Source organism: Streptomyces sp. NPDC051582 (genome assembly GCF_040681715.1).
Classification (GTDB): domain Bacteria; phylum Actinomycetota; class Actinomycetes; order Streptomycetales; family Streptomycetaceae; genus Streptomyces.
Genome location: NZ_JBFAZJ010000038.1, coordinates 1 through 56367 on the forward strand (window position 1 = coordinate 1; position 56367 = coordinate 56367).

The window sequence follows — 56367 nt, forward strand, 5'->3', positions numbered from 1 at the left end:
TCATCCTCACCGTCGGCATCGCCATCGACCTCCTCATCTTCAGCCCCGTCGAGCGCCGGGTCCTGCGCAGCCGCGGCCTACTGGTCAAGAACTGACAGGGCGAGCAACTCATCGACGGCTCCCATCGACCAACACGACGCCGTTCCAACGGAGTCGCGCACTTCATGCGCCTCGCACGAACCACCCCCACACTCGCCGCTGTCCGGACCCCTGGGTCGTCTCTTTCGGATCTTGCCGGTTGAGTGCGCGCTGTTCGGTGCCGCGCATCGACGTGTTGGCGGGGCGCCCTTGTACTGGACGTACTGGGGTGCTCCGCCAACGCGGCGAGGTGCGGTGCCGGGCGGCGCGGGTCTGGGGGCACCTCCCAGCGGTAGCTGGGGGAGCAAGATCCGGAAGAGACGGCCCAGGCACCACCCGCCACCTGCGGCGCTAGTAGGCCGGGCGTTCCGGGCCGGTCGAGGCGGCGGAGGTGACGGCCCGGGGAGCACCCGCGGCGGGTTCACCACCCGGCTCCGCTGGGGCGCTGGCGCTCCCGGGCCGCTCGGTCCGGCCCGTTACGGCCTGGCGGTCGGCTTCTGCGGCTCCAGCGAGTTGCCCGCGGGAATCCTGCCGCAGCTGGTGGGTGCGGTCCGGCCGGCGAAGCGGTCGTCCAGCCAGGTCATCGCCCGCAGCGTCCAGTACGGCATGGCGCCGACGTGGCTCAGCAGGCCGTACTCCTCGTACTTGATCGAGCCGTTGCCGGTGGCGCAGTACTGCCGGGCCAGCGCCCGTACGTCCCCGGCGACCATGACGCCGTCCCCCGTGCCGATGCCCGGCGGGGTGTTGAACGTCCCTTCCAGCCAGCCCGCGTTGCCTTGTCCGATGAACCCCGGGATGGTCGGGGTGGCGGCCTGGCCCAGATTGATCTTGTTGACCGCCTCGACGAAGGCCGGAATGGAGTTCGGGTCCTTGTAGTCCGGCTTCGCCATGTCCTTCCAGGTCATCCCCGGGTGGCGGCCCAGCGCATCGACGATCGAGCCGTGTTCGAGCTCGTTGACGACCGCCAGGCCCTTCGCGCTCAGGTACGGGGTGAGGTCGATTCCGTACGAGCGCGAGACGCCGATGACGGCCATCGGGATGACCCCGTTCCAGGCCAGCGCGCCGTCGACGTACTTGAGGTTGTGCGCGGGGGCGACGAGCAGTCCGCCTTCGGCGAAGCCGACGAGCTGCTTGTTCACCTCGGGCGCGTACGCGGGGGCGAGGGCCGACGTCCAGTTGGTGGCGATGGCCCCGCCCGAGTAGCCGAACAGGCCGATCCTCGTGCCCGCGTGCAGGCCCGTCTCCTGGGTGCGGTTGGCGGCGCGGATCGAGTCCAGCGTGTTCGTGCCGTATTCCGGGCCGGCCGCGAAGTCGGCGTTCTGGCCCTCGGTGTCCGGGATGACCAGGTCGTAGCCCTTGAGCAACAGCGGTGCCAGGATGACGGATTCGGCGTTGGCGATGACGCCGCCGAGCGAGACGTCACCCGCGATGGCCCGGGAGGGGCCGTCCTCCGGGCTGAGGGAGTCGTAGAACGACTGGTACGACACCGCCTTGTTGCCGTCGCCATGGGGGCTGCGGACCACGGTGGTCACGTTGGCCGAGGGCCTGCCCTGGGCGTCGGTCGTGCGGTAGAGCAGTTGGACGGCCTTCAGGGGCGTCGGGATCCCGAGGACGTGGTAGTTCAGCGTGCGCTTCTTCAGAACGTCGCCCGGCCGGTACGAGGCCAGCGGCTTGCCGCCGTCGTAGCGGTAGAACGGGTCGGACGTCGCGCCGGCCCCGCGTCCGCCGCCCGCGTTGGGCGCGGCCGACGCCGTCGGTGCGGTACCGGCGCCGACGCCGGCGGCGACGGCGGTCACGATGGCGGTGGACAAAAGAGCTGTGGTTCTCCGGTTCATTACTCCCCCGTACGTCGATCCGCAGTGGTTTTACCTGGCGGTAACTTACTGGAGGTAACGCCGTTTCACATAGGCACGTCACGCTGCTTTTCGGAGTCCACCCCGCCGGGGGCGGAAGGACCGCGCAGAGGGTGTCGCGCCGGCCGGCGACGGTCCGGCGGCGCACTCGGCCTTCACCGGCGGCGGCTTCGAAGGGGCGCCCGCGGAAGGGCGAAACCGGCCACATCGGATGGAAGGGGCCCGGGAGCCGGGGGCAGACCCGCGCCGACTGCCCGGAGGGCAGGGCCCCAACCACCCTCCCCGTACTACTTCGTCGCAGATCAGGGGTGGTGCGAACGCGCCGTGGCCGAATGTGTGGGGCCGACCTGACACAGCACCGTCAGGGCCCTAGCCGATCGAGGCGTCCCCGTGGGATTCCAGGAGTGTGCGCAGCGCCGAGGCCACCGTGTCGCAGGTGTCGCGGTCCAGGGGAGCGAGGAGGGAGGCGAAGTGCTGCAGATGCTCCGCCATCACCTTCTCGGCGACCTCGCGGCCCTGGCCGGTCAGACGGACGCGGACCGAGCGGCGGTCCTGGCCGTCGCGGACCCGCTCGACCAGACCTTTGGCTTCCATCCGGTCGATGCGGTTGGTGATGGCTCCGGAAGTGACCATCGCGGCCGGGACGAGCGCCCCGGCGGTGAGCGTGTACGGCGGACCCGAACGCCGGAGCGTCGTCAGGATGTCCAGCTCGCCGACCTCCAGGTCGCGTTCGGCCACGAAGGCCTTGAGCTGCTTCTCGATGATGCGGTTCATCCGCTGGATCCGGGCCAGGACCTCGATGGGCCACAGCTCGTCCGTCAGATCGGGCCGCTGCGCCGCCCACTGACCGACGATCACATCCACCGCGTCACTCATCGGACCTCCACCCGTCTCGATCACTCGCTCGTACCGGATCCAGCATAACCCGAATGCTTCAACGTTAAGAGACTTGACGTTCAGGGGCCTACGGTGATTTTATTTCAACGTTGAGATTGTTAACCTTCAGATGGATTGGAGCGGCGCCATGACCACCGCGCCCGCAGGCACAGAGACCGGCACCCGTGCCGGGAACGGCTCGTCCGCCCCCCGCGCACCGGGAGTTCCGGCAGCCCACGGCCGCCCAGCGGCCCGCGGACCCGTCCCCGCCTTCTGGCTCGCGCTGCTCGCCACCCCCATCGCCGCCGGGGCCAACGCCCCGGTCCTGATCCTTCCGGACATGGCCCGCTCGCTCGGGGTGTCCACCTCCACCGCGTCCTGGCTCGTCTCCGCCTTCGCCTGGGCCATGGCCGTCGGCACCCCGCTGCTCGCCGGACTCCTGCGCCGCACGGGCCTGCGGCCCGTACTGCGCCTCGCCTCCGCGCTCGTCCTCGGCGGCACCCTCCTCGTCGCGGTCTCCCCCTGGCTCCCGCTCACCCTGGCCGGTCGGGCGGCCCAGGCCGCTGGCGGTGCGGGACTGGTCGCGGCGGCGATGAGCCTGGCCGGAACGGCCCGCCGCATGGGTGTCATCAGCGCCGGGTTCGGCATGCTCGGAGCGGCCGGACCGCTCCTCGGCGAACAGCTCGCACACGCCGCCTCATGGCGGCTGTCCCTCTCCGTGTCGGTGATCGCGGTGCTCGCCGTGCCCGCGGTGCTCCGGTACGCCGGGGCCATCACACCCTCGTCCGACCGCTTCGACGGCCGCGGCGCCGCCCTGCTGACCGTGCTGGCCACCGCGCTGGTCACCTTCCCCCACGCCCCGCTGGCCGCACTCGGCGCGGCCCTCGTCGCCGCGGTCCTGCTCGCCCTGCACATCCGCCGCCGCCCCGAGGGGTTCGTCCCGGCCGCCCTGCTGCGCACGCCGGTCTTCCTGACCTCGGGACTGCTGGCGCTCGTCCTGTCGGGCTCGTACTTCACGCTGCTCTTCGCGGTGCCGCGGCTGCTCGGCGACCGGGCCGGCTGGGACACCGGCGCCGCCGGGGCCGGCCAGCTGGTCGCGCTGCTCGTCGGCTCGGCACTGTCCTGGCTGCTCGCCGCGGCCTCGGCCCGGATGGGCCGCCCGGCCGTACTGGCCGTCCTGATCGGCGTCGGCGCCCTGGCGGCTGCCACCGCGGCCTTCTCCGACTGGGGCCCCCTCCTGCTGGCCGCCACCGTCGGCGGGGTCTTCGCCGCCACCGGCGCCAACGCCTGTCTCTCGATGCACGCCGCGGCCGGCGCCCCCGAGCACCAACGGCCCACCGCCATCGGCCTGTTCGCCCTCTGCTACCAGCTCGGCGGCGCGTTCGGCCCGGCGGTCGCCGCGGCCCTGGTGCTGGGCTCCTGATCTGGAGCCGGCCCCGAGCCCCCGGTCTTCCGGCCCGTCCCGCCCACGGCGGCGGCGGGCCTGCCGCCGTTCACCCCCGGACGCAGCGCACTCCCTGCCCGAGCCGGGTGGCCGGCCGCCCCCACGTCAGCTCGGACCACGCGGCGACAGCCGGCGTGTGATCCGATCGAACAACTCCGTGAGCGGTTCGCCGACGTCCCGGCCGAACTCGGTCAGCCCGTAAGTGACCTGAGGCGGCGTCGTCGGCTCGACCTTCCGCCAGATCAGGCCGTCCTCCACGAGCGAGCGCAGGGTCTGGGCGAGCATCTTCTCGCTGATGCCCTGGATGCTCTCGCGCAGTTCGTAGAACCGAAGGTCGTTGCTCCGCAAGGAGATCAACACCCAGATGCCCCACCTGCTGGTCACGTGGTCGACCATGTTGCGCGCGGGGCAGTCGGTGTGAAACACGTCATACCGCTCGCCCGGCTCGGTCCCTGTGAACTGCGCGCCTACCACCATGTGAGGAGCTTACCTCCAGGTATGTCCTTACCAGAAGTAAGCCCGGCTCCTAGCGTGAACGTCGTTGAGAACATCGAACGAGGAGCTGCTCATGATCGTGGTGACCGGGGCTACCGGAAACGTGGGGCGGCCGTTGACGCGGGCGCTGGCCGAGGCGGGCCGGCAGGTGACCGCGGTGTCGCGGCACGCTGCGGCGACACCGGACGGCGTCCGCCACGTGGTGGCCGACCTGAGCGAACCGGCCGGCATCGAGCCCGCGCTGGCCGGGGCGAATGCACTGTTCCTGCTGCTGTCCGGCGAACTGCACGCCGACGGGTCCAAGCCCGTTGACGTCATCAACAGGGCCGCGGCGAGCGGGGTCCGACGGGTCGTCCTGCTCTCCTCCCAGGGCGTGGCGACCAGGCCCTTCGGCACGACACGGCTCACGGTGCGAGCGGTGGAGGACGCGCTGCGGGAGTCCGGTCTGGAGTGGGCCATCCTGCGGCCGGGCGGCTTCGCCTCCAACGCCTTGTGGTGGGCCGAGTCCGTCCGCACGCGGGGCGTCGTCGCCGCGCCGTTCGGCGACGTCGGGGTGCCGATCATCGATCCGACGGACATCGCCGAAGTCGCGGCCGCCTGCCTGCTGGATGACCGGCACGCCGGAGGCGTGTACGAACTGACCGGCCCCGAGGTGATCACACCGCGCCGGCAGGCGGAGGCGATCGCCGACGCCTTGGGGTCGCCGGTGCGGTTCGACGAACTCACCCGTGACGAGGCCAAGGCCGCCATGAGCCGGAGCATGCCGGCGGAACTCGCCGACGACACCCTGGACATCCTCGGTGCTCCGAGCCCGGCCGAACTGCGCGTCGGCCCGGACGTACGGCGGATCCTCGGTCGCGCCCCGCGCTCCTTCGCCGACTGGGCCGCCCGCAACGTCGCCGCGTTCCGCTGAGCGGGCCGCCTTCCGATCGGGCCGGGTCGGCGGGCCGGAGAAGTCCCTTGCCCGGGTGACCCGCGTCCGGCCCACACGGTGGTCCCGCGAGCCCGGGGACCCCGGGGCCCGGGGCTCGCGGGACCACGGGACCACGGCTGCGGCGCAGCGGGACGGTGCCCGGAAGATCGGCCCCATATCCTGCGCGGCGTACGGACCGGTGGTTCCGGTCGGCCGCGGAGGCCCGCCACCACTGATCACCGCAGCCGTCAGGGGGAGTTCGCACCATGACCCGCACCACGGAGTCCCTTGGCGGGTCGGCTGCGGTCGACGATGCGGCACGAAGCGTCACGCGCCCGTTCTACGCATACGCCGTGCTCGCCAACACGCTGTTCATCGGGCAGGGCGTCGGCATGGCATGTGTGTCCGGTGCGGACACCGCCCTGCTGTACGACCTGCTCGTGCGTCGGGGTGCAACGGCCGCCTACGTAAAGATCAATTCCCGGTTCACCATGCTCCGGACGGTCACCTCGGGAGCCGCCATCGTCCTCGGCGGCCAATTGCAGCGGATCTCCTGGGGAATCGTCTACGTCGGTTCGGCGGCGAGCCTCGTCACGGCCGCGGTGGCGCTGATGTCGCGGGTGCCCTTCGCCGGCGGGCTCACTCCGCTGTTGTCGGACCGCGCCGACCGGCGGATCGGGTACCGGGTCATCGTCCCGGTGTCCCTCCTGGCGCTCGCCGTGGCGCTCGGCCTCAGCGGCCTCGGCCTCGTCTGGTCGCCATCGGCGCGTTCCTGGTCCTGGTCGGGATTCCCGAGATCACGGCCGTGATCGTGGACAACGTGTTCAACGAGGCCGTACCGTCGCGCCACCGGGCGAGCCTGCTGTCGATGATCGCGTTCGTGGAGTCGGTGCTCATCGGCATCGGCTATCTCGTCCTCGGCGTGCTCGTGGACGGGTTGGGCTCCAGTGCGGGCATGGCCACGTACGCCGCGGTCCCCCTGCTGGCATCTCTCCTGTGGCTTCCGGTGCTCCTGCGAGGATCCCGGGTGTGGCTTCGTCGTCCATCGTCGAACCTCGAAGTCCTGAGCAGACCGGCTCGGCCGACATCGTCGGCACCGGAGGCGACGGCGCGCACACCGTGAACATCTCCACCATGGCCGCGGTCGTCACGGCCGCCGCCGGGGTGCGTCGGCGAGCTGGGCATCGGCTTCACCTTCGCCCCCGCCTGGTCCGCGGCCTCGACGGTCTCGACGGTCTCGACGGTCTCGACGAGATCACCACCGCCGCTCCGCCCTGGGGGATCCGGCCTGATCCGAAAGTCGCGGCCTAGTCCTGCCAGTGGAACAGCAGTGTGTCCACGTCCAACGGGTCACGGCTGCCGAAGTGGTACACCCCGAGGCCGGTGACCCGGATCGAGCCCACGGCATCGTCGATCCAGCGGAAGCCGGCCGATTCGAGTGCGCGGCGCACGTGCGGTTCGCCACCCCGGCCGGCGGCGAACCGGCACAGCGTGCTGACGTGCACCTCGCCGCCGCCCGGTCCGTAGCCGATCACGTCGTAGGTGCCGTCCCCTTGGTGGCGGGCCTCCCCGCAGGAGACGGGCGGCTTCGGGGCGAGTCCCGCGGCAGTGAGGGCGGCCGCGGCCCGGAGCAGCCGCTCGGCCGGGTCGGACGCCGACGGCGGCTCCGTACACAGGGCCTCGATCCGCCAGCGCGGATCGCTCCCCTCCTCGCGCCGCCGCCCGTACTCGTGCACGATCGCGGCCCGCAGCTCCTCGTCCAGCCCGCCCACTTCGACGCGGGGCCGCCCCAACTGCCCGTACAGCCGCCGGGTCTCGCCGACGTCGTCGGTCAGACGGTGCAGCGGTGGTCCTGGGCGCGTTGCGCGACGGTCCGGTCGGGGTCCGCGAGCGCCTCGGTGACGTCCTCGCCGGCGTGGTGGCGCATGCGGATGCCGGTGGACCGGTCCGCGGGGCGGGCCGCGTCGAGTGCGGCCAGCACCGCCTCGGCCCCGTACCGTGCGACCAGGGTGTCGAGACCCGCCTCTCCGATCTCCCGCCGGCGACGCCAGGATTGGAAGGCGAGCTCCGCCAGGGCGCCGGCCGCCGTGAGGTCGCCGAGCGCCCCGCGGGCGCCCAGAACAGCCTCGGCCATGCCGTAGGAGCCGTCCCGGTTCCGGTCCCCTCGTGCCGCAGCCAGGGCAGCAGTTCGGAGCGGCCCGCGAGCGGCCCAAACCCCACAACCAGTCACACTCCGTGTTTAGATGCCGCGAAGGTGGTAACAAGCAGTAGTAACAGCCAGTCAATACCCGGCGAAAGGCAGGAACATGAACCTCGTTGCCGTGCTCATCCTCGTCGTGGCCCTCGTACTCGTCGGTCTTCTGATCGCGGCCCCCAGCGCCACCGTCCGGCACAACCCCTTCCCGGGCCGCCGAGTGCGGGCCGGCCACCGCCGCTCGGGCGCTCGCCGGTCGACCCGCGTACCCGGTCAGCGCGACGTCCGGCACCACGCGCGCTGATCCCGGGCCGTGCCCGCCACCGCCGCCCGGGGTGAACCGCACCCCGCACGCCCCCGCCGTCAGACCGGCAGCGGGGGCGGGGGCGGGGGCGGACCCTGTGCGAGGATCCGGGCCGCGGCGAACTCCTCGCGGGAGGCCTGCTCCGCCAGGTCCAGGTAGCCGTACGCGTCGTCGCCGACCGGAATCCGCAGCGGTGTCGGCCCCTGGGCCGCGACGATGCCGAGTACCCGTTCGGCGAAGTCCTCGGGGCGTCCCGTCTCGGGATTCTCCGCGAGACCGCGGGCACCGTCGAGCATCTCGCGGTTGGTCGCGTCGTAGACCGGGATCCGGCGCCGCGCCTCCGTCATGGACGTGCCGTAGCGCGTGGCGAACATGCCCGGCTCCACCACCGTGACGCGGATGTTGTGCGGGGCCGCCTCGATGGCCAGCGCCTGGCTCATGCCCTCCAGGGCGTGCTTGCCGGCGACGTAGGCGCCCATGCCCGGGAAGGCGATACGGCCGACCACGGAGGAGATGTTGACGACGTGGCCGTGGCCCTGGGCCCGCATCAGCGGGAGGACGAGCCGCGTGAGCCGCCACGGGCCCACGACCAGGGTCTCCAACTGGTCCCGCAGCTCGGTGTCCGACACTTCCTCGACCGCACCGAACAGTCCGATGCCCGCGTTGTTCACGAGGATGTCGATGCCGCCGAGACGGTCGGTGGCTCTGCGGACGGCTTCCTCGCAGGAGGCGGCGTCCCGCAGTTCGAGCGGAACCGGGAGGATGCGGCCGGGCCAGGCTGCGGCGAGGCCCTCCAGGTCGGCGGTCTTGCGGGCGGTGACCGCCAGTCGGTCCCCGGCCCGCGCCGCGGCCGAGGCCAGGGCGTGTCCGAGGCCGGAGGAGCATCCCGTGAGCAGCCAGCGTCGTCCCATCGTTACCCCCGTGACGAACAAGTGTTGCGGACCGTGGTGGTGACGGTCATGTTCGGGGGATGACGGCGCGCGGTCATCCCCTCCCGCGGGGGCGTGCGGAGGCGCGCGGGCGCACGGGCGGGCGCGCACGGCGCGGCCGGACCCGGGCCGCCCTGGGCCGCTCCGGCCCAGGGCGGCACCGCGGCGGCACCGCGGCGCGAGCCCGGCGGCGCGGTGATCGACCGGTCAGACGGCTTCGGTCGCGAAGAGCTCCAGGTGGGCGCAGTGCGGACAGCGGTACGCCTCGATGCGCCGCCGGGGCCTGCCCAGCCGTTTCGCGCCGCCGAACAGGCCGCGTTCCAGCGGCCCGGCGATCCAGCGCGCGTACCCCCGGGCCCCCTCCCCCGCGTCCTCGACGAAACCCGGCTCCAGGCCGACGCCACCGCAGTACGTACATCTCATCGGGTCCACGGGGGTGAGTCTATGAAGGGGGCCGGCCGTGCCACAGCGGGCAGCCGGGCCGGCAAGGGGTGAGGAAGTTCACCGCGGCGGACGCACCGGGCGGCGGATCGTGTTGCTAGATTGTCCGGCGGCCGGTCCAAGGCCCCGGACGAGATGCGCCGTACCCGGTTACGCACGACGACGCGCGAGGTGCCGCACGAGCGGCGCCGCCCCGCTGTCCGCGCCCGGATGGCGTCCTCGTCGAGCAAGATGGGCCTAACGCCATGACCGTGCCACTCACCCGCACCCTGTACCGGACGACCGCGCACGCCGCGGGGGGACGCACCGGATCGGTCCGCACGGACGACGGACGCCTGGACGTCCGCCTCGCCCCGCCGCGCAAGAAGGTCCCCGGCACCACCAATCCCGAGCAGCTGTTCGCGGCCGGTTTCGCCGCCTGCTTCACCTCCGCGCTCGCCGAGGTGGCCGCCGAGTTCGGGGCGGACGCCTCCGCCGCACGCGTGGACTGCGAAGTGCAGCTCGGCACCACGGACACGCCCGCGGGCTACGGCCTCGCCGTGACCCTGACCGTCAGCCTGCCCGGGTGGCGGGCGGCGGACCTCCAGCCCCTGCTGCACCGGGCGGACGAGGTCTGCCCGTACGCGCAGGCCGTACGGGGCAACGTACCGCTGACCCTCCTGGCCGTGGACGAGCCCGCAGCCGATGACCACGCCTGAGCCCGGGCCGGTCCGGAACTCCGGACGCACCTCGGATCTCCCGGACGGCCCCGGGGTCCCGGTGCCCGAGCACGGCGCGTGGCTGCGGCGCGGGATCAGCCGCAACGGCGGACCCCTCGTCGAGGACCGCGAGGTGGTGTGGCTGCAGGCCGGGACGTACTACGCCGACAGCCGGGGCTTCGCCGGTACGACGTCCTTCGACGGCACCCGGGTGCACTTCCACCACCTCACCGGCGAGCCCGGCGAGGATGCCGGCACGTTCCGGTGGGACGGCGCGAACCTCGTCGAGCGGGGCACCAACCCGGACGGCGGCACGTTCCTGGAGATCTGGACCCCGCTGGCCGGCGCCGAGGGGTCCTGCGGCTCCTGGTCGGGCCCGGACCACCACGTGGTGCGCGTCGGCCGCCACGTGGTGCACGTCGATCCGCGCGCCGGATCGTACTGGCGGCTGTAGCCCGCCGCCGCGCGGCGCGCGGCGCGCACAGGCGCCGACGCGGCGCCGGCCGACAATGCGCGTGCGCCCATGGCCCACGCTGGGGAACACTGTGCGCATGAGCGCCTCAGCCGCCCCGACAGCACGGGAACGGGCCCTTCGTCATGTCGCGGGACTGTCGTCGGGCCCTCCCATGGACCCGACGCTGCGGGTGACCCTCAACTTCCACCCGGACCGTCTGCTGCACGGCAAGCCGATCCTGGAGGCCCTGGCCGAGGACGGCGTCTACCGCTCCCAGTTCGTCACGGGCACCAGCAACGGCGGGCTGAGCGCGCATCCCGGTGGCGACCGGTGGCGCTGGGAGAGCCGGATCTTCGACGGGGCGTACGACGGAGGGGACGCTCATGAGCGGCCCGTCTACGGGGCGTTGAACTTCCGCCGCAAACCGGCCGGCGGCGCGCCGCGGTTCGGCTCCGCCCACTTCCGGCTGGCTGCCGAGACGTCGGCGCGGACCACGTTCTGCTACCCGGACAGTTTTCTCGAACCGTCGGACTTCGGCGTCGCGGCCCGCATGGGGCTCCTCCGGCTCGCCCTCGCCGATCATCAGGACGAGCTCGACGACTACATCGAGGCCCAGGTGCACGGGCCGGTCCGACTGCGCTCCGACGTGGAGGCGCTGGTGCTGGACCCCTGCTATCGCGGCACGACGGTCGAGGCAGCGGCTCTGCGCCTCGGCTGCCCGGTGGAGTGGCACTCGGGCTTTCGGCTCGGGGTCGAAGAACTCCGGCGTCACCCCGGCTACCGCGGCCGGGAACACGTCGACTTGGGCACGCGGATGGCGGTCGACGGCGTACTCGATCCCCGGATCGTCGGGGATGCCGCACGCTCGGACCGCCACGACCCCCAGGCGGTCAAGAAGGTGTGGCACTACCTGGCACGATTCGGTGCGTCCTGGGCTTGCGCCGACGGCCCGGTGCCGCCGGCACCGCACGACACCGTCCGCTGATCCGGGTGGGTGCGGGCCCCGAGTCGTAGCGGTCGAGGAATTCGCCGGCCGGGAGGTCGAGCGCATGCGGTCTGGAGAACACCTCCGTCGGTTCCCGGTCCGACGCGGCGTACGAGCCCGGCGACCGCCCGCGCGACCACCACCCGGAGCCTGTTGTCAGACGGGTGTGTCAGAGTCTGGGCATGCTGGAGATCGTGGTGAAGACGGAGAACGGCGAGCGGCACGTCCAGGTGTCCGCCGACGGGCTGGCCGGGCTGGTCGAGCGGATCGGTGGTGACGGCGACCGGTTCCTGGTGGTCGATCGGATACCCGACCTGCCTGACCTCTTCGCCCAGGTCTGGCACGAGGCGGGTGGCGACTACACGCTGGAGCACCGCGCCGGATCCGCTGACCGGCACTTCCAGACGCGGGCCGCCGATCCCCGGACGGTGGTCGCGGCGCTCACCGGATGGGCTCGCCGGGAGGCCGGCTGGGACGGCAGCCTGGCCTGGTCGCTGGTGGACACGGGCCCCGCCCCTCAGGTGCCGCCCCTCGACCTCGACGACGAGGAGCGCGCGACGCTGGAGACGCGCGTCCGCGAGGTGCTCGTCGGGGGTTACGCCTCCCGCGCCGAACTGGCCGAGGTGGCCGAGGAATTCCTGGTCACCCGGGACCGCAGGCCCGTCTCGCGCGAGCAGGCACGGGCGCTGGCCGACCGGTTGTGGCTGGAGCGGGTCGCGGAGCAAGCCGCGTGGCAGGGCGAGACCGACCCCGAGCGACTGACCCGCGCGTTCGCCGCCCTTCAGGACGGCGGGATCACCGCCCGCGAGAACTTCACGTGTTGTCGCGGCTGCGGCGAGTCCGAGATCGGCGGCGAAGGCGGCCCCGACGCCCGCGGCTTCGTCTACTTCCACACCCAGTGCACGGACTCCGCCGCGGCCGGCCACGGACTGACGCTGCTCTACGGCGGTTTCGACGGTTCGTCCGAGACCACCGCGGCCATCGGCCACGAGGTCGTGGCCGCCTTGGAGGCAGTGGGCCTCCAGGCCCAATGGGACGGCGACCCCGGCCGGGCCATCACGATCGCTCCCCTCGTCTGGCGACGCCGTCTGATCGGCTAGACCGCGCCGTTCGGATCAGTGCGGATCAGCCGGGGCGGGTGCGTACGTCGTCTCCAGGGGCGTCCCACGCCCCTGGCCCCGGTGTCAGTCCGCTCAAGTATTCTTCCGGCCACCGCACACCAACTCGAAGGATCAAGAGCATTGTCCGGCCTGTCTGCTTTCCCGCTGCCCTTTCACTCGTCCCGTTCCATCGCGTTCGCGACACCCCGAACGCTGCGGGAACTTCAGATGATGCAGTGCAGCGCGCACATTCGGGCGAAGCCGGGATGGTTCCACAAGATGAACGACGCCGACGTCGTCGCCAGGTGGACGCAGGAGGCGGTCGCCCAAGGCCTCACCGAAGCGCAGGTTCGTTACGTGCTTGCCGAACTCGCGCATTACGCGGCGCTGCGGGACGAAGGAACCGGCATCGAGGTGTCCGCCGTCGACGGGGTGTGGCAGTCGGACACTCTGGTCGACGAGGCGCTCAGATCCCGGCTGTGCGAGGCGGTCCAGGTTCTGGAACGGGTCCCCGAAGCTGAACGGGACTGGCACCCCGGATCCGACGGCCAGGTACTGGACCTGGTTCATCCCTCGCTGTTCTGTCTGGTGAGAGAGGCGAGCGGCGCACCCGAGCGGGCTTGGCAGAATCCGACGGACCGCTATTCGAAGTACGAGTTCTCGGAGCGATTCCAGTGGCTGCCCACGGACGTCGACGTCGATGACGACGGTGATGTCGCCTTCCGCTCTTACGTCAACAACGTCCACCCCGAAACCCACCGCGACCTGGCATCCGTCCTGCCAGACCTTTTCGCGCGCCTGCGCCCGCTGCTGGAGAACGTGCTCACTGATCTGCGCCATCCGCGGACCGTGCGGATCGAGGCCGATCCGTACGGGTGGTACGACTCGGAGCCGGAGTACCCGGACAGATCCTCCTACGGCGATGACGAGGCCTACGCGGAAGCCCGTCGTGCGTGGGAAGAGGCCCAGGACGACTGGTGGGAGAACCGCCGCCCGGTCATCCCGGACGCCCCGGCCTTCACCCCGCCCGAGTCGCCCGACGCGTCCGCCCGGGTCGACCTGCGCGGCCGCCGCCTCCAGGTCATCGTCAAGCTCGCCACCATTCATCTCACCCCGGAGAAGCCGGAGTACGCCGGCGGTTCCTGGCACGTCGAGGGAATGATGAACGAGCGGATCGTCTCGACGGGCATCTACTACTGGGACAGCGAGAACATCACGGAAAGCCGGCTGGGTTTCCGGGCGGCGCTCGACGACCCGAGCTACGAACAGAACGACGACAACGGCCTGCGTGAGGTCTACGGCCTGGAGGACGAGGACGCACTGAACCAGACACTGGGCTCGGCGTCGACCCCGGCGGGCCGCTGCCTGGCGTTCCCGAACATCCTGCAGCACCGCGTCGGCTCGTTCCGCCTCGCGGACGCCGGCCGCCCGGGACATCGCAAGATCCTGGCGTTCTTCCTGGTCGACCCGTCGGAAAGAATCGTCTCGACGTCCGACGTACCACCGCAGCAACCGTGGTCCGAGACCTCGACCATGACGCTCGAACAGGCGAAGGGCTTCCGCGAACAGCTCATGCAGGAACGCAAGTTCTTCGTGGACGAACACAACGAGCAGCTCTACGAACGGGAATTCTCCCTCTGCGAGCACTGACACCGCGGCCGGGCGGGTGGGTGGCAGGTTGGTCGGGCGGGTGGCCGGTGGCCGGTCGGGCGGGTGTGACGGGTGTGGTCCAACGACCCCCGAGCCGGATCCTCAGGTGTTGCGGCCGGGGACCACCAGACCGCTCTCGTACGCCGTCACCACCGCCTGGGCCCGGCTCTCCAGGCCCAGCTTCGTCATCGTCCGGCTCAGGTGGCTCTTCACCGTGCCCTCGGTGATGAACAGCCGCCAGGCGATCTCGGCGTTGGCCAGGCCCTGCCCGACCAGCTCCAGCACCTCGATCTCCCGGCCCGTCAGCGCGTCCAGTCCGGCGACCCCGGCCCTGGCGGCGGCGCCGGCCCCGTCGCCGCCCGCGCGGGTGGCGAAGGCCTCCACGAGCCGCCGGGTCACCGTCGGTGCGAAGAGCGCGTCCCCGCTGCCGACGGCGGTGATGGCGGCCAGCAACCGCTGGGGGCCCGAGTCCTTCAGCAGGAAGCCGCAGGCCCCGGCCTTCAGCGCCCCGTACACGTACTCGTCCAGGTCGAACGTGGTCAGGATCAGCACGCGGGGTGCCGGGGGCGGGGTCCGCGCGAGGATCCGCTCCGTGGCGGCGATCCCGTCCATGCCCGGCATCCGGATGTCCATCAAGATCACGTCGGGGCGGGTACGGGCGGCGAGCTCGACCGCCTCGGCGCCGTCCGTGGCCTCGCCGACGACCTCGAAGCCCTCCGCCACCTCCAGCAGGCCCACGAGCCCGGCCCGGATGAGGAACTGGTCGTCGGCCACGAGCACCCTCAAGGCTCCGGATCCCGTCATTCCGGGCGACCGTCCCCGCGCGGCGCTGCCGTCCGGGCGGAGGTCGGCAGCGTGAGGCGCACGGCATAGCCCCCTTCGCTGCGCGGTCCGGTGCTGATCGTTCCTCCGTAGAGCTTGGCCCGCTCGCGCATGCCGATCAACCCGTTCCCGCTCCCCGGTGCCAACTTGGCCGGAAGGGGGCGCCCGCCCGCGCCGTCGTCGGTCACGGTCACCGACAGGTGCGTTGGCCGGTAGTCGAGGGTCACGGTCACGCGGGCGCCCGGGGCGTGCTTGAGGACGTTGGTCAGTGCCTCCTGCGTCACCCGGTACGCACACAGCTCCACGCCGGGGGCCAGGGCGCGGACGCCGCCCGTGATCCGCAGGTCCACCGGAACGCCAGCGGCCCTCACCCGTTCGGCCGTCTCCGCGAGCCGTGACAGGCCCGGCATCGGGGCGTCCCTGCCCGGGGCCTGCTGGTCGGCCCCGCCCGCCGGTCGCTCCCGGTCGGTGTCCCTCAACAGGCACAGCATGCGCCGCAGTTCGTCCAGCGCCTCGGCGCTGGTCTCCTGGATGGTGGACAGGGCCGTCCTGGCCGTGCGGGGCGCCGAGTCGAAGACGTACCCGGCCAGGCCCGCCTGGATCGAGATCACGGACATGTGGTGGGCCACGATGTCGTGCAGTTCCCGTGCGATGCGCGCGCGTTCCTCGGCGACGTGGCGGCGAGCCCGTTCGTCGCGCTCGCGCCGTAGCTCGCGGGCCAGTTCGGCCGACCGGCGTGCCGCCAGCCCGAACCGCCACAGCACGGCCGGGAAGACCACGGCCTGCGCGAGCACGCTCGCCATGGAGCCGCCCGGGCCGTTGCCCAGCAGTCCCGCGTAGACCCAGACCGCCCCCATCAGGGCGGCGCAGGCCGCCGAGGTGCGGACCGGACAGAGCGCGGCCACCGTGTAGAGCGCGAGCATCGGACCGAAGCAGGTGACCACCGGCCAGTACCCGGCGGTGACGTACACGACCCACATCAGCTGGGTGAACAGGCAGACCGCGACCGGCGCCCTGGTCCGCACGGCCACCGGCACCGTCACCAGCCCGACGAGCAGGTACGCGGCGAGGTCGGGGGGAGGCCAGCCCTGGGCGACCGCCTCCCGGCCCAGCAGCACGGCCACACCCGTCTGCGCGAGGGCCGTCAGCGCGTCCATGGTGGAGGGGCGGATCCGCATCGCCGCAGCCTAGCCCGGACGGCGCGCAGCGGCCTCCCACTCCCGTACTCAGCCCTGGGTTGGGGAAGTGCCCTTCCTGCACCGGAGGTTGAGGCGGAGATCCATCCAGCACGGGACGACCCGGCGGCGCCCCGGACCGTAGCTTCTTGCCTCGGCAGCACGGGACCGGCCGACCACCGGTCCCGCACACCAGGACAGCGGGCCGCTCGGGGACGTCCACGGGGGAAGGGCCCGCGCCGAACGAAGGACGGAACACAGCCATGCTCGTCAGCAAGCGTCTCGCGCTCCTCGTCGCCTCCACCGCCTTGTGCACCGGTGTCGCCCTGGCCCCGTCGGCCGTGGCGGCCACGAACTCCGGTACGTCGGCGACCGGTTCGCGCGGCTGCAACCACACGGACTCCCAGCCCACCATCAGCAGGGGCGCCAAGGGCGCCGCGGTCAGGCAGGCCCAGTGTCTGCTCAAGACCTGGAACGTGAACATCGGCTCCTCCGGCGTCGACGGCGACTTCGGTCCCGACACCGACCGCGCCGTGCGCGAGTTCCAGCGCCGGGTGAAGGACATGTGCCACATGCCCGTCGACGGCATCGTCGGTCCCAAGACCTGGAGCGCCCTGAAGAACCCGGGCTGCTGACCCGGGGGTCCGGGTCGCCGGCCCGGCCCCGGACACGTACCGGGCCCCGGTCCGCGCGGTCGTCGTCCGACCCGCGCGGACCGGGGCCCCACCCGCCCGCCGGGCGCCGCCCGCCCACTCGTCGGGCAGCGCCTCGTACGCTCGGCTCGCGGCTTCCGGTGCGAAGTCCGGTGAGCCTCCGGGCGCCTCTGCACGACACGGCCCATGCTTGCCGGCACAGGCACCCCCCGATCGCGGAGGGTGACTGTCCGCGTCCGCCGCTTCGGTGTCGCCGCGGAACTCGCCGAGAACCATGGACGCCGACATGAATCACCGCGACGACACCCGCTCCGTGACCGCCGCCGGAGCACGCGCCTCGGCGCTGCTTCGCCGCCCGAAGCTGTGGGTGGTGCCCACGGTGCTGACAGGGCTGCTCGCCCTGCTGCTGTCGCTGCTGTACATGGGCGGCATCGTCAATCCGAACCGCAGACTGCACGAGCTGCCCGTCGGCATCGTCAACGCGGACACCGGCAAGCCGCTGCCCGGGCAGCGGCAGAACCTGGGGACACAGGTCACCGAGGCCGTGACCGGCGGCGACACGTCCGGCAAGGTCCAATGGCGCCGCCTCACCCAGGCCCAAGCGCAGGACCAGCTCTCCTCCGCCAAGATCTACGGCGCCCTGGTCATCCCCGCGAACTTCACCGATTCCGTGGCCGCACTCACCACGGCCACTGCCACGGTCCGGCCGACGATCACGGTGCTCACCAACCCCGGCATGGGGAGCATCGGCTCGTCCCTGGCCGACCGGATCAGCACGGCGGCGGCCCGGCAGTCCTCCAAGGTCATCGGCGAACGACTCATCACCTCCCCCGTCACCTCGCAAGCCGATTCCACGACGCGGCTGCTGCTGGCCGATCCCGTGCAGGTGGTCAGCCGGGTCGGTCATCCCGTCGGCGAAAACAGCGGGCTGGGCCTGAGCGCGTTCTACTACACCCTGCTGCTGGTACTCCTCGGATTCCTGGGCGGCAACCTCATCAACACCGGCGTGGACACCGCCCTCGGCTACGCGGACAGCGAGGTTGGCCCCTGGCACACCCGCCGGCCCACCGTGCCGATCAGCCGCACCCAGACGCTGCTGCTGAAAGTGGTCATGACGGCCGTGATCACGGTGTTGACCACCACGCTCGTCATGCTGGCCACGATCTCGATCCTCGGGATGGACGCCGTCCACATCCCGCTCCTGTGGATCTACTCCTACTGCGCGGGCCTCGCGGTGGGCCTCGGCGTCCAGGCGATCAACGCGGCGTTCGGCGGGATCGGCCAGCTCGTGTCCATGTTCGTGTTCATCGCGCTGGGCCTGCCGTCGTCGGGCGCCACCGTCCCGCTCCAGGCCGTCCCCGGCTTCTACCGCTTCCTGTCTCTCTTCGAGCCCATGCGCCAGCTCAGTGACGGAGTGCGTGCCATCCTCTACTTCGACGCGCGCGCCGACGCCGGTCTCACCCGCGCGTGGACCATGATCGCCGTCGGCACCGTCCTCGCCCTGCTCGTCGGGTTCGCGATGACCCGCTTCTACGAGCGCAGGGGTCTGGAACGCATGACACCCCAGCCCAGCGGAGGGAGCCGGCCGCCGGGCACGTGACGTCGACCGTGGAGAGTCGTACCGGCGGGGCGACAAAACGGACTGCTAGCTTGACCGGATGATCACCGGTGCACACACGATCATCTACGCCACCGACGCCGAGGCGGCCCGCGCGTTCTTCCGCGATGTGCTCGGGTTCCCGCACGTCGACGCCGGGGGCGGCTGGCTCGTCTTCAAGTCCCCACCGGGCGAACTGGCCGTCCACCCGACCGACCCCCACGCCGCCGGCGTCACCGAACTCTTCCTGATGTGCGACGACCTCGCCGCCACGGTCACACAGTTGCAGGCGAAGGGCGTCGAGTTCACCACCGGCATCACCGAACAGCGCTGGGGCTCGGTCACCACGCTGGCCGTGCCGGGGGCGGGCACGGTGGGGCTGTACCAGCCGAAACACGACACCGCGTACGACCTGGACTGACCACTGCACTCGCGCCTCCCGGCCTGTTGTTCGGTCTTGGTGCACGTGGGAGACGGTGTGGCCGCGACGCGGTCCCGCGACTTTGCCAAGCCTTTGCCGAAGTCGCGTCAGGGCGGACAGTATCGAAGCGCCCGGTTGCTCACAGGCCTTGAAAGCGTGCACACTTGCGCGAATTCCGGCCGGGCGCAGCGTCGCACCCCCACTGCCCACCTGCCTGGCATTCGCCGTGCCGGCCACCAGCAAATCAACGGGAGCAAGGTTGAGCACATCGGGAACTGCCCGCCGGCAGGACCTCCACGACCTCAGCGACGCACAGTTGTGCGCGCTGCTCCGCGAGCGCGACTCGGCGTCAGATGCCGATCTCAGCGACGTGATGGGCGAGGTGTTCGCCCGTCACCACGACGCGGTACTCGCCTACGCCCGCACCTGCTGCCGCGACCTGGCCACGGCCGGCGACCTGGCGGCCGAGGCCTTCGCCCGCACCTACCGGGCCGTCGCGTGGGGCACCGGCCCCGAGTACGTCTGGCGGCCGTACCTGCTGACCTGCGTGCGCCGGGTGGCGGCCGAATGGGCCCGCCGCGGCGCCCGCACACAGCTGTCGGCCGACTTCGACACGTGGGCCGCCGGCCTGGCCGGCGACCAGGACGTCGAGGACGTGACCCTGTCGGCGGAGGAGGGTTCGCTGGTGCTGCGGGCGTACCGGTCGCTGCCGGAGCGCTGGCAGGCCGTGCTGTGGCACGCGGTCGTCGAGGACGAGCCCGCGACCGAGACGGCCCGGCGCCTCGGGATATCGGCGGGAGGCGTCGGTTCGCTGGCGGCGCGCGCCCGCGAGGGCCTGCGTGAGGCCTACCTGCGCGCCCACTTGGACGAGAGCGTGAGCGACGAGTGCCGGCACTACGGCGGCATGCTCGCCGCCGCGCTCCGCCGACCGGGCAAGCGCGTCACCAGGGACCTGGGACGGCACCTTCGGGCGTGCGACGGCTGTGGGCGGGCCGAGCGCGATCTGCGAGCGGTCAACAACAGGCTGGGCGCGCTGCTGCCGGCCGGAATCCTGCTGTGGCACCCGGCCTCCTCCGCACTGACCGCCGGTGTGCACGGCGTCCATCACCTGGCAGCGGGCAAGGTGGTGGGGCTCAAGGTGGCCGCGGCGCGGTTCGGCGCACCGAAGTGGACCGCGGCGGCGGCCGTCGCGGGTACGACCCTCACCGCGTTCGTCCTGCTGCCGGCCGAGGACCGGACCGTGCGCGCCGCACCGGCGCCCACGGTCGCGAGCCCGAACCCGGGCCCGGTCTCGGAGGTCGACCCGTATCTGCTGCCGCGGCCGGCGGACTCGGCGCCACCCATCGTGACCATCGGCGCCCCCGTGTCGGCCGTCGCCGCCCCGACGGCTCCCGTCACTCCCCCGCCGTCCTCCGCGCCGCCCTCGCAGAGCCCCGCCCCCACCGGCCTGCCGTTGGTCAACACCGCCTCGGGGCTGTGCGTCGGCTTCGCCGGCAGGGGTTCCGAAGGGCCGTTGCAGCTCCAGCCGTGCACCGGCGAGGCCTCCCAGGGCTGGCAGCGCCTGCCGGCCGGGCCGGGCACGTACCAGTTCCGGAACACGGGCACCGGGAGCTGCCTCGACGGCACCACCGCCGGCGGGAACGCCGTCGACGTCGTCCTGCGGGCCTGCCGCTCGGGCCCCGGCCGTGAGACGCAGCTCTGGAAGTCCGAGTCGGTCGGACGCTCCGGCGCCTTCCGGCTCTGGTTCGTGCCACGGGTCCAGAAGAGCGACTACCCCGACCACCTGCTGGGCCCGTGGAACTGGCCCAAGAACGATCCCCCGCGCCAAGGTTCGCGGCTGGTCCAACTGCCCAATTACTACGCGTCCGTCAATTTCCTCTTCACCCTGGGATGACGACCGCGCGCGGGGTGAGACCTCTCACACCTCCGGAAAGTCCGGGGTGGTCCCGAGGGCGGGGGCGACGGCCCGCCAGATGGCCGAGCGGGCCGTGGCGAGGTCGACCCGGGGGTCGTCCAGCATCAGGCGGATCCCGAGACCGTCACAGAGGGCCATGATCAGCGTGCTGACCGCGGTGACGTCGCACTCGGTGAACTCGCCCGACCGGATGCCCCGTTCGATGGCTGCGCCCACCCAGGCGTGGAGCTGGTCGTACAGGTCCACGGCGAGGTGACGGGCCGTCTGGTCACGCTGCGCGCGCACCCACAGCTCCTGCCAGAGCTTCCAGTCCTGGCGCAGGTCCGCGTCGCTCGGCAGCATGCTGCGCAGGATGCGGGCCAGGACGACCGCGGCCGGGGTCGTGTCGCCCCCGTCCTCGGCGTCCGTGCCGGTCTGGGCGAAGGAATGCGTCATGGCCTCGGCGAAGAGCTTCTCGCGGGTGTCGAAGTGGTAGTGCAGCAACGCCTTCGAAACCCCGGCGTGTTCGGCGACCTTGCGCATGCTGACGTTCTCGAAGCCGATGTCGGCGATGACTTCGCACGCGGCTTTGAGGATGCGCTCGCGCGTCTCCAGTGCACGCTCGGCCTTGGTCACGTTGGCTACTCCCCGTGTCGGCGCCCGCAGGGCGGGTGGGTGGTCGGGTCCGGCTGCCGGCCGCCAGACCCTCATCCTCGCGCATCGGGCCCCCCGGTTCCGGCCGTCGGGGCGCTCCGGTCAGCGGTAGACGTGGAAGCCCCGGCCGGTCTTGCGGCCGAGCAGGCCCGCGTCCACCATCCGGGCGAGCAGCGGCGGCGGGGCGTACAGCGGCTCCCTGTACTCCGCGTACAGGGATTGCGCGATGGCCTGTACGGTGTCCAGCCCGATGAGGTCCGCCAGCGCGAGCGGCCCCAGCGGGTGGGCGCAGCCGAGGGTCATGCCCCGGTCGATGTCCTCGGCGGAGGCGGTCCGGGACTCCGCCATCCGCACCGCGGCCAGCAGGTACGGCACGAGGAGCGCGTTCACGATGAAGCCGGCCCGGTCCTGGGCGCGGACGACGTGCTTGCCCAGGACCTCGGAGGCGAAGGCGTGGGCCCGCCGGGCGGTCCCCTCGTCGGTGACCAGCGAGGGCACCAGCTCGACCAGGGGGAGCACGGGAACGGGATTGAAGAAGTGGAGTCCGACCACTTGGCCGGGCCGCGAAGTGGCGGCCGCGAGCCGGATGACGGGTATCGAGGAGGTGTTCGTGGCCAGCACGGCGTCCCGGCGCTCCACCACCGAGTCGAGCCGGGCGAACACCTCCAGCTTGGCCCGCTCGTCCTCCGCCACCGCCTCGACCACGAGGTCCCGGTCCGCCAGCCGGGCCATGTCCGTGGTCACGGTGATCCGGCCGGCGGCGGCATCGCGTTCGGCCGCGGTCAGTTTCCCGGTGTCGGCGGCGCGCGCCAGGGAGCGCGTGATCCGCTTCAGGCCCGCCTGCGCGGCCGTCCCGCTCGTCTCCACCACCACGACCTCGCGGCCCGCGCGGGCGCAGACCTCGGCGATGCCGGATCCCATCAGGCCGCAGCCCACGATCCCGACCCGTTCCACACCGGACATCGGTTCTCCCTTCACATGCAGGATTGGTGCCGTACGCGGGGCGGTCCGGGCCATGCTCCCGACCAGGCTCCTGGCCCGGACCGCCGTACGGTCAGACGGAGGACGGCATGTGCAGCACGCCGGTGCCGCGCTTGACGAGTTCACCGGCGATGATCAGGCGCTGGATCTCGGAGGTGCCCTCCCAGATGCGGTCGACGCGCAGTTCGCGGTAGAGCCGCTCGACGGGGTACGAGCGGTCGTAGCCGCGGCCGCCGAAGATCTGCAGGCAGCGGTCGATGACGCGGCCGGAGGCCTCGCTCGCCGCCAGCTTGGCGATGGCCGCCTTGGCGTGCAGCGTCTTGCGGTCGGACAGGCCCTCGTCGACCTCCCAGGCCACCTGGTGCGTGTAGGCCCGGTTGACGGCGATGTCGACCGCGCAGTCGGCGAGCATGCCCTGGATCAGCTGGAAGTCCGCGATGGGCGAGCCGAACTGACGGCGCTCCACCGCCCAGTCCCGGGCGAGCTCCAGGGCCCGTTCGGCGGCGCCGATCGTCCGGGCGGCGATCATCAGGCGTTCCTCGGTGAACCAGGAGCGCGTGATGTCGTAGCCGTTGCCCACCTCCCCCAGGACGGCGTCCTCGGGCACGCGCACGTCGGTGAAGGTGAACTCGGGGTGCTCGTAGACGAAGGTGTGCATCCAGCGCGGCACCCGGGTCATCTCGATCCCCGGGGTGTCCTTGTCCACGAGGAACAGCGTCGGGGCGCCCTCCTCCCCGGCGGCGGCGAGCACGATCATGAAGTCCGCGTGGTCGCCCACGGTGACGAACCACTTCTCGCCGTTGAGCACCCAGCCGTCTCCGGTCCGCGTCGCCGTGGTCCGCACGCTCTGCGGGTCCGATCCCGCCTCGGGCTCGCTCACCGCGTAGCAGTCGCGCCGCTGACCCCGGATGACGGGGACGAGGTAGCGCTCCCGCTGCTCGGGCGTGCAGTAGGACAGGGCGTTGGCCGGGCGCCACACCATGTCCCAGAGGGCGCCGGTCAGCCGTCCGAGCTCCGCCTGGACGGTGACCTGTTCCAGGATGGTGAGCCCGGCGCCGCCCCATTCCGCCGGCATGTTGACGGCTTGCAGGCCGCTGTCGAGGACCGCGTCGCGGATCTCGGTGTGGGCGTGCGGGGGCAGGCCGTTGTTCTCCTCGCAGTCGGCCTCGTACTTCATGATGAAGTCGGTGAGCGCGCGCGCCGAGCCCTTGAGCTCTTCCTGACGGGCGGTGAGGCGAAAGTCCATGTCACTCCTCTTCGATCGCTGAACGGCGGTACGGCGGTACGGCGGTACGGGGTACGGGGATACGGGGTAAGGGGATACGGGGGCTCAGGCGCCGGGCAGCGCGAGGGCGCGGGTGCCGCGCTTGACGAGCTCGTTGGCGATGATCAGGCGCTGGATCTCGGAGGTGCCCTCCCAGATCCGGTCGACGCGCAGTTCGCGGTACATCCGCTCGACGGGGTACGAGCGGTCGTAGCCGCGGCCGCCGAAGATCTGTACGCAGCGGTCGATGACCCGCCCGGCGGCCTCGCTCGCCGCGAGCTTCGCCGTCGACGCCTTGGCGTGCAGGGTCTTGCGGTCGGTGTGCGGCTGATCGGCCTCCCAGGCGACCTGGTGGGTGTAGGCCCGGTTGACGGCGATGTCGACCGCGCAGTCGGCGAGCATGCCCTGGATCAGCTGGAAGTCCGCGATGGGCGAGCCGAACTGACGGCGCTGCACCGCCCAGTCCCGGGCGAGCTCCAGGGCCCGTTCGGCGGCGCCGACGGTTCGGGCGGCGATCATCAGCCGCTCGTCGGTGAACCACTCCTTGGTCAGCTCGTAGCCGTTGCCGACACCGCCGAGCACGTCCTCGTCGGGGACGAAGACGTCGGTGAAGGTGAACTCGGGGTGCCCGTTCACCGCGGAGTGCATGAAGCGGGGCACGCGGGTCATCTCGACGCCCGCCGCCTGCTTGTCCACGAAGAAGAGGGTCGCGGCCCGCTCCGGACCGGCGTCGGCCTGCACCAGCAGGAAGTCGGCGATGTCCCCGCAGGTCACGAACCACTTCTCGCCGCTCACGAGCCAGCCGCCGTCGGTACGGACCGCCGTGCTGGTGCACGAGCCCGGGTCGGAGCCCGCGCCGGGCTCGGTCACGGCGAACGCGTCGAACCGTTCGCCCCGGATGACGGGGAGCAGGTACTTCTCCCGCTGCGCCTCGGTCCCGTGGGCCAGGACGTTGGCGGGTCGCCAGGGGATGTCCCACAGGCAGTTGGTGACCTTGCCGAACTCCTCCTCGACGATGACCTGGTCCAGCAGGGAGAGTCCGGCCCCGCCCCATTCGGCGGGCATGTTGATGGCGTAGACGCCCGCCTCGATGGCGGCGCGGGTCAGCTCGCGGACGGTGTCGGCGGGGAGCGGACCGCCGGCCTCCTCGGACTGGTCCTCGTACCTCATCAGGAGCCGCGTGTAGGCGGCGGCTCGGGCCTTGAGATCGGCCTGCTCGGGCGTGTAGCGGAAGTCCATGGTGTTCTCCGGGGCACGAAGGGGATGAGACGGGTGTACGGGGGCTCGGCACTCAGAGCAGGACGGCTCGCGCGTCCAGGGCGACGGCCCCGTCCGGGCGCACCAGCAGCGGGTTGACCTCCAGCTCGGCGATCTCCGGATGCGCGGCGGCGACCGTGGTGACGCGCTCGATCACGGCGGCAGCCGCGGCCACGTCCACGGCCGGCCGGCCGCGTACGCCCGCCAGGAGGGCGGCGGTCCGCAGGCCGCGGAGCAGTTCCTCGGCGCGCCGGGCCGGTACGGGCGCGAGCGAGAAGGCGACGTCGCGCAGGGTCTCGGTGAGGACCCCGCCGAGTCCTACCATCGCCACGGGCCCGAACCGCGGATCGCGGTTCACGCCCACGATCAGCTCGATGCCGTCCGTCAGGTCGGCCATCGCCTCGACCGAGTACGAGGACGCGCCGAGCCGGGCGTGCATGTCCCGGTAGGCGGTGAGGAGCGCGTCCGCGTCGGCCAGCCGCAGCACGACGCCGCCCGCGTCGGACTTGTGCAGGAGGTGCAGGGCCTTCAGGACGTACGGGCCCTCGAACTCCGCCGCCGCGGCCAGCAGTCCGGCCTCGTCGGTGATCTCGCGGGCGGGCGGGAACGGCACGCCGGCGGAGTCGAGCAGCGCCCGCACCCCGTGGTAGCCCGCGTCCCGCAGCGGCTCGGCGGGCGCCGGCAGCGCGGGGAGCCCGGGCGTGCCGGCGGCCCCCCGGACGGTCATCGCCGCCAGCGCGCGGGCGGCGTCCTCGGTCGAGGCGAACACCGGTATCCCGGCACCGGCCAGGATCCGGCAGCTCGGCGACTGCGGGTACATCGACTGCACGACGAGGGGCTTCGGCGCGGCCGCGAGGTGCGTGACGATCGTGCGGGCGGCCCGCTGTTCGCCCTGCGCGAGGAGGGACCCTCCGTCCGGAACGCCGGCCCCACCGCCGGTCGAGCCGCCTGCCGCACCGCCGCCCAGGCCGCCGTCGGAGGCGGCGTAGCCGCCGAAGTAGCCGGTCATCAGGACGGCGTCGACCTCGTCTGCGGCCAGCAGTTCCGCGACCGTGTCGGCGTACGAGAGGGGGTTCTGCTCGCCCATCCCGGCCAGGTCGACCGGGTTGCCGACCGCGGACTGCTCCCACAGCACGGCCCGCAGCCGCTCCTGTGCCCGCGCGCCGAGTTCCGGCACGTCGAGCCCGGCGTCCTCGGCGGCGTCGGCCGCGATGGCGCCGTGGCCGCCGCCGTCGGTGAAGACCGCGGCACGCCGGCCGCTCGTACGGGGACCCGCGCTCAGCGCGGCCAGGACGACCGTCATCTCCCGCGGCGTGTGGACGAGTTCGACACCCGCGTCGCGGCAGGCGGCGGCCACCACGTCCGCCGAGGTGGTCAGCGCCCCGGTGTGGGACTGGGCGCTGCGGGCGGAGGCGGTGCCCCGGCCCGCCGAGAGCAGCACGACCGGCTTGCCGGCCGCCGCGGCGGCCCGGGCGAAGGCCCGGCCGTCTCCGAAGTCCTCGGCGTACACGGCGATCGCCGCGGTGGCCTCGTGGCGGGCGCAGTCCTCGACGAGGTCGACGAGGGTGACGTCGGCCTGGTTGCCGAGGGAGACGAAGCGGGAGAAGCCCAGGCCGTGCGGGGCGGCGCGGAGCTGGAGTTCGAGGGCGAGATTGCCGCTCTGGCTCAGCAGGGCGACGCCGCCGGGTGCGAAGCGGTCGGAGGCGAGGTACAGCTCGGTCGTGTTGTCCGCGATGCCGAGGCAGTTGGGGCCGACGAGCACGGCTCCGGCGGCGCGCACGCGGGCGGCGACCGCCTGCTGGCGGGCCAGTCCCTCGGGTCCCGCCTCGGCGAAGCCGGCGGTGATGCCGACGATCGCCTTCGCCCCGCAGGCCAGGGCCTCGTCGACGGCGGCTTCGAAGCCCGCGCCGGGAACGGAGATCACCACGAGTTCGACGGGTTCGCCGATCGCGACGAGGGAGGGGGCCGCGGCTTTGCCGAGGACGGTGCCGCCGCGCCGGTTCACGAGGTGGACGGGCCTGCGGGCCGGGGCCCGCAGCGCCTGGGAGGCCACGGCGTGCCCGTACTTCGCCGGATCGTCGCTGGCGCCGACCACGGCGACCGAACCGGGGTCGAACAGTGCGGTCAGGTCACGTCCCATGTCACTTCTCCACTCGGAGGGCCGCGTTGGGGCAGCTGTCGGCGCAGGCGCGTGCGGCTTCCTCCGCGGCGGGCTCGACGGCGAGGGCGATGAGCTTCGCGTAGCCCCATTCGTCGAGCTCGACGAGTTCGGGGGCGTGTTCCTGGCACAGTCCGTAGCCCTGGCAGCGGGTGGAGTCCAGCAGGAGTTTCACGGCGTTCCTTTCAGCGCGGGCAGCGCGATGCGGTCGGAGGGCACGTCGTAGGGCGCGTCCGAGACCTCCGGTACGGCGACGGCGAGGCGTCCGGAGCCGGCCGCGGGCAGGTCGGCGGCGCAGGCGGGGCAGGCCGCGCCGAGGTGGGAGGGGAGGGCGCCGGGGAAGGCGCGCAAGAGGCTGCCGGCGGTGCCGGCCGCGGCGTCGAGGAGGCCGCACGCGCCTCTCCCGGGCAGGCCCTGCGCCCAGCGGGTCAGGTTCGCGAGGGTGTCGGGCCCGGCCGTGCCCGCGGCGAGCTCCCTGAGGGCGCCGTGGACCGCCGCGGTGCCCGTGACGCAGACCCCGCACTGCCGTGCGCTCTCGGCCGCGAGGTGGCCGACGGCTTCGGCGGCGGCGGTCACCGGGCAGGTGCCGGCGGCGAGGAAGCGGATCGCTCCGCAGCCCAGTGCGGTGCCCGCCGCGGCGAGCGCGCCGGGTTCGAGGGGAAGGTCCAGGCCCCGGGCGTCGACGAGTCCCCCGAACAGCCCGCCCATCAGGGCCCCGGCGGCATCCGGGGTGCCGTGGGCGGCCGCCAGGGTGCGCAGGGGGACGCCGTACGGGATTTCGGTGAGCAGCGGGGTGCCGCTCCCGCCGGAGAGCGTCACCAGCGTGGAGCGGGCGATCCGCTGCCGCAGTCCGGGCCGGGCGGCGGTCAGGGCGATGCGGGCGAGCGTCTCGACGTTGGAGACCAGGGTGGGCGCGCCGCCGACGCCGCGTTCGAAGGGACGGGGGGGCTTGGCGGTGGGCAGGGCCGGGCCGCCGTCGATCCTGCGGACCACCGCGGATTCCTCGCCGGCCACGTAGGTGCGGTCGGTCTCGATCACCTCGATGGGCAGGGGCGGCGGGTGCTCGGCGAGGGCCCGGCGTACGCGGGCCCCCGCTCGCGGGTCGGAGAGGTAGACGTATCCGCGTGTGGCCCCGGTCATCGCGGCGGCGCGGGCGAGGCCGTCGAGCACCAGGTGGGGCCGGGCCCGGAGCAGCCAGCGGTCCTTGACCGAACCCGGCTCGCCCTCCTCGCCGTTGGCGACCACGACCGGGACGCCGCCGCCCTCGCGCACGGTGCGCAGTTTGACGGCGACGGGGAATCCGGCCCCGCCGCGGCCGCGCAGGCCGCAGGCGTCGAGGTGGCTCAGCAGTTCGTCGGGGCGGATCGCGCTCCGGTATCCGCCGGTGGCGCGGTACGCCCCGGCGGTTTCCGTCACGTCCGGTCGCGCTCCGAGTACGGAGTCCGGCGGCTGCGCCGTCGGGAGTCGGATCGCGGTCATCGGCTGCCTCCTGTCCGGGTGGGGGTGCGCAGGGTGCGTACGGCGTTCTCCAGCGCGGTACGGTCCTCGGCGGTGCGGCCGTATCCGGCGCCCGGGAGGCCGATGAGCATGCGGTGGTGGTCGAGGACCACCTCCGCGGCGAGCAGGGCGGCCGCCCGGTCGCCCGGTCGTGAGCCCTCGGCCACGGAGGTCACCAGGTCGGTGACCTCGGCCAGGTAGCGGAGCCAGCCGTGCCGGCTGCCCCGCAGGACCAGGCGCTCCACGCGCCGCCGTTCGGCGGCCGCCAGTTCCGTGGCCGCCGGTTCCACGGGCGTCTCCCCGGGGGATTCCCCGGGCGTCTTCCCGGCCGGCGCCCGAGCCCCGGGTGGGGGTGATGGCGAAGCCGGGGAGGAGGCGCGCAGGGCGGCGACCGCCACGGGCAGTTCCCGCTCCGGTTCGGGGGTGAGGCCGAGCCAGTCCAGACGCCGACGACCGCTCATACGTGCCTCCGGGAGGGGTGGGGTGCCGGGACGGGACGGCGCCGGGCGGGCCGGGCATGGGGGGGAGGCCCGGGAATCGCCGAAGGGGCGCCGAATCGTGCGGCGGAACGGGGGGTGCGGGCCCGGGCTGATGCCGGGGCGGGCAGGGCTGCTCCGGCCCGGGGAACAGGGCGGATGCGCGGCGGCGCCGGGAGCAGCGACGGGTGACACGTTGGCTGACCGACCGGTCAGCGACAGCAATCACGCTAGCTGACCGATCGGTCAGCCCACAAGTCTTGACCCGGCGGAAATGAGCCAGCAATCTGGCTGTCCAATCGGTCAGCGAGGTCGCGGCGTCCGCCGTACCTCACCCTGCCCGCAGCCGGGTCGCCTCGACACGATCGCTGACACCGATCGCCGACACCGATCGCCGCACGTACGGCAAGGAGTCACCCGATGCAGCACAGAGCCCCCGAAGAAACACCGATCGGCCCGCCCGGCCAGGACTCTCCCGGGCCCGCCCTGTCAGCCCGCTACTACACCGATCCCGAGACGGGCGCCGCCGAGATGCGGCACGTCTTCGGCAAGTCCTGGCAGCTCGTCTGCCACGAATCCGACCTCCCGGGCCCGGGAGCCCGGCTGGCCGCCACGGTGGCGGACCGGGAGGTCCTGGTCGTCCGCACGGAGGACGGCGGCCTGGCCGCCCACCTCAACGTGTGCCGCCACCGCGGGACCCGCCTGGTGACCGCCCCGGAACCGGCCGGCAAGGCGATCCGCTGCCCGTACCACGGCTGGACGTACCGGCTCGACGGAAGCCTGGTCGGCGCCCCGGAGGCACGGCAGATCCCCTGCCTCGACAAGCCGAGCCTCGGCCTGTTCCCGGCCCGGGTCGAGTCCTTCCTCGGCTTCGTCTTCGTCAACCTCGACCCCGGGGCCGTACCGCTGGCGAAGAGTTGCGCGGGCCTCGCCGAGGCCGTCGGCCACTACGCCGGAGCCGATCTGGTCCCGGTCGGCCGCGCCCGTATCTACGACCTGGCGGGCGCCGAAGTGCAGGAAGCCAACTGGAAGGTGGCGGTCGACAACTACCTGGAGGGCTACCACGTCCCGGTGGCGCATCCCGGGCTGATGCGCCTGCTCGACTACCAGGGCTACACCTGCGACATCGAGGAGTCCTACGCCCTGTTCGCCTCGCCGCTGCGGGACAAACCCTCCTCCAACTGGCCCGAACGCCTCTACCAGCGCATCGCCGCCCCGATGCCGGGCCTCGCCGAGGCCGACCGCAGGGTCTGGCGGTACGCGGTGATCTACCCCAACACCCTCATCGACTTCTACCCCGACCACGTCCTCGCGTGGACGGCGATCCCGACGGCGGTGGACCGGGTGGCCGTACCCGGCGCGTTCTACACCCGGCGCGGCACCAGCCTGCGCACCCGGCTGGCCCGGCGCCTGAACATCCACATCGGCTGGATCACCAATGACGAGGACGCCGAGCTGGTCTCCCGCGTCCAGAAGGGGCTCTCCACCCCCGGGTTCGAGCCCGGACCCCTGTCGCGCCGCGAGTCGGCGGTCGGCTGGTTCGCCGGCCGCATCCGCGAGGACCTCGACGCCGCCGGGCTGTGAACCGCTCCCGCTGAAGGCGCGCCGTCCGCGCGGGCACCACGGCACCACCGCGCCCCGCACCGCCGCGCCCACCGTACGACCGCCGGACCGTACGGCCTCCCACCGTACGACGGCCCACCGTACGACCTCCCCCGCCGCTGTTCCCCTTCCCGCCGTCCCCCCACGGCAGCGGGCCCCTACGGAGAGGACCCCGATGTCCCCCGAGGCACTTCCCCTGACCAGACGCTCCTTCCTCCGCGCAGGCACCACCGCGGCCCTCGCCCTCTCGGCGGCCGGCTGCGGGTTCGCATCCGAGGGCGACCCGGCCTCGGCAGCGGCCGCGCACACGCCGATCGACGTCAAGGTCGACGGCGACCTCGTCTACTTCAACTGGGCCGACTTCGTCGATCCGGCCGTCTTCGAAGGATTCCAGAAGGAGTACGGGGTCAAGGTCGTCCAGTCGAACTTCGACTCCATGGAGGGCATGGCCGCCAAGCTCAACGCGGGCAACCGCTACGACATCATCTTCCCCACGGCGAAGTGGTCGCAGCGCCTCGCCGCCGGCGGCAGGCTGCGCACCATCGACCACGGCCGGCTGAAGAACGCCGAGGCGGTGTTCGGCGGTTACGGCTACTTCGCCGACCCCTGGTACGACCCCGGCTCCGCGCACACCGTCCCCTTCACCATGTACAAGACCGGCATCGGATGGCGCCGCGACCGCCTCGGGGACCTCACGGGCTCCTGGAGCGACCTGTGGAACGAGCAGGCCAAGGGCAAGGTCTTCGTACTCGACGACCGGGACGAGGTGCTCGGCATGGGCGCGCTCAAGCTCGGACTCGGACTCTCCACCGGCGACCCGGCCGAACTCGACCGCGTCACCGACACCCTGCGCTCGCTGCGCCCCCGGCTGCGCGGCTTCTCCAGCGACAGCTACAACAACCTGCTCAACGGCAACGCCGACATGACGCAGGCCTGGAGCGGGGACATGGCCGCGATGCTCGCCCAGGCCGAGGACCCCTCGGTCTTCGGCTTCGAGGTCGCCCGGGAGGGCGCCCCCGTCAACTCCGACTGCTACGCCATACCCGCCAACGCCCAGCACCCCGGAACGGCGATGCTCTTCATCGACTACATGCTCCGCCCGGAGAACGTGAAGAAGAACATCGAGTACATCGGCTACCCGATGCCGGTGCGCGGCACCGAGGACACCTACGCCGCACTCGTGGAGCCGTTCCCCCAGTGTCTGGTGACCGCCGAGGACCTCGGGGCCGACCTCTTCTACCGCAACGGCACCACGACGGGCGAGCGGGCCCGCGACGCCGCCTGGACCGACGTGAAGGCCGGCTGACATGACACGACGCACACCGTCCGGGGCGGGCCGCCCGGACCCGGGGCCGTCCGCGGCGGGGGCGCGCCTGTGGACCTGGCTGATGCTCCCCGGCACCCTGTGGATGACCGGCTTCCTGCTCGCCTCCCTCGTCCTGGTGGCCACCCTCGCGTTCGGCACCACCGACCCGCTGGGGAACCCGCGCTTCGGACTCAACTTCGACAACATCGCCACGCTGGCCGACCCGGCCTACCGCACCGTCCTGTTGCGCTCGCTCGGCTACGCACTCGTCACCTGCGCCATCTGCCTGCTGGTGGCCTATCCGGTCGCCTACACCATCGCGCTGCACGGCGGGCGCTTCAAGAACGCGCTGATCGCCGCGATCGTCGTCCCCTTCTTCGCCAACTACCTGGTGCGGATGTACGGCTGGTCCGTCGTCCTCTCCGACGACGGACCGCTGCTGCGGGCCCTTCGCGCGGTGGGGATCGCCGACGAAAACACCAAGATCCTCCAGACCGGCGCGGGCGTCATCGCCGGACTCGTCTACGGATTCATCGTATTCATGATCATCCCGCTGTACGCGGCCCTGGAACGGATGGACACCTCGCTCATCGAGGCCGGACGCGACCTCTACGGCGGCCCCTTGAGGACCTTCCTCTTCGTCACCGTGCCCGCGACCCGGCAGGGCGCCGCCGCCGGCTGCGTCCTCGTCTTCCTGCCCGCCATGGGCGACTTCGTCAGCGCCCAGCTCATGGGAGGACCCGACCAGATCATGATCGGCAACTTGATCCAGGACAAGTTCTTCCAGGGCCAGAACTGGCCGCTCGGCTCGGCCCTGACCATGCTGCTGATGGCGGTCCTGTTCCTCGGGATGCTCGGCTACCTGCGGCGCACCCGCAAGGACGAGGCGGAGGCGGCCCGATGACCCGGCGCGCCGAGCGGCGGCCCCGCTTCGCGATCGCGGTCACGGTGGTCTTCTTCGCGCTCCTCTACCTCCCCGTGGGCGTCGTCGTCCTGTTCTCCTTCAACGCGCAGAAGTCCCTCACCGTCTTCCACGGGCTGAGCCTGCGGTGGTACGAGGCCTTCTTCCACGACGACGTACTGCTCGACTCGCTCGGCATGAGCCTGCGGGTATCGCTGGTCGCCATGGCCGGCTCACTGGTCCTCGGCGTGGCCCTCGCGCTCGGGCTGGTCCGCGCGCGCAGCAGGCTCGGCTCCTTCGCCGGTCTGGTGATGCTCGTCCCGCTGATCACCCCGGAGATCGTCACCGGCGTCGCGGCGATGCTCCTCTTCAAGGGCACGGGCATCACGCTGTCCACCGGCACCGTGATGCTCGCCGAGATCACGTTCTCCATCTCGTACGTGACGGTGATCCTGCGCTCCCGCATCGCCGCCCTGAACCCCGAGGTGGAAGAGGCGGCCATGGACCTCGGCGCCACCCGCCGGCAGGCGTTGCGCCTGGTGACGCTGCCCGCGCTGCTCCCCAGCATCCTGGCCTCGGCCGTCCTGATCTTCGCCCTCGTCTTCGACGACTTCGTCCTCGCCTACTTCACCACGGGCGTCGATCCGCAGCCGCTGTCCGTACGCATCTACTCGGCGATCCGGTTCGGCGTGCAACCCACCATCAACGCCGTCGGCACCCTGATGCTCCTCGGATCCGTGGCGCTCATCGTCCTCGCCCTCGCCATCCCGCGCCTGTTCGGCCGTCGCGGCGGCCTCGATCTGCTCTCCGGGAAGTGACCCCATGCAGCACCCTCCCCGTCCCCCGCACGCACGCCCCCACCCCGCGGTCCGGCTCGACCACGTCGGCAAGCGCTACGCCGGCGCCGCCGACGCGTACGCCGTCCGCGACGTCACCCTCGACATCGCACCGGGCGAGTTCTTCTCCCTCCTGGGCCCCTCCGGCTGTGGAAAGACCACCCTGCTGCGGATGATCGGCGGATTCGCCGATCCCACGCAGGGCAGCGTCCTGCTCGACGGCGAGGACGTCACCGGGCTGCCTCCCGACAAGCGCAACGTCAACACCGTCTTCCAGAGCTACGCACTCTTCGACCACCTCTCGCTCGCGGACAACGTGGCCTTCGGCCTCAAACGCAAGGGCGTGGCCCGCGCCGAGATCCGCGAGCGCGTCGCCGGCATGCTCGACCTCGTACAGCTGGGGCACCTCGCCGCACGCAAGCCGCCCACGCTCTCCGGCGGCCAGCGCCAGCGCGTGGCCCTCGCCCGCGCCCTGGTCAACCGCCCCCAGGTGCTGCTGCTGGACGAGCCACTGGCCGCCCTCGACCTGAAACTGCGCCGCCAGATGCAGGTCGAACTCAAGCAGATCCAGCGCGAGGTCGGCATCACCTTCGTCTTCGTCACCCACGACCAGGACGAGGCGCTGACCATGTCGGACCGCATCGCGGTCATGAACGAGGGCCGCATCGAGCAGTGCGGCACGCCGGAGGACGTGTACGAGCGCCCCGCCGGCACCTTCACGGCCTCGTTCATGGGCACCTCGAACCTCGTCCCCGGTACCTACCGCTCCGGCGAGGTCCACCTGGACCAGGGCCCCTCGCTGCCCGTCGGCCTTCGGTCCGCGGTCCCCGACGGCACCGCCGTCAGCCTCTCGATCCGGCCCGAGAAGATCTGGCTCTCCGACTTCGAACCGGGCATGGCCCGGGTGGGCGGAGTCGTGCGCGAGACCGTCTACTGCGGTGCGACCACCACCTACCTCATCGAGCTGGCGCCGGGCGTGACGGTGTCCGTGCTGGAACAGAACACCGACCGCTCCCGCATGGAGGACCGCTGGAGCGGCGGCGAGCAGGTCGAGATCGGCTGGAGGCCCGAACACTGCCTGGTCCTCGACTGACCCCTCCGGGCCGCCGTCCCGGCCGCCTTCCCGCATCCAGCGAAGGAACACCCCCATGAACCACGACGTCATCGTGCTCGGCGCGGGCCTCGCGGGCCTCGCCGCCGCACGCGACCTGGCCGAGGGCGGCGCCGACGTCCTCGTCGTCGAGGCCCGCGACCGGGTCGGCGGACGCGTCGAGCAGACCCGCCTTCCCGACGGGCGCCTCGTCCAACTGGGCGGAGAGGTGGTCGGGCGGTCCCACACCGCCTACACGGACCTCGTCGCCGAACTGGGCCTCACCCTGGTCCCCAGCTACGTCGCCGAGCCCGGCGACCTCGTCCGCGCCACCCCCGAGGGCGTCTCCGCCTCCGAACCGCCCCACTGGTTCGGGCCCGGCGACGACGTCTGCCACCGGAAGACCACCGGCGCCTTCGCCGCGCTCGCCTGTACCGTCGACCCGGACGATCCGTGGTCCCACCCCGGTGCCGCCGCCCTGGACCGGCAGTCCGTCGGCGACTGGCTGCGCGCCGAGGGAGCGACCCCGGCGGTGGTGCGCCTCTGGGAGATCGGACAGCTCGCCCTCGCCGACGGCTCCTGCGAACGCACCTCCCTGCTCGCTTCCCTGCGCAAACACGCCGCCGTCCCCGGCGTCGGCCACTACGAGTACGAGGCGTGGGAGGGCCTGCGGGTGGCCGAGGGCTCGGCGACCGTGGCCCTGCGCATGGCCGACGCCCTCGACGGGCGGATACGGACCGGCTCCGCGGTCGAGGCGGTCTCGGTGTCGCCCGGCCGCTGCTCCGTACGCCTGGCCGGCGGTGAGACCCTGACCGCGGCAGCCCTCGTCAGCGCCCTGCCCGTCGGCCCCCTGCGCTCCGTCGCCGTCACCGGTGTCAGCGACGAGCGCCTCGCCTCCCTGCACCGCCAGCGGCAGGCCCTCGCCGCCAAGTTCACCGCCGCGTACGACAGGCCCTTCTGGCGCGAGCGCGGCCTCAGCGGCCTCTCCGAATGCGAAGGCGTCCTCGGCAGCACCTGGCCGCAGAGCGAGGGCATCCTCTCCGCCCTCGTCCCGCCCGAACGGTTCGGCGTGCTCCTGGGCACACCCGCCCACCTGCGGGAACCCGAACTCCTGGGTGAGATCGCCCGCCTGTACGGCGACGAGGCGCACCGCCCGCTCGCCACGTACCTGCGCATGTGGGGAACCGACCCGTGGACCCGGGGGTACGTCACCCAGTGGACCCCCGGCGACGTCATGGCCGTCGGTCCCCGGCACGGCACCCACGAACCGCCGTTCTACGTCTGCGGGTCCGACCAGTGGGTGGCCGGCTACATGGAGGGCGCCGTGCGCACCGGACGCGACACCGCCGAGGAGGTGCTGCGCCGTGGCTGATGCCGTGACCGACACCCCTGCGGACGAGCTGCTCAACCACATCGGCGGCGTGGACCGGCCCGCCGCGTCCGGCGAGACGATGGAACTGACCGACCCCGCCACCGGCCTGGTGCACGCCCGCGCGCCGCGCTCGGGCAGGGCCGACACCGACGCCGCCGTCTCCGCGGCGGTCGCCGCGTACGCGCACTGGTCCACGACCACCCCCGCCGTACGGCAGCGCGCCCTCCTCTCCCTCGCCGACGCGATGGAGGCGCACGCGGACGCCCTGACGGCCGCGGAGACCGCGGACACCGGCAAATCGGTCAGGCAGTTCAGGGACGAGGAGCTGCCCGCGATCGTCGACGCGGTGCGCTACTTCGCGGGAGCGGCCCGCAACCTCCCGGGTGCGGCCGCGGCCGAGTACGCGCAGGGCCGTACCTCCCTGCTGCGCCGCGAACCGGTCGGAGTCTGCGCCCAGATCACCCCGTGGAACTACCCGCTGATGATGGCGGCGTGGAAGATCGCCCCGGCGATCGCCGCCGGGAACACGACCGTGCTCAAGCCCGCCGACACCACCCCGTCCTCGTCCGCGCTGCTCGCGCGGATCGCCTCCGCACACCTGCCACCGGGCGTCCTCAACGTCGTCTGCGGCGACCGCGACACCGGCCGGGCGCTCACTGCCCACCGCGACATCGCCCTGATCGCGGTCACGGGCAGTGTGCGGGCCGGCCAGGAGATCGCGGCGGCCGCGGCGGCCGACCTCAAACGCGTCCATCTGGAGCTGGGCGGGAACGCCCCGGTCATCGTCCACGACGACGTGGACGTCGAGGCGACGGCCGCGGCCCTCGCGGCCGTCGCCTACTACAACGCCGGCCAGGACTGCACCGCGCCCACCCGCCTCCTGGTCCACCACCGGGTGCACGACGCGTTCCTCGCGGCCTTCGCGGCATCTGCGCGCACCCTGCGCACGGGCCCGCCGAGCGAACCGGACGCCGATTTCGGCCCCCTGAACAACGCGGCCCAACTCGCTTCGGTACGGGCCAAGCTCGACCGCCTCCCGGCGCACGCCGAGATCGTCACCGGCGGCGCCCGGCTCGCCCGGCCCGGTTTCTTCGTCGAGCCCACCGTCGTGGCGGGCGTGCGCCAAGGCGACGAGATCGTGCAGGAGGAGACCTTCGGCCCCGTCGTGACCGTCCAGCCGTTCACCGACGAGACCGAGGCCCTGCGCCTGGCCAACGACGTCCGTTTCGGCCTCGCCGCCGGCGTCTGGACCTCGGACCACGACCGCGCCATGCGCGCGACCCGGATCCTGCACACGGGCATCGTCTGGGTGAACACCCACGGCACCACCGTCTCCGAGATGCCCCACGGCGGCGTGAAGCACTCCGGATACGGCAGCGACCTCTCCCTGTCCGGCCTCCTCGACTACACCCAGGTCAAGCACGTCATGCTGTGAGCTCAGAGCGATGGAGGCGTCTCGGTCCGGGCCGCCGGCGAGGTCGGTTCCGCAACGGCGCCCCGGTGCGGCCCGAGGTCGCTCGCGGGGCCGGACGGGCCGGTGGCGCGGAGCCGTTGCCGCCTGAAGGCCGGGACGCCCAACAGCCCGAAGCCGAGGGCCGCAGCCGTGAGATGGCCGATGGTCGTGAAGTCCGGCAGCGGCCCGGTCCATTCGGCACCGCCGAGGGGCCACGCGAGGACGAACGCGGCCCAGGGCAGACGGCCCCGGCGGGGCAGGGCGAGCGTGCCGATCGCCAGTACGGTCTGGGCTCCGTAACTGACGCCGTAGTCCAGGGCCTGCCGCACCTCGGCCGGATACCAGCCGTGCCGCAGCGCGACGGCTATGACGACGGCGGTGAGCAGGGTGGCCGCGACGTGCCCGCCGAGGAAGGCGGCCACGGCGCGCGGCTTCCCCCATCGGTGCTCCGCCCAGGCCAGGAAGCAGCAGACGCCGAGGCCCAGGGTGATCAAGGTACCCACGAAGTCGGCCGAGGTGACGTCGGTGAGCGTTCCGTCGAAGAACAGCACGCTGCCGAGCAGCGCCGAGAACGGATGATCTTGCAGGTTGTCCAGGTTGGTGCTGAGACGGCCCAGCACGGTGGCCGCCCGGTCGGCGGACAGGCCGTGGCCGAGCCAGGCGTGGCCGACCAGGAGCACGCAGACGTAGGCGAGGGTCAGCGGTGCCCGGCGCGGGTACTCCCGCACGGCGCGGAGCGCTCTGGTCAAAGGGCCCGACAGTGACGACACGTTCATACCGTGGCATTCTCCAGGTCGGGCCGAAGGCCGGGACCGGCGGGTCGACGCTCGCCCCGCCATCCCCGGTGTTGGTCCCGGGTGGCGGGAAGATGGGCAATTCCGGGGATTCTCATGGGCGTTCCGCCCCCGTCCGTTCACCTCCCGGAGACCTCCGCGTCGTCTCGGACGATGAGGTTTGCAGCCATGGACCTTCCCGATTTCGGTATCCCGCGGAAGCTCGCCTCGCGGATGAGCATGGCCGAGCAGCACGACTACCTGCGTGCGAAGTTCACCCGGCGCGGCGCGCTGCGCGCGGGTGCGGTGACCGCGGCCGTCGCCGGCGCCGGCCTGACCGCCGGCGCGGCCTCGCCCGCGTACGCGGCTCCGGCCGTGCTCACCTCCACCGAGCGGCGCGGTGTCGACGGTGCGCTGGCCGCGCCGTTCGCACGGCACTTGCAGTACGGCGCCGATCCGAAGACGCAGATGCGGGTGTCCTGGCAGGTGCCGTTCGCGGTGAAGAAGCCGTACCTGCGCGTGGGCACCAGCCCCTGGGCGCTGAGCGTGAAGATCGACGCCGAGGTCCGCCACCTGAGCACCCCGGTCCTGAACGGCGGCAAGATCGCCGCGGCGGAGCAGTTCTACCTGCACGTGGGGCTGGATCGGCTGAGGCCCGGTCAGACCTACTACTACGGGGTCGGACACGAGGGCTTCGACCCTGCCGACCACCGCAACCTGGGCACGCTCGGCACCTTCACCACCGCCCCCGCGCGCGCCGAGAACTTCACCTTCACCGCCTTCGGCGACCAGGGCGTGAGTTACCACGCGCTCGGCAACGATGCGGTGCTGCTGGCCCAGAACCCGGCCTTCCACCTGCACGCGGGCGACATCTGTTACGCCGACTCCTCCGGTTCGGGCACCGCCGGCGACACCTACGACGCGCGGGCCTGGGACCAGTTCCTGGCCCAGACCGAGACGGTGGCCAAGACCGTGCCGTGGATGGTGACGACCGGCAACCACGACATGGAGGCCTGGTACTCACCGCAGGGCTACGGCGGCCAGAACGCCCGCTGGTCGCTGCCCGGCAACGGCCCGGACCCGGTCAACCAGCCCGGCGTGTACTCGTTCGTGCACGGCAACGTCGGGGTCGTGGCGCTCGACGCGAACGACGTCTCGTACGAGATCCCCGCCAACTTCGGGATCAGCGGCGGAAAGCAGACCGCGTGGCTGGACCGGCGCCTCGGTGAACTGCGCCACCACCGCGACGTGGACTTCATCGTGGTGTTCTTCCACCACTGCGCGTTCTCCACCACCAGCGCGCACGCCTCCGAGGGCGGGGTGCGCGACGTGTGGGTGCCGCTGTTCGAGAAGCACCAGGTGGACCTGGTCATCAACGGCCACAACCACGTGTACGAGCGGACCGACGCGATCAAGGGCGACAAGGTCGGCCGGAAGGTCCCCATCGGCGAGCGCACCGACCCCACGCAGGACGGCATCGTGTACGTGACGGCCGGCGCGGCGGGGCGTTCGCTGTACAGCTTCCCGGTGCCGGACTCGTACGAGGGACACGTCGCGGACCGCGACTCCGTCGACTCCTACCGGTGGGTCAAGGGCGGTTCGAAGGCGACCGAGACGGTGGAGTGGTCGCGGGTGCGGTACACCAACTACTCCTTCCTCGCGGTCGAGGTCGAAACGGGCCGCTCTCCGAAGCTGAAGGTCAGCGCACTGGCCGAGACGGGTCAGCGGATCGACCACTTCGAGATCCAGCGGGGACGCGGCCGCTAGGAGGTGTCGCGGGGGGGGGGCGGTCCGCGTCGTGGCCGACGACCCTCGGCCAACGGCCGTCCCCCTTGTTCTTGAATGGTCATTCAGGTATTTTTGAATCATGCCCCGCCCCCGCGAGTTCGAGCCCGACGCCGTCCTGGACCAGGCCATGCAGCGCTTCTGGCTGCGGGGCTACCGGGCCACGTCGATCGAGGAGCTCGTGCGGGCGACCGGAGTGAAGCCCGGCAGTCTCTACAGCGTGTTCCCCGGCGGCAAGCGCACGCTGTTCCTGCGGTCGCTGGAGCGCTATTCCAAGCTGGTCGTTCCTCAGAAGCTGGGCGAGCTGGCGGCGCCCGGAGCCTCGCTGGCCGCACTGCGCGGCTACTTCGACGGACTGGTGGGCGACCTGCTCAGCCCCGAGGGCCGGCAGGGCTGCCTGCTGGTGAACACCGCGATCGAGGACGCCGCCGAGGACGACGAGGCGGCCGCCGTCGTGCGCGGCCACCTGGCCCGCCTGGAGCAGTGCATGACCACGGCCCTTCGCAACGCTCGCGCCGCCGGGGAGGTCCGCGACTCGATCGACCCGGGCGGCAGCGCCAAGCTGCTGGTCGCGACGTGCCAGGGGCTGATGGTCGTGGGGAAGGCGAATCCCGACGGGACGGTGCTGCGCGCCATCGTCGACAACGCCTTCGCCGTCCTCGCCTGACGGGCCCCTCCAAGGGCCACCGCACTGCGGTGGCCCTCTTTTCGGCCCCAATAGTTGAATAACCATTCAAGAATGGAGTCCGTGCCATGAAGGCCATCGTCATATCCGCCCACGGCGGTCCCGAGATGCTGCGCATCACCCACCTGCCCGACCCCGTGCCCGCACAGGGAGAGGTACTGATCCGGGTCAAGGCGTTCGGCCTCAACCACGCCGAGGCGTACATGCGCGCCGGCAGCTGGGGCGACGTCGCGGCCGTCCCGGGCATCGAATGCGCGGGCCTGGTCGAGGCGGATCCCTCGGGCCGCCTCCCCGCCGGAACCCCCGTCGTCGCGATCCTGGGCGGCATGGGCCGCACCCGAAACGGCAGCTACGCGGAGCTGGTCACCGTACCGGCCACCAACGTGGCCGCGGTGAGCTCGTCGCTGGGGTGGGCCGAGCTGGCCGCCGTTCCCGAGGTCTACGCGACAGCGTGGAACGGGCTGTTCGGCAACCTCGCCCTGCGCCCGGGCGAGCGGGTCCTGGTGCGCGGAGCGACGTCCTCCCTGGGCCAGGCCGCCGTCAACCTCGCCGTCGCGCACGGAGCGAGGGTCCTCGCGACCACGCGCAAACCCGCGCACGCGCCGCTCCTGAAGGAACTCGGCCCCGAGGAGGTCCTCATCGACGACGGCGATCTGGCCGGCCGGGTCAGCAGGGGCGACGGCGCCGTCGACGCGGTGTTCGACCTCGTCGGCAACAGCGTCCTGCGCGACTCCCTGGCCGTGGTCCGCCCGCGCGGCCGCGTCTGCCAACTCGGCTTCCTCGGCGGCTTCGAGCCCGTACGCGACTTCGACCCCATCACCGACCTGCCGTCCGGTGTGCAGCTCAGCTTCTTCGGCAGCGCCTTCGTCCTGGGCGGCCCCGATTTCCCGCTCGCCGACGTTCCGCTGGACGCGATCTACGCCCAGGTCGAGTCCGGAGCCCTGTCGGCACGACCGACACGGATCTTCCGTTTCGACGAGATCGTCGAAGCCCACCGTGTCATGGAAGCGGGTGAGGCGCTGGGCAAGATGACCGTCCTCGTCGACTGAGACCTCCACTCAAGACCGGTCCCGGATTCGCCCGTTCCGACACGGGGAACGAGACGACCACGGGGGAACCGGCGGTCGCGGTCCCCTACGGCGCCGCCCGCCACCCACCGTCCGCCACCCGCCGAGCGGCGGACGGCGGACGGCCCGGCCTCACTTCAGGTGTCGGTCCAGGAACCGGCACCCGTCTTCCAGCTCGAACCACGGGGTGCCGGTGTGCCCGCCCAGATTGGCGTGCAGGGTCTTCTCCTTGCTGCCGAAGGCGTCGAACAGCTCCAGGGCCCGCTGCCGGGGGTTCCCCTCGTCGTCCCACTGCAGCAGGAACAGCAGCGGAACGGTGACCTGCCGCGCCTCCTCGCGCTGGGCACGTGGCACGTACCCGCCGGCGAAGAAGCCCGCGGCGGCGATGCGCGGCTCGACCACCGCCAGCCGGATGCCGAGGGCCGTCCACCCCCCGGAGTACCCGACCGGCCCGCCGATCCCGGGCAGCTCAAGAAGGGCGTCGAGAGCGGTCCGCCATTCCGGGACCGCGTTTTCGACCAGCGGACCGATGAAGGACTCGAAGATCTCGTCGACCGGCTCGCCGGCCTGCATCGCCCTCCGCAGGTCGGCACGGGCCTGCTCGTCGCTGGCGGAACGGGGACGGTCACCGCACCCGGCGGCGTCGATGGTGGCCACCGCGTAGCCACGCGCCGCGGTGTACCGGGCCCTGGCCACCAGCCGGGGGTCCGCCTTGGGAAGGCCGTTGTTGTGGGACATCAGGATCAGCGGGACCGGAGTGGCGGACGCGGGCGTCCACAGGGTTCCGGGGATCTCGCCGAGGGTGAATTCGCGTTCGAGGACACCGTCGTCGAGGCGCTGTTCAGAAGTGAATTGCACGGTCGTGCCTTTCGGGAGGGCTGTTGAACGGCGCTCCCGGACGACCTACCGCCCGACCGTGACCCCGGAGGGGAGCACCCATGTCGATACTGCGTCCACGGGTACCACCTCCTCGTTCTCTCGCACGGCCTCCAGGAGGCTATCAGCGCTCACCGCGGTCCGCCAAAGGGTTTTCGCAGGCCGCGCGGCCGGATGGGGCGGACTCCCCCGACACGGGCGGCCGGCTCCCCGGTCCGTGGGGTAGCGTTCCCGAGTGACGAAACGGGGACCAGTCCCCGTTTGCTTCGAGGAGGAAGGCAACGGCCATGCCCGCCACACCGACGCTCGACGAACTCGCCCCCCGGGGAGCCGATTTCACCGCCGACCCGTACCCCGTCTACGCCGCCCTGCGCGGGAAGGGACCCGTCCCCCGCGTCCACGTGCCCGGCAGCGGGGACGTCTGGCTCGTCCTCGGACGCGACGAGGTGCGCGCCGCCCTGACGGACCCCCGGCTGCGCAACGACATACGGCACTCCGCGACATGGGAGAGCGACGGCGGCAACGCCATCGGGTTGAACATGCTGCAGACGGACGCCCCCCAGCACACCCGCCTGCGCTCCCTGGTCGCACGCGAGTTCACGGCCGGACGCGTCGAGGCGATGCGGCCCCGCGTCCAGCGGATCGCCGACGGCCTCCTCGACGCCTTCCCGCCGGCCGGCGCCGCAGATCTCGTCGCCGGGTACGCCCTTCCGCTGCCGCTCACCGTCATCTGCGAACTCCTCGGCGTCCCCCTCACCGACCAGCACCACTTCCACTCCTGGTCGACCGAGCTCGTGGCACCCTCCTCACCCGCCGCGGCGGGTGCCGCCGCCGGCGAGATGAGCGCGTACTTCGCCGCACTCATCGCCGCCAAGGCCGGCGCCCCCGGCACGGACCTGCTGAGCGCCCTGGTCCTGGCCTCCGGCGAGCAGGGCGGGCTCTCCCCCGAGGAACTGCTCGGCATGGCCTTCCTCCTGCTCGTCGCGGGACACGAGACCACCATCAACCTCATCTCCAGCGCGGCCCTGGCCCTGCTGCGCCACCCCGACCAGCTCGCCGCGCTGCGCGCCGACCCGCGCCTGATCGACGGCGCCGTCGAGGAGACGCTGCGCCACGACGGCCCCGTCACCGCCGCGGCCTTCCGGCACGCCGCCGAGCCCGTGGAGATCGCCGGGGTCCGCATCCCGGCGGGCGACAGCGTGATGCTCTCCCTGGCCGCCGCCTCCCGCGACCCCGGGCACTTCCCCGACCCCGACCGCTTCGACATCCGGCGTCCCGCCCGGGGACACCTCGCGTTCGGCCACGGCATCCACCACTGCCTGGGCGCCCCGCTCGCCCGCCTCGAAGGACGGACCGCCCTGCGGACGCTCCTGCGGCGGCTGCCGGACCTCGCCCTCGACGCCGCGCCCGAATCCCTCGTACGCCGCCCGGGCGCCATGCTCAGGGGGGTGGCCGCCCTGCCCGTGCGATGGTCCCGGCACCTGCCCGCGTGACACCGGCCCCGGTGGCGCTAGCATCCGTACCGGACGAGGATCCCCGGTACGGATGCGCGCAAGCGCACCTCCCGTACGCATGTCACCGGCGACGCGAGGAGCGGACATTGACCCCGGCCACGGAACGGGCCGCGCCGGTACGGCGTGACGCGCGGCGCAACCGCGAGCTGCTGCTGGCCGCCGCGCGCAAGGCTTTCGCCGCCCAGGGGCTGGAAGCTCCGCTCGACGAGATCGCCCGCCGGGCCGGCGTCGGGAACGCCACCCTCTACCGGCACTTCCCCACCCGGGCCGCCCTGATCGACGCCGTGTTCCAGGACTCCCTCCAGGGGACCGTCGACGCCGGAGAGGAAGCCCGCGGCGCGGCGGACGCCTGGGCGGGACTGGCCGGCTACCTGGAGGCGGTCTTCACGGTGCTGGCCGCCGACCGCGGCGCGAACGACCTGATGACCACCGCCATCGCGGGCGTGACCTCGCTGGACGCCGTCCACGCACACAACCACGAGACGATCGCCCTGCTGATGGACCGCGCCCAGCGGGACGGCACGATGCGCTCCGACGTCACCGTCGAGGACCTGCTCCTGGGCCTGGCCACGCTGGGGCGCGCCGTCCCCTCACTGGCGGCCGCCGGGCCCCCGCACGCCTGGCGCCGGCAACTCTCCCTGTTCCTGGACGGCCTGCGGGCCGGGACCCGCCCCGCCACCAGCCTGCCCGCCCCCGCCCTGACCGCTCAGGACCTGGCGGCCGTCCTCCACGACCTCGGACCGCACCGCGAGAACTGACACCGCCAAGGGCTGCCGGGCCGGGGTGGTGAGCGGCTTCACGCCGCCCTTCACGAGCCGTCGGAGTCGAGGGCCACGACGAGGAAGGCGTCCTTGTCGAGGTCCATCACGACGGTCGCCCGCTGGCCCCGCTCCCGGCATCTGGCCGCGAACTCCTCGGCGGGCCAACTGCCGTAGGGATCACCGGCGGGAAAGGAGTTCAACACCTTCGTACGGTGCACCGCTTCCACCTCCTGAACCACGGACCGTGCTTACCACCCTCGTGCCCCTGTCGCCGGATCCCATGCGCCAAGGGCGGTCACCGGCGCGGCGGAGCGGTGCGCCGTCAGCGGGCGAACTTCGCCACGGCGGCCGGGGTGACGGGCGTGAAGAAGTTGACGAGGTTGCCGTCGGGGTCCCGCAGCAGCAGCGAGCGGTTGCCCCAGGGCATCGTGGTGGGCGCTTGGACGAAGTCCTCCACGGAGCCGGTCAGGTTCCGGTGCACGCGGTCCACGTCGTCGACGAGGAACTCGACGATGACGCTGTGGTTCTCGGCCGGCCGGGCGGCGCCGGGCGCGAAGAGGGGGACGGTGCGGGTTCCGGCAATGGCGAGGGTGGCCGAGGTGGTCCTGAGTTCGGCGAAGTCCTCGGTGGGCCGGTTCGCCGTCACTCCGGTGGCGCGCTCGTAGAAGTCGACGAGGCGGGCGACGTCGCCCGTGATGATGCGGATCGAGACGAAGTCCATGGGGTCTCTCCAGACGTGTCGTGGTGATGAACTCACGCTAGAGCGGATACCGGACAGAACCCGCCCGGTATCTGCGAGAGACTTGCAGCCATGTCCCGACCCATCTCGCGCGTGCTCATGCTGCTGGAGCTCCTGCAATCGGGCGGCCTGCGGACCGTCGCCGAACTCGCGGCCCGGCTCGATGTCGACGAGCGCACGGTGCGGCGGTACGCCGCTCACCTCCTCGACCTCGACGTGCCCGTCGAGTCGGTACGCGGCCGCCACGGCGGCTACCGGATCGCCTCCGGCTACCGCATGCCTCCCCTCATGCTGAGTGACGACGAAGCGCTCGCCGTGCTGCTCGGCCTGCTGGCCGGTCAGCGGACCGGCCTGTCGACGGCCACGGGCTCGGCGAGCGAGACGGCAGCCGCCAAGATCCGTCGGGTCCTGCCGGAACGGCTCGGCCGACGGCTCGACTCCGTGCTCGGCTCCCTCGCCTTCACTGCTCCGCCCGGTACGTCGGCCGTCCCGGAGAGCGCGGTCCTGCTCTCGATCGCCGACGCGGTGCGCCATCACCGGCCGGTTTCGATCCGTTACACCGCCGCCGGCGGCCGGCTCAGCGAACGCACGCTGCACCCGTACGGGCTCGTCGCCCACGCGGGCAGGTGGTACGTGACGGGCGGGGACCCCGCGGTCGGCGAGGAGCGCACGTTCCGGCTGGACCGCATCACCGACGCGAGGGTGCTGCCCGGGACCTTCGATCCGCCCGCCGGGTTCGACGCGGCGGAACGCGTGCTGTCGGGGATCGCCTCGGCTCCGTACCGGCACGAGGTGACCGTGCGGGTCCAGGGGACGGCCGAGTACGTCCGGGCCAGGCTTCCCGCCGGCATCGCGATCGTGGAGGAGTTGCCGTCCGCGCAAGGCCGGGGTTCGGACACCGAGCCCTGGTCCCGCGTCGACCTGCGTGTGGACCGGCTCGACTGGCTGCCCGCCGTACTCGCCTCGCTCGACCGTCCGTTCGTCATCGAGCGGCCCGAGGACCTCCGCGGGCTGGTGACCCGATTCGCCGCACGGCTGACGGACTCGGCCCGACGGCGATGACCGGCTCGGGACCGCGGCGATCGCCTAGTCGGTAGAGACGGCTATCAGCCCGTATCGGGCGTTTTGGCGATCAGGGTAGGGTTCCCTGCGAGGTGCCGATCGCCTTGAAGGGGGACACGGAAATGGAACTGACCGCAGAGATAGCCGCGTACCGGGCCGGTTCCGGGGATCCAGGCCGCCTGGTGGGTGAGTTCCGGCGGGCCGTGCTGCTCGTACCCCTCGCAGGTGGTTCCGACGAAGCCGACAGCGGTTTGATGTCCGCCTTCTCCGGCGGCATCCGCTGGTTCTACGCGTTCACGGACGAGGAGGCCCTCGCCCGGTTCGCCGAGGCCCGTGGGGAGGCCCGCCGCGAGTGGCCCTACCTGGCGGTTCTGGGTGCGCGTCTGGTGGATGCGGTTGTTCCGGAGGTCGACGGCCCCGCCGGAGTGGCGGTCAACGTGGCCGACGCGGACGGCTCGATGCTGTTCCCGCCCGTCGCCGGGATCGTTCCCGACGCGTACGCGGTGGACGTCGAATCCGAGTCCGCGGCGGGGGTGGCCTGATGGCCGGCGACGGCGACCTCGAAGTCTCTCCGCAGGCGGTCGCGCTGGTTCAGAAGGGGTTGCGGGCGGCGATAGCGGAGTTGCGGGAGTCCGGCGACGCGGCCGGGGCTTCTCAGGGTGCGGGGTTCGAGAACCTGTCGATGACGGCGATGGAGACCGGGCACGGCGCGTTGTCCAAGGACTTCGAGGACTTCTGCGAGCGCTGGGAATGGGGCGTGCGCTCCCTGATCCAGGACGCCTCCACCCTCGCGGGCAACCTCGGCATCGCCGCGGGGACGGTGTGGGAGGAGGACCAGTACGTCCAGGGCGCGTTCAAGGTGGCCGCCAACGCGGCGTACGGCAATCCGCATGCGAGCGAGGACGAGATCGAGCAGAAGTCCTGGGGCGACATCTTCAGCGCGGACGTCTACAAGCCCGACTACAGCCAGGAGTCCTTCGAGAAGGGCGCCCAGGACATCAAGCAGACCTGGTCCGACACCAAGGACAAAGTGACCTCCACGGGCAAGATCGGTTCGCTGAAGGACCTGCTGGAGCAGGCGAAGGGCAACGGGGGCGACAACTGATGGGCTGGCGGGACTTCGTACCGGACTCGATCGAGGACAAGGTCGAACACGGGGTCGAGAAGGTCGGCGACGCCATCGAGTGGGCCGGCGACAAGACGGCCGACCTGGCGGAGGAGGTCGGCCTCGACGATGCCGGCGACTGGATCCGCGACACGTCGCGCTCGGCCGCCAACCAGCTCGGCGCCGACGTCTCGGAGCTGGAACTCGGCCAGACCGACGACCCGAAGAAGCTCGTCTACGGCAGCGTCTCCAAGATCCGCGCGCAGGTTTCCCACCTGAACGACTTCAAGACGGCCTTCGAGTCGGTCGGCAACGGCCTGAAGACCATGACCCAGCCCGAAGGCCTCAGGGGCGAGACGGCGAACACCTTCCGCGAGACGGTCGCCAAGGAGCCGCCGCGCTGGTTCAAGGCCGCCGACGCCTTCGGCAAGGCCGCCGACGCCATGGGGCGCTTCGCCGAGACCGTGGAGTGGGCGCAGACCAAGGCCAAGGAGGCCCTGGAGGAGTACGACAAGGCGAAGAAGGCCTCCGAGGCCGCCCGCACGGCCCACAACAAGCTGGTCAAGGAATACAACGACGCCTACGAGGCGAAGAAGGACCACCTGCCGCCCCGCCCGGGGAACGACTACGACGATCCGGGCAAGGCGATGGCCACCGCCGCCCAGGACAAGCTCGACAACGCCCGCAAGCAGCGCAACGAGGTCGCCGACACCACCGCCACGGCCGTCCGCGCCGCCCGCGACGCCGCCCCGCCCAAGCCCTCGTACGCCCAGCAGCTCGGCGACGGCCTGGACTACCTCGAACTCGCCAAGACGCACCTGGCCGGCGGCGTGGTCAAGGGCACGGCCGGCATCGCCAACTTCGCCCGCGCCCTCAACCCCACCGACCCCTACAACCTCACCCACCCCGCCGAGTACCTCACCAGCCTGAACTCGACGGCCGCGGGCCTGGTCACCATGGCCAACGACCCCTGGGGCGCCGGCAAGCAGATGCTCGACGAGTTCATGAAGGACCCCTCCGAGGGCGTCGGCAAGATGCTCCCCGAGCTCATCGGATCCAAGGGCCTCGGCTCCCTCAAGAAGCTCGGCAGCGCCGCCAAGCACCTCGACGACGTGCCGACCGGCAAGGGGCGCGGCGGCCACAACGGCGATCCCGAGGGCACGGGGCGACAGAACAAGGACCTCGTGTGCGACGGAGACCCCGTCGACATGGCGACCGGCCTGATGGTCCTGCCGCAGACCGACATCGCGCTCGCGGGCTCGTTCCCGCTGGCCTTCACCCGGACCTTCGGATCGGCCTACCGGGCGGGCCGATGGTTCGGTCCGGCCTGGTCCTCGACCGTCGACCAGCGGCTGGAGATCGATTCCGAAGGTGTCGTCTTCGTGTGCGAGGACGGCAGCCTGCTCGCGTACCCGCACCCGGCGCCCGGCGTCCCCGTACTGCCGACGCACGGCCGTCCGTGGCCGCTGGACCGCGACGGCGACACCTACACGGTCACCGACCCCGAGACCGGCTGGGTCAGGCACTTCACCGAACACGACGAGGAACTGGCGCTCCTGACGCAGATCGACGACCGCAATGGCCGGTGGATCGCGTTCGAGTACGACGGGGCCGGGGCACCCGAGGCCGTCGTCCACCACGGCGGCTACCGGCTGAAGCTCACCCATGCCGGCGGCCGCATCACCGCCCTGCACCTCGCCGGAGCCGCGCGGGACGGCGCCGACCAGGAGATCCTCCGGTACGGGTACGCAGAGGGCCATCTCACGGAGGTCACCAACTCGTCCGGCCGCCCCCTGCGCTTCGGATACGACGTGCACGGGCGGATCACCTCGTGGACGGACACCAACGGCGGCCGGTACGAGTACGTCTACGACGAGCGGCACCGCTGCACGGCCCAGGCCGGAGGCAACGGCCACATGGCGGCCCGGTTCACGTGGGACGACACCGACCCGGGAACGGGCCTGCGCCTGACGTCCATCACCGACGGGCTGGGCAACACCACCCGGTACCTCGTCAACGACCGCGTCCAGATCATCGGGCGGATCGACCCGACCGGAGCGGTCACCCGATCCACGTACGACCGCCACCACCGCCTGCTCTCCCGGACCGACCCCCTCGGCCACCTCGCCGTCTGCGAATACGACGCCGCGGGCCGGCTGACCGGGGTCGTCCGCCCCGACGGCCGGCGACTGCGCGCGGAACACGACGAGCTCGGCCTGCCCGTGCGCCTCACCCAGGCCGACGGCACGGTCGTCCGCCAGACGTACGACGAACGCGGCAACCGCACCTCGTACACGGACGAGACCGGGGCGACCACGCGCTACACCTACGACGAGGCGGGCCACCTCACGTCGGTGACCGACGTGCTCGGCGCCACCACGACCCTGCGGTGCGATGCGGCCGGCCTCCCGATCGAGGTCACCGATCCGCTGAACGCCGTCACGCGCTACGAACGCGACGCGTTCGGCAGGCCGACGGTCATCACCGACCCGCTGGGGGCGGTCACCCGATTCGAGTGGACGGTCGAAAGCCGGCTGGCGGCGTGCACCGAACCCGACGGCGCGAGCCGGACGTGGACGTACGACGGCGAGGGCAACTGCCGCAGCCACACCGACGCCCTGGGCCGGACCACCGCCTACGAGTACGCGGACTTCGACCTGCTGGTGGCCCGGACCGACGCGGACGGTGCTCGCTACGAGTTCCGGCACAACGTCAACCTGCAGCTCACTCACGTCATCAACCCCCAGGGTCTGACGTGGGAGTACGAGTACGACGCGGCCGGCCGCACCCTGTCGGAGACCGACTTCGACGACCGCACGCTGCGCTACCGCCACGACGCGGCGGGCCGTCTGACCGAGCGGGTGAACGGGCTCGGCCAGACCACCCGCTTCGAACGCAACGCGCTCGGCCAGGTCCTGCGCAAGGACAGCGAGGGCGCCGTGACCACCTACGAGTACGACGTGTTCGACGAGCTCGCGAAGGCGGTGAACGCCGACGTGACGCTGGTCCGGCTGCGGGACCGGTACGGACGGCTGAGGTCCGAGACGGTCGACGGCCGCGAGCTGTCCTACGACCACGACCAGCTGGGCCGGCTCACCCGGCGCACGACGCCGAGCGGCGCCGTCACGACGCGGACCTACGACACCGCCGGCCGCGCCGCCGAACTCACCGCCTGTGGACGCACGTTCACCTTCGAGCGCGACGAGGCCGGCCGCGAACTCGTACGGCGGATCGGCGGGACGACCACCCTCGCCCACCGCTTCGACGTGAGCGGACGCCTCACCGAACAGCAGGTCTCGGGCCGTGGCCGCACCCTGCAACGCCGGGCGTACGCCTACCGCGCCGACGGGCACCTGGCAGCCGTCGAGGACCGGCTCTCCGGGATCCGCCGCTTCGACCTCGATGCGCTGGGTCGTGTCACCGGCGTTCACGCTGCCGACTGGTCGGAGTCGTACGCCTACGACGCGGCGGGCAACCAGACCGACGCGGCCTGGCCCGCGAGTCACCCCGGGCAGGAAGCGACCGGCCCCCGCGCGTTCGAGGGCACGCGCATCACCCGGGCCGGCGACGTCCGCTACGAGCACGACGTGCAGGGCCGCACCGTCCTGCGGCAGAAGACGCGGCTGTCGCGCAAGCCGGACACCTGGCACTACACGTGGGACCCGGAAGACCGGCTGACCTCCACCACCACACCGGACGGCACGGTGTGGCGCTACCGCTACGACCCCCTCGGCCGCCGCACCGCCAAGCAGCGGCTCGGCGCCGACGGTGAAACCGTCATCGAGGAGACCCTCTTCACCTGGGACGGCGCCACCCTGTGCGAACAGGTCAGCCGCGGCGCGGACCTGCCCCTGCCCGTCGCGCTCACCTGGGACCACCTGGGCTTGAGGCCGGTCGCCCAGACCGAGCGCAGGCTCGGCGCGGACTCACCGCAGGAGGCGGTGGACGCACGGTTCTACGCGATCGTGACCGACCTCGTCGGCGCACCCACCGAACTCGTCGACGAGTCCGGCGACCTGGCCTGGCAGACCCGCAGCACGCTGTGGGGAACCACGACGTGGGCGAGCCGGAGCGCCGCGTACACGCCCCTGCGCTTCCCCGGCCAGTACTTCGACCCCGAGACCGGTCTCCACTACAACCTCCACCGGCACTACGACCCCGAGACGGCCCGCTACCTCAGCATGGACCCCCTCGGGCTCGGCCCCGCCCCCAATCCGACGACCTACGTGCACAACCCGCACACCTGGTCCGACCCCCTCGGCCTGAAGCCGTGCAAGATCCGGGTGTCCCCCGTCGCCTCCGACTGGGCGACGAAGGGCGCGCACATCCACATCCCGCTGAAGAAGGGGGCGGAGCACGAGGTCAGCATCACCGTGGACAAGAACGGCAACATCCAGGGCGCCCCGATTCGTCTGGAGGACGGCTGGGCCTCGGACAAGAGCGTCCAGCAGGCCGTGGACGCGGTGAACAACGACCCCAAGCTGCGCGCGGATCTGCTGGCCAAGGCCAAGTCGGCCCAGGAACACATGGACAACCACAACTGGGGCAACTCGCAGAACCGTTCCGCGGAGATGCAGGCCCTCATCGACAAACTGGAGAACTGGCCGTGACCGGCATCGAATTCCTCGCCTCCTTCATCACGACCGGGCGCCTGCACGGCATCGGCATCGGTTCCACCCTGGGCGAGGTCGACGGCGCCTTGCGGCACCGGTACGTCGATGTCGTCGGCGAGGGCGGCGTCTCGCTGCGCCGCGACTACGGGTTCGCCGAGTTCTACTTCAACCCCGGGGAGGAGTGGGTGATGTCCGGCGGCTCCATCGAACTGCACCGCCTGGCGAACGCGCCCGAGTCGGCGGCGCGATGGGCCGAGAGCACGGGCGTCGAGTTCGACCGCTACACCGCCTGGGCGGACGTGCGGGAGGCGCTCTCCGGCGTCGCGCCGGTCCCGGAGTTCACCGTCTCCGACCAGGGCGGCTTCCTGGAGTACCGGGCGGAGAGCTCATGCGTCTCCGTGCTCGTCGTGGACGACGACGAGGAGGAGAGGGGCTACCACGTGGGGCACGGGGACGTGTGGAGCGTCAGCCTGTGGGCCCCCGTACGGGCGAGCTGACACCACCGCCCGCGCGAGGCGCGCCGTGTCACCGGGTGGGGAGGCTGACGGTGTACACGTCCGTGCGGTTCCGCGGCGCGCCGGAATGGGTCTCGGTCAGCACGGCCCGCACTCCCTTGCCGTCCGCCACCAGGCCTTGGTAGTCGCCGAGGAAGTACCCCCCGCCGAACGGTGCTTGCAGCCAGTCGAAGACCCGCGAGATCCGCCGCTCGGTGCGCAGCTTCGGGTTTCCGTGCGGCAGCGTGGCCAGCTGGTAGGCGGTGGGGAGGGTGGTGGTGTCGCCCGGCTTGAGGAAGCGCAGGTCGTAGTAGGTGAGCGCGAGCGTGCCCCGCTCGTCGACGGCGACCGACGGGGAGAAGGCCGGTACGCCCTTCGGGCTGATCAGCTCGGGGGCGCCCCAGGTCCGTCCGCCGTCGGTGGAGCGCACCAGCTGGACGGAGTCGAACTTGCCGCCGGAGAAGTCCGCGCCCTCGTAGGCCATGTACAGCGTGCCCGTCTTCGGGTCGATGGCCGGGCTGGGCAGGGTGGACGCGGCGCGCAGCGGCTTGGTGGGGTCGTTCGGGTCGACCTCCGGTACGGCGCTGTCCCGGGCCACGGTGACCGGGGCGCTCCAGGTCTCTCCGGCGTCGGTCGAGGTGACCATCGCGTAGTGGGCGTCGACGACGGTGCTCAGGTCGTCGCTGAGGGTGATCGTGTCGAAGAAGTCGTACAGGGTGCCGGTGCGCCGGTCGACGACGATCAGGTGCCCGATGGTCTGCGTGTTGGGCACGGCGCCGGTGTCGACGAACGGCCGGGCCTCGCTCCAGGTGCGGCCGCCGTCGCGGGTGACGGAGATGTAGCCGGGACCGTTGAGGGCGCTGGGGCCGGGCGGGTCGTTGTCGAGCCGGTCCCAGACCTGGTAGGCGGTGCCCTTGCGGATCGGGTCGGCGGTGAGTGAGGGCTTGTCGTTGAAGAACGGCTGCTCGTCCACGTGCGTGGTGGTGAGGTTCCGCCAGGTGCGGCCGCCGTCGCGGGAGGTGGCGGCCAGGAGACCGGTCCGCGTGCTCTTGGTGAAGTCGACGCCCTCGCCGCTCGCGTAGACGATGCCGTCCGGTCCGGTGCTCACCCAGGGGTCGGTGGCCCGTTCGAAGTCGGCGCCGCCCGGGGCGCACAGGCTGAACGGCAGCGTGCTGCCGTGGAAGGTGCGGCCGTCCGTGGTCCAGGCGGCCGCCAGGCCGCGGGCGCCGCCGTCGCTCCAGCGGTCCTGCTGGAAGACGGTGACCACGCGCTTCGGGTCGCGCGGATCGACGGACAGGTACGGCTCGACCTCGGTGCCCGGATAGACGACGCTGTCGGGGGACATCGCGCCGATGGTGCAGTCCGCGTACGGGTCGCCGTGGGACACCTTGATCAGCGGTGCGCCGTCGGGGCTCCGGTCTGCCGCGGCGGGCGTCGCTCCGGTGACCGTCGCGAGCAGGAGCGCGGCGGTGGCGGCGGCGGTCAAGGGCACGAAGACGCGCATACGGGATCTCCTGCGGGCGCCGGCGGCCGGGTGCGGGCCGCCGTCATGAGGGCGGCGTGGGGCGCGGGGCCGTACCGGAACTCGGGGGTGGGACGACTCCGCTCGATCCTTTTCGGCGTCATGGCCCGTGCCCTTGATGGGCCGGACGGCGGAGTCCTGCGCGGCGTCGCCGGGGAGCGCGGTCGGTCCGGCCGGCAGGAGGAGGAAGAGGAGGAAGAAGAAGGCGCCTGCTGCCGACGTCCGGGCCGGCCATATGCTCTCTCGTGGGGGCTGGCTCGACCACGGCCATCGAGCGGCGCAGGCCACTTCACCGACATCGTCGGATCATCGTTCCGCAACGCACCGCGATGGCGATGATGCCGCCGGGCGGCCACTGGGCGCAGCCGGCCTGAGCACCTCACGACGAAAAGAGGAAGCTGATCGTGCGAACTCCCCTCTCATGGCTTGCCGACAGGTACTCCCTCGGCGCGAGAAGCGTCAGACTGGCCGCACTGGGATCGGTGGTGGCCGGTATCGCGATCATCGTCACCGGTGGAATCGTTCGCGTCACCGGTTCCGGTCTCGGTTGCACCGACTGGCCCATGTGTACGGGAGAAACGCTGGCTCCCACGGCCGAAATGGGAGTGCACGGCGCCATCGAATTCGGCAACCGGCTCCTGACCGGGGCGCTGTGCGCCGTGGTGGGCTGGGTCATCATCACCGCGCGCCTCCAGGAAAGGCCGATGCCGGCTGTACTGCGCGGGGGTTGGGCGCAGTTCTGGATCGTCGTGCTGAACGCGGTCGTCGGCGGAGTGACCGTGTGGATGCGGCTGAGCCCGTACATCGTCGCCGCCCACTTCCTCGCCGCCACGCTGCTGCTCACCGCCGCGGTGTACACCTGGCACGCGGCCTGCGCCGGTACCGATACCGGTGCCGGCGCAGGTGGCGAGAGCGGCGGGAGCGGCGGGAGCGGTCAGGGCGGCGTGGCGCGGATCCGGTCACTGTCCGCTGCCCTGGTCTCGGTGACGGCGGTGCTGGTCGTCGTCGGTACGCTCGCCACCGGGTCCGGACCGCACGCCGGTGACTCGTCCGACGTGGCTCGCATGCCCTTCAACTGGACGGCCGTGACCGTGGTACACGGCGTACTGGCCGCTGCGGTCCTGGTCCTGGCGACAGCGCTGCTGTCCGCGCTGCCCCGCTACGGCTTCGGCGCCGCGCGCCGCAAGACCGTCGCCTTCCTCGCCGTGCTCCTGGGTCAGGGCCTCGTGGGGCTCGTACAGTCGCTGACGGCGCTGCCCCCGCTCGTCGTCATGCTCCACCTGCTGGGCGCGGCTCTCGTGTGGACGGGAGTACTTCAGGTGCACCTCACGGTCAAGAGGGCCTCTTCCGTCCGTGCCGAACCACTGGGCGGCGGCGCACCGCTGCCCCGACGCAATGGCTACTCGGCCGGATCCAGGAGAGGTTCGATGCGCAGTCCCCGGTAGGTGAGGGAGACTCTTTCCGGTCCGTCACCCTCCTCGGTCGTGCCCGATTCCGGCCGCATGCTGATCACGTCGACGAGCACGAACCGCCTCAGGGGCACGCCCT

General features: G+C 72.1%; 53 protein-coding genes, 2 pseudogenes and 1 riboswitch. Of the genes and pseudogenes, 33 read left to right on the forward strand and 22 right to left on the reverse strand.

Going from position 1 to position 56367, the window contains the following annotated elements:
* Positions 1-95, forward strand: a pseudogene (locus AB0M92_RS33885) (ABC transporter permease); the annotation flags it as partial.
* 459 nt (positions 96-554) lie between these two features.
* Here AB0M92_RS33885 and AB0M92_RS33890 read toward each other — a convergent pair.
* Positions 555-1913, reverse strand: coding sequence for a lipase family protein (locus AB0M92_RS33890; RefSeq protein WP_366106193.1), 1359 nt, complete (start codon positions 1911-1913; stop codon positions 555-557).
* Between the two features lie 387 nt (positions 1914-2300).
* On the reverse strand, positions 2301-2807 hold the full coding sequence (locus tag AB0M92_RS33895; RefSeq protein ID WP_366106194.1) for a MarR family transcriptional regulator: 507 nt from the start codon (positions 2805-2807) through the stop codon (positions 2301-2303).
* Positions 2808-2955: 148 nt separating this feature from the next.
* On the opposite strand from AB0M92_RS33895, the gene AB0M92_RS33900 reads away from it, so the two are divergent.
* Positions 2956-4230, forward strand: a complete 1275-nt coding sequence (locus AB0M92_RS33900) for an MFS transporter (protein ID WP_366106195.1) — start codon at positions 2956-2958, stop codon at positions 4228-4230.
* Between the two features lie 126 nt (positions 4231-4356).
* On the opposite strand, the gene AB0M92_RS33905 is transcribed toward AB0M92_RS33900, so the two are convergent.
* Entirely contained in the window at positions 4357-4728 is a 372-nt protein-coding gene (locus AB0M92_RS33905; RefSeq protein ID WP_366106196.1) for a helix-turn-helix domain-containing protein, read from the reverse strand.
* A 91-nt stretch (positions 4729-4819) separates the two neighbouring features.
* Between AB0M92_RS33905 and AB0M92_RS33910 the strand changes: the two genes are divergently transcribed.
* From AB0M92_RS33910 to AB0M92_RS33920, 3 genes and pseudogenes are all read left to right on the forward strand, one after another.
* The gene (locus AB0M92_RS33910) at positions 4820-5659 is read left to right on the forward strand and encodes an NAD(P)H-binding protein (RefSeq protein WP_366106256.1); all 840 of its coding nucleotides are present in this window, start codon (positions 4820-4822) and stop codon (positions 5657-5659) included.
* 266 nt (positions 5660-5925) lie between these two features.
* Positions 5926-6468 (forward strand): hypothetical protein, encoded by a 543-nt coding sequence (locus AB0M92_RS33915; protein WP_366106197.1) that lies wholly within the window; start codon positions 5926-5928, stop codon positions 6466-6468.
* A gap of 247 nt (positions 6469-6715) precedes the next feature.
* Positions 6716-6814, forward strand: a pseudogene (locus AB0M92_RS33920) (hypothetical protein); the annotation flags it as partial.
* 152 nt (positions 6815-6966) lie between these two features.
* On the opposite strand, the gene AB0M92_RS33925 reads toward AB0M92_RS33920, so the two are convergent.
* The gene (locus tag AB0M92_RS33925) at positions 6967-7452 is read right to left on the reverse strand and encodes a hypothetical protein (protein ID WP_366106198.1); all 486 of its coding nucleotides are present in this window, start codon (positions 7450-7452) and stop codon (positions 6967-6969) included.
* A gap of 38 nt (positions 7453-7490) precedes the next feature.
* Positions 7491-7793 (reverse strand): hypothetical protein, encoded by a 303-nt coding sequence (locus AB0M92_RS33930; RefSeq protein ID WP_366106199.1) that lies wholly within the window; start codon positions 7791-7793, stop codon positions 7491-7493.
* Positions 7794-7965: 172 nt separating this feature from the next.
* Between AB0M92_RS33930 and AB0M92_RS33935 the strand changes: the two genes are divergently transcribed.
* The gene (locus AB0M92_RS33935; protein ID WP_366106200.1) at positions 7966-8157 is read left to right on the forward strand and encodes a hypothetical protein; all 192 of its coding nucleotides are present in this window, start codon (positions 7966-7968) and stop codon (positions 8155-8157) included.
* A 59-nt stretch (positions 8158-8216) separates the two neighbouring features.
* Here the strand turns inward: AB0M92_RS33935 and AB0M92_RS33940 are convergent, their stop codons facing one another.
* Together AB0M92_RS33940 and AB0M92_RS33945 are read right to left on the reverse strand one after the other, a co-directional pair.
* Positions 8217-9068: an SDR family oxidoreductase gene (locus AB0M92_RS33940; protein WP_366106201.1), complete on the reverse strand. Its 852-nt coding sequence runs from the start codon at positions 9066-9068 to the stop codon at positions 8217-8219.
* Positions 9069-9293: 225 nt separating this feature from the next.
* Positions 9294-9518 (reverse strand): hypothetical protein, encoded by a 225-nt coding sequence (locus AB0M92_RS33945; RefSeq protein WP_366106202.1) that lies wholly within the window; start codon positions 9516-9518, stop codon positions 9294-9296.
* Between the two features lie 115 nt (positions 9519-9633).
* Positions 9634-9696, forward strand: a riboswitch (guanidine-III (ykkC-III) riboswitch).
* Between the two features lie 76 nt (positions 9697-9772).
* Here AB0M92_RS33945 and AB0M92_RS33950 point away from each other — a divergent pair.
* From AB0M92_RS33950 to AB0M92_RS33970, 5 genes are all read left to right on the forward strand, one after another.
* A complete protein-coding gene (locus AB0M92_RS33950; protein WP_366106203.1) occupies positions 9773-10225 on the forward strand; it encodes an Ohr family peroxiredoxin in 453 nt (150 codons plus the stop codon).
* Complete coding sequence (locus AB0M92_RS33955) at positions 10212-10679, forward strand: hypothetical protein (RefSeq protein ID WP_366106204.1); 468 nt, start codon at positions 10212-10214, stop codon at positions 10677-10679. The genes AB0M92_RS33950 and AB0M92_RS33955 overlap by 14 nt, the downstream gene beginning before the upstream one ends.
* A 97-nt stretch (positions 10680-10776) precedes the next feature.
* On the forward strand, positions 10777-11664 hold the full coding sequence (locus AB0M92_RS33960; RefSeq protein WP_366106205.1) for a DUF3626 domain-containing protein: 888 nt from the start codon (positions 10777-10779) through the stop codon (positions 11662-11664).
* A 182-nt stretch (positions 11665-11846) separates the two neighbouring features.
* Positions 11847-12764, forward strand: a complete 918-nt coding sequence (locus AB0M92_RS33965) for a hypothetical protein (RefSeq protein WP_366106206.1) — start codon at positions 11847-11849, stop codon at positions 12762-12764.
* Positions 12765-12905: 141 nt separating this feature from the next.
* On the forward strand, positions 12906-14414 hold the full coding sequence (locus tag AB0M92_RS33970; protein ID WP_366106207.1) for a DUF4246 domain-containing protein: 1509 nt from the start codon (positions 12906-12908) through the stop codon (positions 14412-14414).
* A gap of 102 nt (positions 14415-14516) precedes the next feature.
* Here AB0M92_RS33970 and AB0M92_RS33975 read toward each other — a convergent pair whose 3' ends face one another.
* Together AB0M92_RS33975 and AB0M92_RS33980 are read right to left on the reverse strand one after the other, a co-directional pair.
* Positions 14517-15218 (reverse strand): response regulator transcription factor, encoded by a 702-nt coding sequence (locus AB0M92_RS33975; RefSeq protein WP_366106208.1) that lies wholly within the window; start codon positions 15216-15218, stop codon positions 14517-14519.
* Positions 15215-16414 (reverse strand): sensor histidine kinase, encoded by a 1200-nt coding sequence (locus AB0M92_RS33980; RefSeq protein ID WP_366106209.1) that lies wholly within the window; start codon positions 16412-16414, stop codon positions 15215-15217. Before AB0M92_RS33980 ends, AB0M92_RS33975 begins: the two co-directional genes overlap by 4 nt.
* Positions 16415-16674: 260 nt before the next feature.
* On the opposite strand from AB0M92_RS33980, the gene AB0M92_RS33985 reads away from it, so the two are divergent.
* The 4 genes from AB0M92_RS33985 (at position 16675) to AB0M92_RS34000 (ending at position 20976) form a co-directional block, all read left to right on the forward strand.
* Positions 16675-17046: a peptidoglycan-binding domain-containing protein gene (locus tag AB0M92_RS33985; RefSeq protein ID WP_366106210.1), complete on the forward strand. Its 372-nt coding sequence runs from the start codon at positions 16675-16677 to the stop codon at positions 17044-17046.
* Positions 17047-17350: 304 nt separating this feature from the next.
* On the forward strand, positions 17351-18664 hold the full coding sequence (locus AB0M92_RS33990) for a DUF3533 domain-containing protein (protein WP_366106211.1): 1314 nt from the start codon (positions 17351-17353) through the stop codon (positions 18662-18664).
* 58 nt (positions 18665-18722) lie between these two features.
* Complete coding sequence (locus tag AB0M92_RS33995) at positions 18723-19082, forward strand: VOC family protein (RefSeq protein ID WP_366106212.1); 360 nt, start codon at positions 18723-18725, stop codon at positions 19080-19082.
* Between the two features lie 259 nt (positions 19083-19341).
* Complete coding sequence (locus AB0M92_RS34000) at positions 19342-20976, forward strand: sigma-70 family RNA polymerase sigma factor (protein ID WP_366106213.1); 1635 nt, start codon at positions 19342-19344, stop codon at positions 20974-20976.
* Positions 20977-21000: 24 nt separating this feature from the next.
* On the opposite strand, the gene AB0M92_RS34005 is transcribed toward AB0M92_RS34000, so the two are convergent.
* From AB0M92_RS34005 to AB0M92_RS34040, 8 genes are all read right to left on the reverse strand, one after another.
* Positions 21001-21612, reverse strand: coding sequence for a TetR/AcrR family transcriptional regulator (locus AB0M92_RS34005; RefSeq protein ID WP_366106214.1), 612 nt, complete (start codon positions 21610-21612; stop codon positions 21001-21003).
* Between the two features lie 120 nt (positions 21613-21732).
* Entirely contained in the window at positions 21733-22593 is an 861-nt protein-coding gene (locus AB0M92_RS34010; protein ID WP_366106215.1) for a 3-hydroxybutyryl-CoA dehydrogenase, read from the reverse strand.
* Between the two features lie 91 nt (positions 22594-22684).
* Positions 22685-23857, reverse strand: coding sequence for an acyl-CoA dehydrogenase family protein (locus AB0M92_RS34015; RefSeq protein WP_366106216.1), 1173 nt, complete (start codon positions 23855-23857; stop codon positions 22685-22687).
* Positions 23858-23941: 84 nt separating this feature from the next.
* Complete coding sequence (locus tag AB0M92_RS34020) at positions 23942-25114, reverse strand: acyl-CoA dehydrogenase family protein (protein WP_366106217.1); 1173 nt, start codon at positions 25112-25114, stop codon at positions 23942-23944.
* 52 nt (positions 25115-25166) lie between these two features.
* Positions 25167-27272 (reverse strand): acetate--CoA ligase family protein, encoded by a 2106-nt coding sequence (locus AB0M92_RS34025; protein ID WP_366106218.1) that lies wholly within the window; start codon positions 27270-27272, stop codon positions 25167-25169.
* Between the two features lies 1 nt (position 27273).
* On the reverse strand, positions 27274-27465 hold the full coding sequence (locus AB0M92_RS34030; protein ID WP_366106219.1) for a ferredoxin: 192 nt from the start codon (positions 27463-27465) through the stop codon (positions 27274-27276).
* The gene (locus AB0M92_RS34035) at positions 27462-28769 is read right to left on the reverse strand and encodes an NADH-ubiquinone oxidoreductase-F iron-sulfur binding region domain-containing protein (RefSeq protein WP_366106220.1); all 1308 of its coding nucleotides are present in this window, start codon (positions 28767-28769) and stop codon (positions 27462-27464) included. The genes AB0M92_RS34030 and AB0M92_RS34035 overlap by 4 nt, the downstream gene beginning before the upstream one ends.
* Positions 28766-29248, reverse strand: coding sequence for a hypothetical protein (locus AB0M92_RS34040; RefSeq protein WP_366106221.1), 483 nt, complete (start codon positions 29246-29248; stop codon positions 28766-28768). Before AB0M92_RS34040 ends, AB0M92_RS34035 begins: the two co-directional genes overlap by 4 nt.
* A 435-nt stretch (positions 29249-29683) precedes the next feature.
* On the opposite strand from AB0M92_RS34040, the gene AB0M92_RS34045 reads away from it, so the two are divergent.
* The 7 genes from AB0M92_RS34045 to AB0M92_RS34075 all read left to right on the forward strand — a co-directional run bounded on the left by AB0M92_RS34045 (position 29684) and on the right by AB0M92_RS34075 (position 37805).
* On the forward strand, positions 29684-30847 hold the full coding sequence (locus tag AB0M92_RS34045; protein ID WP_366106222.1) for an aromatic ring-hydroxylating dioxygenase subunit alpha: 1164 nt from the start codon (positions 29684-29686) through the stop codon (positions 30845-30847).
* Between the two features lie 193 nt (positions 30848-31040).
* On the forward strand, positions 31041-32171 hold the full coding sequence (locus tag AB0M92_RS34050; RefSeq protein WP_366106223.1) for a spermidine/putrescine ABC transporter substrate-binding protein: 1131 nt from the start codon (positions 31041-31043) through the stop codon (positions 32169-32171).
* A 1-nt stretch (position 32172) separates the two neighbouring features.
* Positions 32173-33075 carry an ABC transporter permease gene (locus AB0M92_RS34055; RefSeq protein ID WP_366106224.1) on the forward strand — a complete coding sequence of 301 codons (903 nt, stop codon included), beginning with the start codon at positions 32173-32175 and terminating at the stop codon, positions 33073-33075.
* On the forward strand, positions 33072-33890 hold the full coding sequence (locus AB0M92_RS34060; RefSeq protein ID WP_366106225.1) for an ABC transporter permease: 819 nt from the start codon (positions 33072-33074) through the stop codon (positions 33888-33890). Before AB0M92_RS34055 ends, AB0M92_RS34060 begins: the two co-directional genes overlap by 4 nt.
* A gap of 4 nt (positions 33891-33894) precedes the next feature.
* Positions 33895-35001 (forward strand): ABC transporter ATP-binding protein, encoded by a 1107-nt coding sequence (locus tag AB0M92_RS34065; RefSeq protein ID WP_366106226.1) that lies wholly within the window; start codon positions 33895-33897, stop codon positions 34999-35001.
* A 55-nt stretch (positions 35002-35056) separates the two neighbouring features.
* Positions 35057-36370, forward strand: coding sequence for an NAD(P)/FAD-dependent oxidoreductase (locus AB0M92_RS34070; RefSeq protein ID WP_366106227.1), 1314 nt, complete (start codon positions 35057-35059; stop codon positions 36368-36370).
* Complete coding sequence (locus AB0M92_RS34075) at positions 36363-37805, forward strand: aminobutyraldehyde dehydrogenase (protein ID WP_366106228.1); 1443 nt, start codon at positions 36363-36365, stop codon at positions 37803-37805. The genes AB0M92_RS34070 and AB0M92_RS34075 overlap by 8 nt, the downstream gene beginning before the upstream one ends.
* Before the next feature lie 2 nt (positions 37806-37807).
* Here AB0M92_RS34075 and AB0M92_RS34080 read toward each other — a convergent pair whose 3' ends face one another.
* The gene (locus AB0M92_RS34080; RefSeq protein WP_366106229.1) at positions 37808-38572 is read right to left on the reverse strand and encodes a rhomboid-like protein; all 765 of its coding nucleotides are present in this window, start codon (positions 38570-38572) and stop codon (positions 37808-37810) included.
* 213 nt (positions 38573-38785) lie between these two features.
* Here AB0M92_RS34080 and AB0M92_RS34085 point away from each other — a divergent pair, with 213 nt between their 5' ends.
* The 3 genes from AB0M92_RS34085 to AB0M92_RS34095 all read left to right on the forward strand — a co-directional run bounded on the left by AB0M92_RS34085 (position 38786) and on the right by AB0M92_RS34095 (position 42115).
* Positions 38786-40363 carry a metallophosphoesterase family protein gene (locus AB0M92_RS34085; protein ID WP_366106230.1) on the forward strand — a complete coding sequence of 526 codons (1578 nt, stop codon included), beginning with the start codon at positions 38786-38788 and terminating at the stop codon, positions 40361-40363.
* Between the two features lie 100 nt (positions 40364-40463).
* Positions 40464-41048, forward strand: a complete 585-nt coding sequence (locus tag AB0M92_RS34090) for a helix-turn-helix domain-containing protein (protein WP_366106231.1) — start codon at positions 40464-40466, stop codon at positions 41046-41048.
* 86 nt (positions 41049-41134) lie between these two features.
* Entirely contained in the window at positions 41135-42115 is a 981-nt protein-coding gene (locus AB0M92_RS34095; protein WP_366106232.1) for a zinc-binding dehydrogenase, read from the forward strand.
* A gap of 150 nt (positions 42116-42265) precedes the next feature.
* Here the strand turns inward: AB0M92_RS34095 and AB0M92_RS34100 are convergent, their stop codons facing one another.
* Entirely contained in the window at positions 42266-42991 is a 726-nt protein-coding gene (locus AB0M92_RS34100) for an alpha/beta hydrolase (RefSeq protein ID WP_366106233.1), read from the reverse strand.
* 305 nt (positions 42992-43296) lie between these two features.
* Between AB0M92_RS34100 and AB0M92_RS34105 the strand changes: the two genes are divergently transcribed.
* Both AB0M92_RS34105 and AB0M92_RS34110 read left to right on the forward strand, forming a co-directional pair.
* Complete coding sequence (locus AB0M92_RS34105; RefSeq protein ID WP_366106234.1) at positions 43297-44502, forward strand: cytochrome P450; 1206 nt, start codon at positions 43297-43299, stop codon at positions 44500-44502.
* A gap of 107 nt (positions 44503-44609) precedes the next feature.
* Positions 44610-45281, forward strand: a complete 672-nt coding sequence (locus AB0M92_RS34110) for a helix-turn-helix domain-containing protein (RefSeq protein ID WP_366106235.1) — start codon at positions 44610-44612, stop codon at positions 45279-45281.
* A gap of 50 nt (positions 45282-45331) precedes the next feature.
* Here AB0M92_RS34110 and AB0M92_RS34115 read toward each other — a convergent pair whose 3' ends face one another.
* Complete coding sequence (locus tag AB0M92_RS34115) at positions 45332-45502, reverse strand: hypothetical protein (protein ID WP_366106236.1); 171 nt, start codon at positions 45500-45502, stop codon at positions 45332-45334.
* 104 nt (positions 45503-45606) lie between these two features.
* Positions 45607-46005, reverse strand: coding sequence for a VOC family protein (locus AB0M92_RS34120; RefSeq protein ID WP_366106237.1), 399 nt, complete (start codon positions 46003-46005; stop codon positions 45607-45609).
* A gap of 90 nt (positions 46006-46095) precedes the next feature.
* Between AB0M92_RS34120 and AB0M92_RS34125 the strand changes: the two genes are divergently transcribed.
* From AB0M92_RS34125 to AB0M92_RS34145, 5 genes are all read left to right on the forward strand, one after another.
* On the forward strand, positions 46096-47085 hold the full coding sequence (locus AB0M92_RS34125) for a WYL domain-containing protein (RefSeq protein WP_366106238.1): 990 nt from the start codon (positions 46096-46098) through the stop codon (positions 47083-47085).
* Positions 47086-47207: 122 nt separating this feature from the next.
* Positions 47208-47627, forward strand: a complete 420-nt coding sequence (locus tag AB0M92_RS34130) for an SseB family protein (RefSeq protein ID WP_366106239.1) — start codon at positions 47208-47210, stop codon at positions 47625-47627.
* Complete coding sequence (locus tag AB0M92_RS34135) at positions 47627-48190, forward strand: hypothetical protein (protein WP_366106240.1); 564 nt, start codon at positions 47627-47629, stop codon at positions 48188-48190. The genes AB0M92_RS34130 and AB0M92_RS34135 overlap by 1 nt, the downstream gene beginning before the upstream one ends.
* Complete coding sequence (locus AB0M92_RS34140; RefSeq protein ID WP_366106241.1) at positions 48190-52800, forward strand: putative T7SS-secreted protein; 4611 nt, start codon at positions 48190-48192, stop codon at positions 52798-52800. Before AB0M92_RS34135 ends, AB0M92_RS34140 begins: the two co-directional genes overlap by 1 nt.
* Positions 52797-53300 carry a hypothetical protein gene (locus AB0M92_RS34145; RefSeq protein ID WP_366106242.1) on the forward strand — a complete coding sequence of 168 codons (504 nt, stop codon included), beginning with the start codon at positions 52797-52799 and terminating at the stop codon, positions 53298-53300. The genes AB0M92_RS34140 and AB0M92_RS34145 overlap by 4 nt, the downstream gene beginning before the upstream one ends.
* 28 nt (positions 53301-53328) lie before the next feature.
* Here AB0M92_RS34145 and AB0M92_RS34150 read toward each other — a convergent pair whose 3' ends face one another.
* Positions 53329-54801, reverse strand: coding sequence for a sialidase family protein (locus AB0M92_RS34150; protein WP_366106243.1), 1473 nt, complete (start codon positions 54799-54801; stop codon positions 53329-53331).
* 503 nt (positions 54802-55304) lie between these two features.
* Here AB0M92_RS34150 and AB0M92_RS34155 point away from each other — a divergent pair.
* Positions 55305-56264, forward strand: coding sequence for a COX15/CtaA family protein (locus AB0M92_RS34155; RefSeq protein WP_366106244.1), 960 nt, complete (start codon positions 55305-55307; stop codon positions 56262-56264).
* The last annotated feature ends 103 nt before the right edge of the window (positions 56265-56367 follow it).

Excerpts from the sequence above, each read along its gene's own strand:
- AB0M92_RS33890 (WP_366106193.1), bottom strand. The coding sequence starts at position 1,913 with ATGAACCGGAGAACCACAGCTCTTTTGTCCACCGCCATCGTGACCGCC.
- AB0M92_RS33895 (WP_366106194.1), bottom strand. The coding sequence starts at position 2,807 with ATGAGTGACGCGGTGGATGTGATCGTCGGTCAGTGGGCGGCGCAGCGG.
- AB0M92_RS33900 (WP_366106195.1), top strand. The coding sequence starts at position 2,956 with ATGACCACCGCGCCCGCAGGCACAGAGACCGGCACCCGTGCCGGGAAC.
- AB0M92_RS33905 (WP_366106196.1), bottom strand. The coding sequence starts at position 4,728 with ATGGTGGTAGGCGCGCAGTTCACAGGGACCGAGCCGGGCGAGCGGTAT.
- AB0M92_RS33910 (WP_366106256.1), top strand. The coding sequence starts at position 4,820 with ATGATCGTGGTGACCGGGGCTACCGGAAACGTGGGGCGGCCGTTGACG.
- AB0M92_RS33915 (WP_366106197.1), top strand. The coding sequence starts at position 5,926 with ATGACCCGCACCACGGAGTCCCTTGGCGGGTCGGCTGCGGTCGACGAT.
- AB0M92_RS33930 (WP_366106199.1), bottom strand. The coding sequence starts at position 7,793 with ATGGCCGAGGCTGTTCTGGGCGCCCGCGGGGCGCTCGGCGACCTCACG.
- AB0M92_RS33935 (WP_366106200.1), top strand. The coding sequence starts at position 7,966 with ATGAACCTCGTTGCCGTGCTCATCCTCGTCGTGGCCCTCGTACTCGTC.
- AB0M92_RS33940 (WP_366106201.1), bottom strand. The coding sequence starts at position 9,068 with ATGGGACGACGCTGGCTGCTCACGGGATGCTCCTCCGGCCTCGGACAC.
- AB0M92_RS33950 (WP_366106203.1), top strand. The coding sequence starts at position 9,773 with ATGACCGTGCCACTCACCCGCACCCTGTACCGGACGACCGCGCACGCC.
- AB0M92_RS33955 (WP_366106204.1), top strand. The coding sequence starts at position 10,212 with ATGACCACGCCTGAGCCCGGGCCGGTCCGGAACTCCGGACGCACCTCG.
- AB0M92_RS33960 (WP_366106205.1), top strand. The coding sequence starts at position 10,777 with ATGAGCGCCTCAGCCGCCCCGACAGCACGGGAACGGGCCCTTCGTCAT.
- AB0M92_RS33965 (WP_366106206.1), top strand. The coding sequence starts at position 11,847 with ATGCTGGAGATCGTGGTGAAGACGGAGAACGGCGAGCGGCACGTCCAG.
- AB0M92_RS33975 (WP_366106208.1), bottom strand. The coding sequence starts at position 15,218 with ATGACGGGATCCGGAGCCTTGAGGGTGCTCGTGGCCGACGACCAGTTC.
- AB0M92_RS33980 (WP_366106209.1), bottom strand. The coding sequence starts at position 16,414 with ATGCGGATCCGCCCCTCCACCATGGACGCGCTGACGGCCCTCGCGCAG.
- AB0M92_RS33985 (WP_366106210.1), top strand. The coding sequence starts at position 16,675 with ATGCTCGTCAGCAAGCGTCTCGCGCTCCTCGTCGCCTCCACCGCCTTG.
- AB0M92_RS33990 (WP_366106211.1), top strand. The coding sequence starts at position 17,351 with ATGAATCACCGCGACGACACCCGCTCCGTGACCGCCGCCGGAGCACGC.
- AB0M92_RS33995 (WP_366106212.1), top strand. The coding sequence starts at position 18,723 with ATGATCACCGGTGCACACACGATCATCTACGCCACCGACGCCGAGGCG.
- AB0M92_RS34010 (WP_366106215.1), bottom strand. The coding sequence starts at position 22,593 with ATGTCCGGTGTGGAACGGGTCGGGATCGTGGGCTGCGGCCTGATGGGA.
- AB0M92_RS34015 (WP_366106216.1), bottom strand. The coding sequence starts at position 23,857 with ATGGACTTTCGCCTCACCGCCCGTCAGGAAGAGCTCAAGGGCTCGGCG.
- AB0M92_RS34020 (WP_366106217.1), bottom strand. The coding sequence starts at position 25,114 with ATGGACTTCCGCTACACGCCCGAGCAGGCCGATCTCAAGGCCCGAGCC.
- AB0M92_RS34025 (WP_366106218.1), bottom strand. The coding sequence starts at position 27,272 with ATGGGACGTGACCTGACCGCACTGTTCGACCCCGGTTCGGTCGCCGTG.
- AB0M92_RS34035 (WP_366106220.1), bottom strand. The coding sequence starts at position 28,769 with ATGACCGCGATCCGACTCCCGACGGCGCAGCCGCCGGACTCCGTACTC.
- AB0M92_RS34040 (WP_366106221.1), bottom strand. The coding sequence starts at position 29,248 with ATGAGCGGTCGTCGGCGTCTGGACTGGCTCGGCCTCACCCCCGAACCG.
- AB0M92_RS34045 (WP_366106222.1), top strand. The coding sequence starts at position 29,684 with ATGCAGCACAGAGCCCCCGAAGAAACACCGATCGGCCCGCCCGGCCAG.
- AB0M92_RS34050 (WP_366106223.1), top strand. The coding sequence starts at position 31,041 with ATGTCCCCCGAGGCACTTCCCCTGACCAGACGCTCCTTCCTCCGCGCA.
- AB0M92_RS34055 (WP_366106224.1), top strand. The coding sequence starts at position 32,173 with ATGACACGACGCACACCGTCCGGGGCGGGCCGCCCGGACCCGGGGCCG.
- AB0M92_RS34060 (WP_366106225.1), top strand. The coding sequence starts at position 33,072 with ATGACCCGGCGCGCCGAGCGGCGGCCCCGCTTCGCGATCGCGGTCACG.
- AB0M92_RS34065 (WP_366106226.1), top strand. The coding sequence starts at position 33,895 with ATGCAGCACCCTCCCCGTCCCCCGCACGCACGCCCCCACCCCGCGGTC.
- AB0M92_RS34070 (WP_366106227.1), top strand. The coding sequence starts at position 35,057 with ATGAACCACGACGTCATCGTGCTCGGCGCGGGCCTCGCGGGCCTCGCC.
- AB0M92_RS34085 (WP_366106230.1), top strand. The coding sequence starts at position 38,786 with ATGGACCTTCCCGATTTCGGTATCCCGCGGAAGCTCGCCTCGCGGATG.
- AB0M92_RS34090 (WP_366106231.1), top strand. The coding sequence starts at position 40,464 with ATGCCCCGCCCCCGCGAGTTCGAGCCCGACGCCGTCCTGGACCAGGCC.
- AB0M92_RS34095 (WP_366106232.1), top strand. The coding sequence starts at position 41,135 with ATGAAGGCCATCGTCATATCCGCCCACGGCGGTCCCGAGATGCTGCGC.
- AB0M92_RS34105 (WP_366106234.1), top strand. The coding sequence starts at position 43,297 with ATGCCCGCCACACCGACGCTCGACGAACTCGCCCCCCGGGGAGCCGAT.
- AB0M92_RS34120 (WP_366106237.1), bottom strand. The coding sequence starts at position 46,005 with ATGGACTTCGTCTCGATCCGCATCATCACGGGCGACGTCGCCCGCCTC.
- AB0M92_RS34125 (WP_366106238.1), top strand. The coding sequence starts at position 46,096 with ATGTCCCGACCCATCTCGCGCGTGCTCATGCTGCTGGAGCTCCTGCAA.
- AB0M92_RS34130 (WP_366106239.1), top strand. The coding sequence starts at position 47,208 with ATGGAACTGACCGCAGAGATAGCCGCGTACCGGGCCGGTTCCGGGGAT.
- AB0M92_RS34135 (WP_366106240.1), top strand. The coding sequence starts at position 47,627 with ATGGCCGGCGACGGCGACCTCGAAGTCTCTCCGCAGGCGGTCGCGCTG.
- AB0M92_RS34140 (WP_366106241.1), top strand. The coding sequence starts at position 48,190 with ATGGGCTGGCGGGACTTCGTACCGGACTCGATCGAGGACAAGGTCGAA.
- AB0M92_RS34150 (WP_366106243.1), bottom strand. The coding sequence starts at position 54,801 with ATGCGCGTCTTCGTGCCCTTGACCGCCGCCGCCACCGCCGCGCTCCTG.